Source organism: Rhizobium freirei PRF 81, assembly GCF_000359745.1.
Lineage (GTDB): Bacteria > Pseudomonadota > Alphaproteobacteria > Rhizobiales > Rhizobiaceae > Rhizobium > Rhizobium freirei.
Genome location: NZ_AQHN01000028.1, coordinates 1 through 56,727, shown reverse-complemented (window position 1 = coordinate 56,727; position 56,727 = coordinate 1). Strand labels below are relative to the sequence as shown.

Sequence of the window (56,727 nt, the reverse complement as noted above, 5' to 3'; positions counted from 1 at the left end):
CGGTCGGCGGTGTCGTCGCTTCCGAAGCAATCCATCCCGGCATGCATTCGGCCGATATCTGCTGCTCGATGGCGATCTCGATCTTTCCAGGCGTCGATCCGAAGTCGCTGCTGGATGCAGTGCATACCGTGACGCATTTCGGTCCGGGCGGCCGTCCGCGCGGCGCGCAGTTCAAGCCTTCCGAGGCGACGCTATCGGCTTTTGAGCAGAACCCCTATCTGCGCGACGGAGCACTGAGCGCCGGCATCGAACACTTCGCGACCCAGGGCGACGGTAATCACTTCGCCTATGTCGGCACGATGAAGTCGACCGGCGAGACGGCGCTCGTCACCCATCATGGCTCGCGGGCGCCGGGCGCACGGCTCTACGATAAAGGCATGAAGGTCGCCAATCGGTTCCGCGAGCAGATCTCGCCCGAGACCCATCGCGAGAATGCCTGGATTCCGGCGGACACCGAGGAAGGCGATTTCTATTGGTCGGCGCTGCAGACGATCCGCCAGTGGACGAAGGAGAACCACTATGTCATTCACGACATGGCGGCGGAAAAGCTTTCGGCCAAGATCGCGGATCGCTTCTGGAACGAACACAATTTCGTTTTCCGGAAGTCGGACGGGCTCTTCTATCACGGAAAGGGCGCGACGCCTGCCTTCGACAACTGGGCACACGATGCAACCGATCTGACAATCATTCCGCTCAACATGGCGGAACCGGTGCTGATCGTTCGTGGTACGAATGCCGCTCATGGTCTCGGCTTCTCGCCACATGGTGCTGGCCGCAACGTCTCACGCAGCGCGCACATGCGGCAGCTGTCGGCGGAGTACGGGGCGGATTCGCGTGGGCTTAGCCCGAACAACATCACTGCAATCCTTGAGAAGGAGACGAGCGGCCTCGACGTTCGCTTCTTCTCCGGCTTCGCAGACCTGTCGGAACTGCCGAGCGCCTACAAGAGCGCTGCCAACGTGCGGGCACAGATCGACCATTATGGCCTCGCCGAAGTGGTCGACGAAGTGATCCCATATGGAAGCATCATGGCCGGTGACTGGCAGAAGGATGCCCCTTGGCGCAAAAAACGCCGGTAAGCATCGGGAAGGCGACAAGCTCGCCTTCCCTTTTCGCGATCAAGTTCGCCGCCAATCATGCATATGATCTTCCTCAGTGTGCGATTGCCACGGCGACCTGATATCGCTTGCGACATCAAGCCTGTTCATCTCCATCCCGCTAAAGTCCATCGGAGCCGTCTGATAACCACGCTGGAAATAGACCGCGCAACCGATCAACTTCGCCAATTCGATCCGAAAATACGTCAAAACCGCCTTCGTAGGGTGCAATCACATTTCCTTCGCGAGAAATCATCACGGCCTGCATGATTTCATCGCGCATGATCTTCAAGACCATTTGCTCAATCTTCAAACTACTGAACTTCTCGACGCTGCCATAGAGACCGAAAGTGACGCCCTCTTCCTCCTCTTCGTCAATGATATCGCTCTCCACTAATTTTGATCCAACGGAAGTCATGGAGCTGTAGCGATACCGTCCACTTTCTCCATTAAACTTGATGACGGGCACGAATACCGATACCAACAAATCCTTGGCTCCAAAGAGCGACGATCCGATAGCATCGAAGTATCTCTCTTCTTTCGGCCGGCCCTGTGATTGGACGATCCCCGCGTGGATGGGCATAGAACCTCACCCATCGAGATGCAAAGCGCAGCGTAGCTTCCAACCAAGTGGCGGGATCCCTGGGAAATAGCGATAGAAGGTCGATTCACGATCCCGGCACATGAGATCAAGCTGTTGATTGCTCAAGAAATCCCCTCCTCTTCACCGCACTCAACCATCGGGCTATTAAATTTCGCGAGGTTTTGACCCAAATTGTGATTTTACGCGATCCGTCCGAATGGATCCAATACCTTGAAAAGATTTATGGTTCGAAGCGGGGCTGGCTCGTGACGAAACGCAAAACCGGGTTGAAACTCAACGCAACTCAACAAACTGTGCAAAACAACAAATTTTACAGGATTTCTTAAGCCGGTTTTTTCGGGCGCCTGTTTAGCTGGCGCAGTATTAAGAACGGGTATGACTCCAATATGATTCTACAACAGAGACATCCCCCCGCCACCATTTTCAAAGCCCTGCGGAGGGCCACGCTCGGCGCGCTATGTGCCGTGGTCGGTTCCGTTGGTCTTTTGCTTATATTGAATCTGTTGATGCCGGATCGGCCATTTTTGGCCGGATTTGTCGGGGCAGCACTTATTGCCGCATTTGTGGCCTTTCCGCTGCTTTTTGCCTTGCAGCTCAACAACGGCGCCCTCCGCAAGATGCAGGAAAACGTCACCCAGGCGGCGCGCTACGACAGCGTGACGAAGACGCTGAACGGCACCGCCTTTGCCGCGGCCGTCGAGCACTTTATCGACCGGCGCAAGCATGCCGCCACCGATGCCGGCGGCATCGTCATCGCCGTCATCGTCGATACGCTCGACGACATCGGCCGCCGCTACGGGCCGCAATGGGCCGACACCGTGATGCAATCGCTTGCTTCGATCATCCAGTCCTCGGTTCGTCGTGACGATCTCGTGGCGCGGCTTGCGACCAACGAGCTCGACATCTTCCTGCCTGGCGCCACGGTCGAGGACGCCTGCGACATCGGCACCCGCATCCGCACGCGCGTCGCCGAAGCCACCTTCAGCGCCGACGGCGCGCCGCTTTCCGTCGGCATCCGCCTCGGCGGCACCTCCTTCGACGGCCCGGCCGACTTCAACCAACTCCGCCAGCTCGCCGACCAAATGGCCTTCGAGCGCGGCGACGAGAGCGACGACATCCCGATCAGCAGGCTGCCGGCCGCATGAGCCTGACGACCCCACCGCCGCGGCAGCGGCGGCCTAGGCCCAAACGGCGAGACCCGTCCTTGATGCGGCGTCAAAGCCGGCTGGGGTCTCGGTTGGCCTTCTGGATCCGCCAAGGCTGATCAGGCCTCGAGGGATGAGATGTCGGTGTGGGCTCTTGTTAAACAGCCTTCATGACGGAAACCTCGATTTCAACGCCCGCCGTCACGTATTTCCACATCGCGACGAGCAGCTTTCCCGGCAAGGGCAACGATGGTTGTTTCGCAAGGCGCCTCTGGTTGCCCCTTACGCCAATCGAGATTGTCGCACGTGCGATCTGGCTCTATTTTGCCGGCGCGCCTTCCAATAGCCCATCGAAAACTTGCAGAAGTGTATCGGTGATCGCCTGGCCAAGTGCGTTGCCGGCTACCCATGCTCTTGAACCAACTCGAACCGCCGACCTGTCGCTTTCGGAGCATCGAGCTACGTCTTCATTGACAATTAACGAGAATATCTACCTGACGCAGACCCGCCGCGATCTCATTGAGATCGCCTGCGCGATCGACCAAGGAACTCGCAATGCAAACATCGCCCCCGGACGGTACTTGCGGTGGCTGAGACGATGCCTAGCTGGATCTGGAGACAGCGGCGGTTTTGCGCGATCTCATCAACGCCAGTGAATAGTGCGTGATTGCGGCGTACAGGCAGACGATCGAGCCGTAGTTGAGGAAGAACCCAAGGGCAGACTCGTTGAAGTCCCACATGTCGAGCGTGTGGGTCAGCATCAGCTTGGAGCCGAAACCCATCTCGATGGTACTGTGGACGCCCCATGCGGCGGCGGCGAACGTGAGGAGGCGAAGTGCGACCGACCGAAAGACGTTCGGCCGTTCGATGAAGAAGACGCCGCGAAACACGTTGATCACTACGAACCACCGGGTGCCGAGGTGCATCGCGAGGATCATGAGCAACCAGTAGGCCGCGAACATGTGGACTTCACGGACTGCGAACGCTCCATCCAACGATAGGAATGGGAACAGATCGCGCGAGATCAGCGCGCTGCTGACCAGCATGATCGTCATTGCCGCAGCAAGGCATGCTATAGTGGCGATGTTCAATAGTTTCGGGCCATCCTTCGGGCTCGTCGAAACTTTCGCGTACCACCGCCTGTTGAAGACGTTGTGGACGATCACGAGCGTAAAGAGGGCGGTGCCGAACAGTTCATGCGACAGATTGCCTAGCCACCAGTAGGCGAGGCACAGCACGACCAAGGCAAAACTCGCGAAATCGAGGATGAGGCGGATCAGCAGCGTCTTCATCTCACTCGAACTCGAAACGCCGGATGTCGTTGAAAGTGTAGAGGAACTCACGGTCGGCCCGAGAGCTGTGGCAGCTCTGGCACCGGGCGGTATTCTCGGCCGTGTTGATCGTTCCGTCCGGTTTGAACCATTGGAAATGCCAGTCACCAGTGCGACGGTTCTCGTCGTAGTCCACCCCCCATCCGGCACCCTTCTCCATGATGAAATAGCGGTAGATTTGTCCTTCGCGGTAGTCGACGAGCGCGAAATGCGTGCCGTTCGGGACAGGCTTGCCTGCCTTCACCGCCTCGATCGCCTCCCTCGTCGTCATAATGTGTTCGGTGACCTCGCCACGCGTCACCGTGGTGTAGTGAACGAGCTTGCTGATATCAGGCATCGTGGCCTTGGTTGGCTCGGCATCCACCTGCCAGCCGACCATGACGATGGCACATGCGATGGCGGCGAGGACGGATAAACGATTTGAGCGAGCGTGTATCATTGCTGACCTTTTGCTTCCTGAGAGGAGTATTGAGCGTCGGTGACCTGCTCCAGCCAATCGACTGATTTGCCCTCGACAGACTCGGAGAAGGCGATGTGCGACATTCCGTTTTGGGGAGATGCCCCGTGCCAGTGCTTCACGCCGGGCGGGATCCATACTGTGTCACCGGACCGGATCTCCTGAAGCGGTCCTCCCCACATCTGCACTAGACCCACGCCGCTGGTTACGATCAGGGTCTGACCGAGAGGGTGGCTATGCCAGGCGGTTCGCGCGCCAGGTTCGAAAGTGACAGTCGCGCCGCCCACCGTCGCGGGCGCCGTCGCCTTGAAACTGTCTTCAACCCGCACAGATCCGGTAAATCTGTCCGGAGCTCCGACGATCGCAGGCTGCGATCCGGCGTGAGCAATGGTGATCGCTTCGCTTGCCAACGGGGACGAAGTCGACACCAACGCGACCGCGGCCACTGCGGAAGCCATTGTCATCTTCTTGTCGGTCATTCAGCGAAGACCTCCTTGGCAATCGCCACCGACGATACGGCGCTCGGCCATCCGGAATAGAACGCCATCTGCGTGATGGTCTCGACGATCTCATCCCTGGTGAGGCCATTCTGCAGGCCGAGGCGGATATGTGATTTGAGCTGATCGGGACGGTTCAGCGCGATCAGGGCCGAAATGGTCACCAGACTCCGATCCCGCTTGGACAGACCGGGTCGCTCCCAGATGTCCTTGTAGAGGACGTCATCGGTCAGTTCGGCTAGTTTCGGGGCCGTGTCACCCATCAGTTGCTGGGCGCGAGAGGTCATTGGACTTTCCTTTGGTTGATTGACAGGCCGGGCGCAGACGACACCAGGAAGCGTCGCCAACACTATGCCGACGGTCAGAAACGCGTTCAGGAACAGGTGGCGCGTCATCGCTTCCTCCTCAAACCAGCGTCCGGTCGAAGAACGGTGCGAGCTTGCCGAGCGCCGCATCCACGTATTCGGGAACCCAGTAGGTCTCGATATGCTTCGCACCCTCGATCTTGAATAGTTCCTTGTCCTTGGTGCCCGTGGCCTTGGAGAGCGCATCCTCTGTCATGTAGAAGGTGTCGGCATCGCTGCCTGCAATCATCAGAAGCGGGACATCGATAAGGCCGATCTCGTCCGTTGCGTCCCAGCGCATCAGGTCCATCAGGCTGCTCATCGTATACTTGAACGTCGAGCCCGGGTGCGCGTGGGTGCGCCAATAGTAGTGATAACCTTGGCGATAGAGATCGAATGGAAGCGCGTCGATCTGCGCGTCGGTCAGATTGGCGTCGCCGGCATAGAGCACTTCGCCCCCCGCGGCTTCCTGCGCGCGGGCGGCGGAGGCCTGTTGCAGGCGCTTCTGGATCGTCTCCATTTGGGAGTCCTTGAAGCCGTCGCGACGGACGCGCCCGGAGTTGAACATGCTAAGGGTTGCGATCGCCTTGAAGCGCTTGTCGGTCTTCGCCGCGGAAAGCGAGTAGCCACCGCCGCCGCAGATGCCGAAGAGACCAAGGCGCGCGGTGTCCACCCCAGGGAAGTTGCTGATGAAATCCGCCATCCCGTGGATGTCCTCGATGCGGTGCTGAGGCTTGTCGATGCTGCGCGGCGCGCCGCCGCTTCCACCTTGGTAGGCGGCGTCTGCGGTGATTGTGATGAAACCCTTTTCCGCAAGCCGCTGCGCATAGAGGCCCGTCGTCTGCTCCTTCACGCCACCGTTAGGATGGGCCAGCACGATTGTTGGATATTTCTTGCTCGGATCGTAGCCGGCAGGTGTATAGACGTTTGCGACGATATCGAGGTTATTGAGCTTGTAGGTCACCGGGTGGATGTTCACCCTGCCCGGCTCGTTCTTGGTGATGGCCCCGTCGTAGACCAGCGTGAACGGGTTCTGCTTGTAGTCGGCTGCCGCAGCTTCGGTCGTGGTCATTGCTCGAACTCCTATGATGGCGCCTGAGACGATCAGCGCTGTCGCACCCAGAAACTCGCGTCTCTTGCTGTCGATGACTTCGGTCATATCCGGCTCCTGAAGGTGGGTGTTTGACGTGTTCGGAAAGAAGATAGCTCGTCACACTGCCGGCGATTAGACGGCGCGCGGCACTAGACCCTATTAGAAGGCCTTATTAATCACGATCACTTGATAAGCTGTGATGGAATAAAATCATCGCTCGTCCCAGGAAGCCGCAGGCCTTCCTAGCGCGCATGCTCGCGGAGGGAACGCAGAGGAATTAGTATGTTAGGCCTCGGCCAGACATGGTTAGACCGTCTTGATCCTTATGAGGATTCCGATTGCCCAGAATCCACGGCCTCGCAATCTTTCGTCATCTCGATCATGGTAGCTCGGAAGCCCATTCGTTCGAACAGCGATCGAGCACCTTCGTTTTTGTAGGCGGTCGACAGAATAATCCGCGGTGCGCCCTTTCTGGAAAGTGTCGAGATGGCGCGCTCCAGCAATCCTCTGCCGACGCCTTCCCTCCGCCTGTCTGGATTGACGAAGATGTCGTGAATCACGGCCGCCGGACCTCGGAGTGTCATATAGTCGGCGCCTTCGAGCGCAGCGTAAACATATCCGATTACGAAGCCCCGATCCTCGGCTACGAGGACTACGACGTCGTCGAGGGCAACTTGGCTCGAAAGCCATTGGGCGTACTTTTCGGGTGTGCTTGGCCCGGCGGAAATGAAGCGTTCCTGATCCCACTCGCTGTGGAGCGACATCAGCGATGCGCCATAGTGTCCCAGGACCGCAGCGTCGGTTCGCACAGCGGGTCTGATGATGATGGAATTGAGATGCTGCTCAGACATGTTGGTACCCTGAAGTAAGCGCCGAAGGCAGGGCGATGGTTCGTCGAGCCTTCATAACATGATCGCCGGGTGATCGTTCGAAATGGGATCAAAGTTGATTCTGTGCCTGATGACGTGATCGATGAGGCATACCGGGCAGTTGTGCAGGTTACCCTGTTACGCAAGCAGAGTCTTTCAACGGAGGCAAAGTTCGGGAAGAGAGGCCTCAATCGATCAATCGAGCTTCTTTTCCGCCAAGAACTTCGTGATTTGGTCAGCGATTTCGAGGTTGTTCAAGTCCGACATCAGGAAATGGGTACCTCCCTTGATGCCGATGTCCGGCAGATGGATCAGGGTCGCATCGCCACCGTGCTTGTTGACCGTATCGACCCAGAGCTTTGCCATCGCGAGACGGACACGCCAATTGTCCTGGCCGCGTTCGGTGGTCGGCTCCGTCGGAAAGTTGTCGCCGTAGTAGATGACGATCGGAAGCTTGGTCAGCTTCTCGAAATCGGCGGCGGGTACGGCCTCGCCCTTGAGAGTTCCAGCCGCACTCGGCATGTCTGCCGGCACCTCACCTTCCGAAAAAATGAAGCCACTGCCGGGCTCCAGCGCGACGATGCCCTTGACGTTGGGATTCTTGATTGCGGTTAGCCAGCCCGGGCCACCCGCCTGCGAATGAGTGAACAGGATGCCGGGACCGGTCTTGTCGAACAATGCCGACATCGCATCGGAGATAACATTGGCATCGTACGGGCCGGTGTTAGGCGTGACCGAGCGGAGGAACTGGTCGAGCGCTGCGGGATCACGGGAAAACTGAGCGTTAGCGAAGTAGTTCGGCCATTTACCGATGCGGAACTGATCAAAGAAAAGCTGATCATAGGGTGTCGGCTCGATCGTCGTTGCAACTGTGCTGTTCCCCGCACGGCCGCGGCGCGGCTGGTCAACGAGATAGACCGGGTATCCGCGGCGAAGGAAGATGTTCTGGAAACCCTCGCGACCGTCGGGTGTCGTCTCCCAGCTTCGGGCCGACTGATAGGCTCCGTGCAGCATCACGATCGGCAGCACCTTGGGGTTCTGCGGCACCTGATAGAAGATGTAGGCGTGGTCGCCATGCAGGGTCTGTCCTGCTGCCGTGGGAGCGTTGTTGTCGTAGGTTCCCGGCGTACTCGATACCGTGCCCCCGACAGCGAAGCTTCCTTGCTCCTGGATTGTCAAAGGCTCCTGCTTCAGAGCGGTCTGGGCACCTGCCACGCCCGATGAGAGAAGCAGTACGGAAAGCGAGAGGGCGGATAGGGTTCTGGCGAACATGTTCGGTACCTGCCTTGAAACATTGAGCTGGCAGGAGATTACCTGAGCATCATTCAGATGATTAGGAACGCATTTCCGATTGAAGATATAAGCGTACCTTATCAATCGCATCTTTTATTGATGCCGCTCACCCTCTGTACCGAAGGGCGTCCACGACGAGCTGGAATGCAGGGGAAGCGTGGCGGCGGTTGGGGTAGTAGAGGTGATATCCGGGGAACGGTGCACACCAGTCTTCGAGAACCCGTATCAGGTTGCCTTTGGCGATATCCTCCGCGACAAGGTCATCGGGCATATACGCAAGGCCGAGACCGCGCCGGACCGCATCAAGACGCATCGCGATGTTGTTGAATACCATCTGCCCTTCGACGCGCACGTTCAATTCATGACCATCCTTTTCAAACTCCCATTGCAGGATGTTGCCATGCGTCGGCATGCGCATCTGAATGCAGTTGTGGGCCGTGAGATCCTGAGGGACTTCGGGCCAAGGATGCTGGCGGAAGTAGGACGGAGCGCCAACGACAGCCATGCGCATCTCTGGTCCGATCTTGACCGCGATCATGTCCTTGGCGAGTTGCTCGCCGAGCCGGACGCCCGCATCGTAGCGCTCTGCAACGATATCGGTCAGGCCGTAGTCGACGGTGATCTCTACATTGACTTCAGGATTGTCCGGCAGGAACTTTTCGAGAGAGGGTGCAAGGACCGAGATCGCGGCGTGCTCGCCCGCCGTGATCCTGACCGTCCCTGCTGGCTTGTCGCGCATCTCGCTGAGAGCCGCCAACTCAGCCTGAATTTCCTCAAAGCGCGGCCCAGCCGTCTGGAGAAGACGTTCGCCCGCTGCCGTCGGAGACACACGGCGGGTTGTTCTCGTCAGCAGACGCAGGCCTAGCCGCTCTTCCAGTCCCCGGACGGTCTGGCTAAGCGCGGACTGCGAAACTCCGAGCTTCATTGCCGCGCGCGTAAAACTCTCCTCGCGGGCGACTGTCACGAAGGCGACCAGATCGTTGAAGTTCTCCTGCGGCATTCATTAGGCATCCTTATAACTTCATCCCGATTACTGCCCCTAATCGACAGGGTGAGCAAGAGCTATCTTTCCGTCATCGCAACGCCGCTTGCCGTGGAGGACGGTCCAAGCCAGCCAAGTCAACGGGATTGCAATGCCTGACAAAAACACACCCACCGCGCCACCGAACAAGACCGCGATCCTCGCGATCATCCTGATCGGCTACCCCGCACATCGTCAGGCGCGTGTCGGAAAGTAAACATGACGGGCCGCAGGCTTTCGCTTCAGACAAAGGATGTTAAGATGACCACGACCATACCCACCGTCGCCCTGAACAACGGCGTTGAGATGCCGATCCTTGGATTCGGCGTGTTCCAGGTTCCCGATCCCGCAGAGTGCGAGCGCAGCGTCCGCGACGCGATTGATGTAGGTTATCGTCTTCTCGATACCGCCACCTCGTATGGCAACGAAGAGGCCGTAGGCAACGCGATCCGCAACCACGGAATTGATCGGAGTGATCTCTTTGTAACCACGAAGCTCTGGATTGAGGACGCGACATACGACGGAGCCAAGGCCGCATTCGAACGCTCCTTGAACAAGCTGCAGCTCGACAGGCTCGATCTCTGGCTCATCCACCAGCCATACGGCGATGTGTACGGTGCGTGGCGGGCGATGGAAGAGCTGTACAAGGCGGGCCGCGTCCGCGCGATTGGTGTAAGCAACTTCTATCCCGACCGTTTGCTGGACTTCGTGCTTCACAACGAGATCGTTCCCGCAGTCAATCAGATCGAAATCCATCCGTTTCATCACCAGGACGACGCACAGAAGCTGCTTCAGGAGTACAACGTTCAACCCGAAGCATGGGGTCCTTTTGCGGAAGGAAAGAACGGGCTGTTCACCAACGAGCTTTTGCAGTCGATCGGCAAGAAGCATGGAAAGAGCATCGCACAGGTTGTGCTCCGGTGGCTGATCCAACGCAGCATCGTCGCCATTCCAAAATCCGTGCGCAAGAAGCGGATGGCCGAGAACTTCTCGGTGTTCGACTTTGAGCTGGACCAAGAGGATGTCGCAGCGATCGGGTCGCTTGACCAGAAAGCCAGCAGCTTCTTCGATCATCGCGATCCCGCGATGGTGAAGTGGCTTGAGACGCGTAAGCTCTGATAAAGGTGGTCCGAATGCTGGTCGCGATGTTTCCTCGACCGACGCGGCCGAGGAGGCGACGAGCAGTCGCCTCTCATGCTCTGGCAGCCGGACTTAGAGATCGTTTTCGCTCGGCGATTTAGCTGACATGTTTACCGTCGTCCGCATGGAACGATCCAACTAGGATCGGAATCTTTGACTGTCTTAGTTCTTGCTGCATGTTCCGATCCGAACCTGAACTCTGTGCTGTCGATCCACATACGATGGAGCAAAACAGCAATTTTGCGGCAGCAGCAACGACGGCTCGCCGCCGCTTGGTCTTCGTCAGGTACACACCCCGTGCTTTCAAGCTACTCCGGGCAATCGATCGCATAAGTGGATCGACGTCAAATGCAAATAGGGGTCAGAGTGTCGTGAAACTCCACACGCTTGGCTTGTTAAGTTCTTCATCACGCGCTTCTGAGTGGATTGATACCACATCCAGGCCAAAACAGCCGGTATTGATCGTGTCGGATAAACACATTCCCGTATTCCGAATAGCATGATTTTCGCGGGTCTATGGATCACCCAGGCAGAAACGGGGCCATGAAATGCTTCAATACTGCCGGCCATCGCGAGATGGTGATTGGGGTAAGTTTGATATGAGATTCAGCGAATTCGTGAAAGAGCGCTCTGATCGTCAGACCACAGAGCGCTCTTTTTCGAGTAGATCGGGAGGCCTATTGCTCGCATGGCGGCTTTCAACGTTAACGCGCAGGCCTGAAGTCAGTTGCCAAGCTCACGCGCTCGCATGTGCGCAGCTTTGACGGTTTGCGAAATCAATCTTGCGAGAGCGTTCTCATTCTCAAGCACGGAGAGGCCGGCTTGCGTTGTCCCTTTCGGACTGGCAACCGCCACCTTCAGTTCAGTGGCAGATCTGCGGGTCGCTGCAAAAAGCTTCGCCGAGCCCAAGAGCATTTGTCGGACAAGCCTGTCGGCGACTTCTGGTTCCAGTCCTTCTTCAACCGCCGCGTCGATGAGATTTTCCGCGATCGCGAAGACGTAGCCAGGGCCGCTGCCGGATATGGCTGTTGCTTTATCAACATCAGCCTCTCTAGACAGCCACTCCACGTTTCCAATGCACTCCAAGAGTTCGGTGGCCAGCACTCGGTCTTCCTCGGAAATGAAATGCGGTTCCGCAAAACAAACCGTCATTGCGTCACCGATTTCGGCAGCAAGGTTTGGCATCGTTCGCACGACACGATCGCTCTCGAATTTCTGCCGGAGCGCCGTGGTCTTCAGACCAGCCATAATGGAAATCGTTAGGGCGTGCCTCGTGAGTGGCACAATCTCATCAGCTGCCTGGGCAAACATTTGCGGTTTGATTGCCAGAACCACGATGTCAAACCGCTCTGCCTTCACGTCATCCAAACTTTGACACAGCATGACCCGATCGGGACGCTTGAGAAGTGAACGGGCGCGATCCACCGTCGGATCCACGCCGACAATCTCCGCCTTGGGATGCTGCGCAATAATTCCATTGATGATTGCTGCTCCCATATTGCCACAGCCAACGAAGAGCAGTCGCGAGGATGCCAGGGTCATATTAGTTTCCTTTCGAATTTGGGTGGGTGCCGGATTTTGTGAAAAGGTTGGCGATCCTCTCGAACATCGCCACACCGAGTGGAACGAGATCATCGTTGAAATCGAAGTGTGGTGCGTGCAGCTGCGGAGAATTCTCGCCCGCTCCGAGCCAAAAATAAGCTGAGGGCCAATGCGCGGCAAAATATGCGAAGTCGTCTGCACCCATTGAGGGCTGAAGATCAGTCACTAAATCGACAATGCCAGATAGTTCGGAAGCCGCCTGCCTGGCAATTGCCGCGCACATCCGATCGTTACGCGTCGCAGGGCACCCTGCAACGATCTCGGCGGTCACTTCTGTGCCGTGAACTGCTGCAATTTGCTTCGATTTCTTCATGATCCAATCCCAGGCTTCTGCCCTCGCCGCGTTGTTCATGCAGCGCGCGGTACCCCGAAGCTCGGCCCGCGATGGAATTGTCACGTTGCCGCCCGCCGCAATGAAGTCGGTTACGCTGATGACAGCTTGTTGCGATGTGAGGCGCCGCCTTAGGAAGGTTTGGTGCAATAGATCTGCGATAGAACAGGCGGACAGGACCACATCGCTTCCCTGGTGCGGCAGCGCCGGGTGTGACGGCGATCCAGTTATCTCCAGCTTGAAGCGGTCAGACGAGGCCATTAACGCCCCATCTGGCGCAAAAACTGATCCAACGGGCATTCCCGGCATGTTATGCAGGCCATACATGCCATCAAGAAGCAGATCCCCAAGAGCCTGGTCCGCCAGCATATCGCGAGCGCCGGTTCCGCTTTCTTCGGCGGGCTGGAAGACAACGACCAGATTGCAGCGCGGCCGATTTAGAGAGGCAAGCTCCGCAAAGCCAAGAAGTATTGCCGTGTGCCCGTCATGGCCGCAAGCGTGCATAATGCCTGGCATTCGCGATCTGTGAGTGCACCCGGATGTTTCATCGATCGGAAGCGCGTCGATATCCGCCCGAAATCCCAGCATTGGCCGGTCCGAAGCGTGATCAAGGACGCCGACGACACCCCATCCCCCTACGTTCTCATGCACCTTGTAGCCCCATTGTCGCAGCAGATGTGCGATAAGAACGGCGGTACATTCCTCTTTTCCGCCAAGTTCGGGGTGCGCGTGCAGCCATTTCCGAACACTGACTGCTCGTGAGATCACCGACTGCGCTTCAAACAAGTGCCCGCCATACCCGGCCAGGGAACGAAGAGACTTCCCGCTTATCTTATCCACTTCTCGCGTCTTCATTTCAGTCTGCCTGCTCGGTTGGTATGCTTTCGATGATCCGCGAGACGTTGGCAATGGAGTGTACGAAACCGCTACGTTCACACCAATGCAAAGTTCAGCCCCACGCTCACGAAGTGAATATCGAAGACTTCGAGTTGTCTGAGCGGCTATTTTTATGAAATGGGCTGGACAAAATCCAATTCAATGCCGAGCAGATATGATGCAGATTTGATATACCTTACCGAACAAATGCACGTGCTGGCTGACGGTCATCGCCTCCAAGGCGCATCTCCAATCCATGTCATGAGTGCTTCCGGGCGTTCGCATGGTCCGATCTGGAAGCGAAGGCGCGGGCGCTACCATGAGCTTATCTTGGTTCGGCGGGCCATAACATCACATCCATCGGCCATACAGCTACATAAAGGCTATATCAAAAACGCATGATGTGCCCTTGGTTTTTTATTTGCCCTCCGTGTCCCGCTGTTATCAAGTGAAGTCGCAGGTAAAACCAAATTTAAACCTGAGGGAACTCGAACTACGGGAGGTCGCTTCTATGTTGAGGCGTGTTTTTCTGACACTGGGACTTGGAACTGCAGCGTTGGCTCTGACTGGAAGTCTTGCCTTGGCTGGCACACTCGAGAATATCAAGGCCAGGCAAAAGCTCGTTGTGGCTGTCTTGCAAGATTATCCGCCCTACGGCTCCATGGGCCCGGATATGAAGCCCACCGGGATAGATATCGACGTCGCGACCCAAATAGCCAAACATCTCCGCGTCGGCCTGGAACTGGTGCCCGTAACCGGCGCAAATCGCATTCCGTTCATGCAGACCGGTAAGGTAGACATCATTATTGCCTGTCTCGGCAAGACTGCTGAACGTGAAAAGATCGTCACCTACTCCAACCCATATATCGGCGAATACAACAGCGTTTTTGGCGAAGAAAGCGCTGCCATTTCAAGGCCGACCGACCTGGTAGGCCATTCGATCGGGGCAAGCCGCGGAGGCACGGAAGATCTGGAGGTGTCGAAGATCGCACCGGCTGGTGCGGACATTCAGCGCTTCGAAGACACGGCTTCCACGCTTTCGGCCTATGCGACCGGCCAGGTTGACTTGGTCGCCACCGGCACCGCGACGGCCCACGCATTCAACGAGAAGTCGCCACGCAAGCTATTCGTGAAAATCAAGATGGCCACCGAGCCGGCCTATGTCGGCGTACCGAAAGGCGATGATGAAATGAAAAACGTCATCAACCAGACCATTGCGGCACTTGCGAAAGACGGCACGCTTGCGGAGATCGCCAAGAAGTATCTTGGGGACGCGTCTGCGGTCGATATCGCCAACTAACCGGGGAGGTGCCGCACCCTCCGAGGTGCGGCACGCAGTTCATGCAATTAGATTTCTCTTGGATATCACAGTACGAGGACGCGATCGTAAGCGGCATCCTTGTCACGATACGCTTGACCGCCATTGGCGGAGGTATCGGCTTTCTGTTGGGCGTTATGACCGCGTGGGCACGGCTGTATGGCGGCGACGCGCTGCGCACAATCGTCGTCGCATATGTAGAAGTGATCCGGAATACTCCATTTCTTGTGCAGCTTCTGTTCATTTTCTTCGGCTTGCCAGCCTTGGGGCTCAGACTGTCGGCCGAAATCTCCGGAATCATCGCGCTCATCGTAAATACGGGTGCTTATATGGGCGAGATCCTTCGTGGTGGAATAGAAGCGACCCCGAAGGGCCAATTTGAGGCTGCATCAAGCCTCGCTCTGAGCAGGCTTCAAACATTTCGCCACGTTATCCTGTTCCCGTCCGTTCAACGCGTCTGGCCCGCATTGGTCGCGCAGTTTGTGCTCGACATGTTCCAAACATCCGTGGTCTCGCAGATCGCCGTGCAGGAGTTGACATTTGTCGCCAGCTTTATCCAGTCGCGAAACTTTCGAGCCTTTGAAACCTACATCTTCATGGCTGGAACATATCTCGTGATGGCCTTCATCTTGCGGCGCTTATTATTGATCGCTGGACACTACGTGCTCCGCGCGGGGGCGGTAAAATGATTGCGTTCTCCTTCTTCGAAATCCTATGGACGCTGATCATTGCAACGCGGTGGACGATTGTTCTATCCGCAATCGCCCTCATTGGCGGTGGCATCCTTGGCGGGCTGCTCCTCGTTCTGCGACTGGCAGCGGCAACGCTCCTAAATTACATGGTTGCCAGCGTGATTGTCTGTGTGCAAGGCACTCCTTTGATCATCCAGCTATTTCTGATGTTCTTCGGAGTTGCCGCCTTAGGTTTCAACGTAAGTGCCTGGGTCGCAGCCACGCTGACGCTTATCATTTGGACAGGCGCCTTCCTTGGCGACATCTGGCGTGGCTGCGTTGAAGCTGTTGCCCGCGGTCAATGGGAAGCTTCGGCCAGCCTGGGAATGGGATGGTTGCAACAATTGCGCCACGTCATTTTCCCACAGGCTATACGCATTGCCATTCCTGCGACGGTGGGTTTTTCGGTTCAGGTGATCAAAGCCACCGCACTGACTTCGATCATCGGATTTATAGATCTCACGCGCACCGCATCCTTCGTGGCGAACGCCACCTACAAGCCGCTTCTCACCTACGGGCTGGTTGCAATCATCTACTTCTTATTGTGTTGGCCGCTTTCGCTTTCGGCAGCACACCTGTCGAGGAAGCTCAATGTCGCTAATAGAACTTCGTAACATCGAAAAGAGCTTCGGAGACTTCAAGGTCATCCGCGGTGTGGATCTGGATGTCGACAAGGGAGAGGTCATTTCGATCATTGGCCAAAGTGGTTCAGGAAAAACGACTTTGCTGCGATGCATCAACGGCCTTGAGACCATCAATGCCGGCTCGATCAAGGTCTCTGGCGTCGAGTTGTCACGAGAACCCAAACAGCTGCGCGCGTTGCGTCTGGAAGTGGGGATGATCTTCCAGCAGTTCAATCTCTTTCCCCACCTGACCGCCGGGGAAAATGTTGCTCTTGCTCAGATAGTTGTGCTTGGCCGCCCAAAGATGGAAGCGCACGAGATCGCAAAGCGAAATCTCGCGCGCGTCGGCCTCTTGGAGAAACTCGATAAATATCCGCATCAACTTTCAGGTGGGCAGCAACAACGTGTTGCGATTGCTCGTGCGCTCGCCATGTCACCGAAAGCGCTCCTTTGTGATGAAATCACCTCGGCGCTCGATCCTGAGCTCGTGGGTGAGGTTCTGGCGGTTGTTCGGTCGCTGGCATCGGAAGGCATGACCCTTATGATGGTCACGCACGAAATGGAATTCGCAAGACGGATATGCGATCGCGTCGTCTATATGCGCAACGGTATCGTTCACGAGATCGGTACCTCAAGCGAGATCTTTGAGACCCCGCAGACGCCCGAACTTAAGCAGTTCCTGAGTGCAATGAAGCACTAGCGGACCGATCCGACCCAGGCTTCCTGCAAATGTCTCACAATCGACGCTGCAGGACACGACGTAGCCCTCACTCCTGCAGGCTTTTCAGGGCGACGCAACAAGTTAGGAAGAACCTCATGTTTATCAGTCATCCCGCGTTCGATCAGCACAAGCTCGTGACTGCTCGCTATGATCGAGCTTCCAAGTTGAATGCCATAATCGCCGTACATAATGACAATCGCGGCCCCGCGATTGGCGGCTGCCGGATCTATCCTTACGGTAGCAGTGAGGATGCGCTTCGGGATGTTTTGCGGCTTTCACGCGGGATGAGCTATAAAACGGCGATAGCAGACATCCCATACGGAGGAGGGAAAGCGGTTATAATCGCCGATCCGGAGCGCGAAAAGAGCCCGGCTCTGCTTCAGGCAATGGGGGAATTCGTCGAGAGCCTAGCCGGCCTTTACATTACCTCGTTCGACTCGGGCACAACACTGGATGACGTTCGGACTATCGCCACTGCCACCTCGTTTGCCGCTGGAATATCGGAGGAAGCGTTCGATGCTTCGGAGTCCACCGCTGATGGCGTTTTCGCCTGCCTGAAAGCTGCGGCAGCACACGGCCTTGGTACCGATAAGCTTTCGGGTGTTACCGTCGCTGTCCAAGGAGTCGGAAGCGTAGGACGACGGCTCGTCCGGCGGCTCCATGAAGCCGGCGCACGAATTATCCTGAGCGATATCAATCGCACGAGTGCTGAGCAAGTGGCGGCCGAGTATCATTGCGAAATTGCTGAGCCCGGTGAAATCCACCGAGTTGAAGCCGACATTTTCTCACCTAATGCGCTCGGGGGTGGACTTAATTCTCGCACCATTCCCGAAATCAGGGCCAGAACCGTCGTTGGTGGAGCAAACAATCAGTTGGAGACGAGCGCCGACGACCTTGCCTTGAAACACTATGGAATTCTCTATTGCCCAGACTATCTCGCGAATGCCGGAGGGATCATCAATCTGCACTATCAGCTTTCAAACTGGGACCAGGACGCGCTCGGAAAACACATAGATCGCCTGGCAGAGACCTTCATGGAAATCATGGAAAGGGCAAAAACTTTGCGGCTTCCCAACGGGGAGGTTGCCGATCGGATCGCTGAAGAGAGATTTAGTGCTCTTGGAGCTGGACGATGAATTGTGTTGCGCTCGTTCGAGAATATTATCGCCGCATCGATGCATGCGATATAGACTGGGTCACAAGACTTTTTGATGCGAGGGCGGCATACTCTCGCGCCGACGCCACGTACATCGGCCGCAATGCCATTGCGCTCTTCTTCGGTGAACAGCGAAAGATCCGGGGCCGGCATCAAATCGAGCGAGTCATCATGGGGACGCTAGGCAATGTCGTTACGGCAGTCGGCCGATTTCATGGAGTTGGTCACCAGGGTGATCGCCGCGACGTTGGTTTCGTTGACATATGGACATTCAACACAAGCGGACTGGTGACCAGGCGGCAGACTTATTTGGCACGTGGGAACGAGTACGTGCGTGAGTGATCGGCAGCGTATTCGGGTTTTCGCCCCAATGATTGTTTAATTCCAAGCTTCATGTCTTAAGCGTGGAAATGATCGGGAGTCCGAGATCCGCTCGTCTTGAGGCGCTAATCCGTCGCGTGGTGGCCCGCCAACGCCAAGAGGGTGTCGCGTCTTAAGCGAGAAACCTATTTGCAAAGCTGGTTCCGCGATCTCGCAGGTAGACGTCAACGTCATTCGTCTCGCAGCTTTAGATCGAGTTGGCAGAGCGGATCCAATTCCGGCCGGCACCGTCGTGGCCCGCTAGCTGGGCACGGCGTCGGCCCACAGTTGGACATCAGGTCGCATTTTCGACAAGGCTTACCGCGGGTTCCGGATTTTGATCGAGCCGCCCCGAGCCATTTCCTCTCGCTCAAAGGGGCGGACAATGCTGGCATACCCGATTTCTCGGGCGGCGCACGGCGAGCTTTGTCGTCAGGCAGAAACAGGGAGCCGGGGTGAATTGGGTTGCTCGTCTCATTATGCCGTCATAAGCCACGTCGGCAGGCGAGCCACAACCGAGCCTGTCAAAGCCGCCTCGACGCAATCCACAAGAGTTCCCAACCGCACAGAACAGCCCGAGAGGCCCGGCCCATAATGCGCATATTTGCCCGAGTTTGTAAGAACCACCTTTGCATGTTCAGGAAACACCGGACGGGAGATTGTGCACCAGCATAGATCGCCAAGAACATTCACTCCGCTCGCTCGCAGTTTGTCCAGGATTCCGTCCGCCTCTGCATTGGCAATTACGTCACGTCCAGCGGTAATGATGACTGATACGTCTTTGGCTACTCTGTGCTCACCCAGGAGATCGGCAACCACCCTGCACTCTTGAAGCGACGCGTGAGGGCTGCCAATGGCAACGAGATCAATGCCTGCCGGTCCGTCGTTCAACATCCGCCAACCCTCTTCTAGGCTCTCGCGTGTGATTAGGACTTCGTCCGCAAATGGGTCCACGCTCCCGGCCTCCGGGGTGATGCCTTCGATATGAAGAAGAGCCGCCGCGGACGTGGTTCCGAATGCGGCGCACAGCGCTTTAAGATCATCCAAGGTTGGCCGCGTCTTTGCCAAGCCCCGGATCAACGGTACGCGATCGGGCGAGGCCAGACCGGCAAGGTATCCGATCAGCGGCCATAAAGACGCGTCCGAATTATCCGGAAGTTTCACGGCGACTACCCTGTGCGCAACCCGACCTTCATCAAGAAAGGCCCCAGCGAAGGGTGCGCGCCCCGTAACCGCAATGCAGAAATCCAGAAAATCTGGATGCTTTGCCGTGCGCGCGCCGAGTATGGAGTTCGCGAAAATGACGGCGTTCGATTCCGACCATCCAATCATTTCACCAAATTTGGGCGGCTCTGGAAGTGAATAGGGAGCGCATGTAAATGAAGTCCGGCAACCCATCTGAACATATGTTCTCGCGAGCTCCTCCGCAGCCTCGCCGAAGCCGGGCGGCACGCCTTGCCGGCGCCAGTTGTCGTAATCGACGGAAATCGCGTTCATCGTTGTTGGCACACGAACAGATGCGCCGAGTTCCTCCATTCTCTTCGCGAAAAGAAGATTTGCCCTCCCGGCATAGATGCAGCCATCGATATGGGCGCGCGTTACGTCCACAAGCGCCTTCGCACCTTGCTGATTGGCCATGCTGCAGATGATGCGCATGGCGATTTTTGCGGCAACCCCCTCCTCGTCACCCAGCAATCGGAGGTCATTCGTCGTGAGGATCAATTCCTCGTGCGACAGCTCGATCAGCGGAATCTGAATACGACCACCGTCTGCCGTTATGCTATTCGCTGTGATCGCAGCCTCTTTCGCGGACGCCAACAATTCGAAGGTCGCTCGCGAAAGTCGAATAACCGGCATGTTACAGCCGAATAACTCCTGGGCTACGATTGCTCCCAGTGTCAAAGTATCTTCAGGGCCAGGGAAGACCAAGGCGGCTGGCCCCTTACCAGAAAGTGCGAGATCCAAGAGGACGCCCGAGCCCGAGCACGATCCGCGGCTGCCCGGCATTAGCAGAACCGCTCCGCCGATAGCGGTGCCGTGCGAAGAATGATGGACGTCGATAACTGCCCCCGTTCTTGGGTCTACGCCTCCCCAAAAGCTCAAGGGTTCCTTCATGACAACAACAGCGCCAGCGGCCGTTCCTGAGACGACAGCGATCCCTGGATCATTGCGAGAAGAGGTGTTCATTTTCCTGCCTACCATATCAGAGATTGCTTACTCGGCGGCATAAACAGATCAGGCATCGGTTGACCAATCTGGAGAGGCCCTGAACCACGATGACCTTGCCGCGCTTTAAGAACAGTTGACAGCTGGAGCTTGATCCCTGCAAATACAAACTCTGCCCTGAACTATACAAAATTGGTATGGATGGCTCCGAAACCATGGATCTAAATCTAAGAATGGTCGAATGTTTCAAAGCCGTGATGGCAGCTGGAACCGTCACCGAAGCGGCCGAGATGCTCTATACTTCCCAACCCGCGGTCAGCAGATCGATCAAGCAGTTGGAGTCGTCGGTCGGCGCGAAACTATTTGACCGAAAGCGAGGCAGGCTCGTTCCCACAGCTTATGCATTTGCGCTCTCGGAAGAAGTCAACAAGGTATTTAAGGGTCTCGACCATTTGCGCCGGGCAGCTGCGAGCCTCAAGGATTTCCAGAACGGCAATATCAGCATCGTGTGTGCGCCAGCATTCTCGCAGGGCTTTATTGCCGACGTGGCGGCAGCCTTCGTGAAAAAGCATGGGGATGTCAGCCTGACGATCGATACCCAGCTTTCTTGGAGGATTGACGAGCTTCTCAACGACCAGAAGTTTGATCTCGGAATTGCCGCATACGACATGAGCTCGCTGGGCGCAGACTACGAGACGTTTTGCTCCCCTCGCGAGGTCTGCGTGATGACCTCCGATCACCCCCTGGCCAAGCATGCTCTCATCAAGCCTGAAGACCTGGAAGGCGTCAGTTCGATTTTCATGGGAAACGTCGATCCTTATCGTAAAAGGTTGGATCGTGTATTCGACAACGCCGATATTCGCAGGCGCCTTGTTGTAGAGACAGCAAACACCGCGGCGGCCTGTGCGATGGCTGTGCGCGGTTGCGGTGTCGCGATCGTAAATCCCCTGACCGCACTGGACTATGTGAATTCAGGGTTGGTCATGCGGCGTTTCTCCCATGGGGAGCCATTTTACTCAACCCTCCTGCGGGCCAGACACCGACCAACCTCACCGATTATCGATTTGTTTGTCGCCCAACTCAAATCTGTTCGGGACGACTATCTTGCGCGTAGCGAGGTGCTATTAAGCGCCTAAGCCTATATCAGTCACGCATAGAGTGGCCTTGATTTTTGATTGGATCGCGACTGGCGTTCTATTTAGCGTTGGTTCCTGAAGACGCTCTATTGCCGAAGAATATTTCGCTTAACACTGACGGACGTTACAGATCCGATGTCAGCTTCCGACCCCGATGCAATTCAGGGTTCGAAGAATCGCGAACGTAAAATCTCAACAGAGCGCCATGAACGTCACCGTTGCTTCCCTGATGCAGAGTGATCGCGGGAAGGCGCCAAGGAGAGGCCTCTTATGTCCGTATCGGCATTCATTGATCTTTACAGCGATACAAAATCAAAACCGACCAAAGGCATGAGAGAGTACATGATGTCCGTCGAAGTCGGCGACGAACAAAAGGACGAAGACAACAATGTGATCGACTTGTGCGCACGCGTCGCCGATATGCTAGGTAAAGAGGCTGCCGTTTTCCTTCCCTCCGGCACGATGTGCAATGAGATCGCTTTGGCGGTTCACTGCCGTCCTGGCGACGAAATCATAGCTCACGAAACCGCACACGTTCTTGTTTCGGAGACCGGCGGTCCTGCCGCGCTGTCCGGCGTCATGGTGCGTGGCGTCAGGGGTCGGAACGGCATCTTCGACGGCACCATGCTAAAGGATGCGATCCGGCCCGAGAGCCGGTATCTACAGCAGTCGCGGCTGGTTGTCGTCGAACAGACCTCCAACTTCGGAGGGGGAACGATTTGGCCACTGGAGACTATAAGCGAGGTTGTTTCGGTTGCACGATCGAATGGCCTCATCCTTCACATGGACGGCGCGCGGCTGCTGAATGCCGTCGTCGCTTCAGGAATCTCCACGAAGGACTATGCAGGTTCCTTCGATACTGCCTGGATCGATCTTAGCAAAGGTCTGGGAGCCCCTGTTGGCGGTGTGCTGGCTGGGTCGCGCGATTTCATCCAACAGGCTTGGCGCCTGAAACAGCGTTGGGGCGGAGCCATGCGGCAGTCCGGATTTCTCGCCGCCGCCGGCATTTATGCACTCGATCATCATGTCGAGCGCCTCGCAGAAGATCATCAGAATGCTTCAATATTGGCACGCGGGCTGTCAGAGCTGCCTGGCATCAAGCTCGCGACGATCAACGTCGAAACAAACATCGTCTTTTTCGACGTCGCCGGGACCGGGCGCTCTCCCGCCGAGATCACCGCTGCTCTGAAGAAAAAAAGCGTCGGAATGGGCGGCGGCGGCCTGTTCGGCCCAACTGCTATGCGCGCTGTAACGCATATCGGGGTAACGCGTGCAGACATTATTGCCGCGCTGGCAGCCATGCGTGAAATCCTAAATGGCTGAGCGCTGACAAGATTTCGGCCCGCCAATGAAGGGGCAAAATGAACCGAGCGCGCCCACCTTTTACGTGGCGCAGCTCTCAAAATGTCTGCGGTGGATTAAAGATAAAAAGAGAGAGACTCATGGCGGATGCGAAACTCACAATTGTAGATGCTGAAACCACCGCCGCCTGTCTGCCTTATCGCGCATTAATCGATGTGCTTAGAGGCGGCTTTAAGACAGGCTGCATCGCGCCCGTTCGGCACCATCATCAGATGCAGAAACACCGCGAGCCTGACGCAACACTCCTTCTAATGCCAGCGTGGTCAAACAGCGAGGATCATGATCAGTTCCTCGGGGTCAAACTCGTGACGGTGGTACCTGGGAACACAGCTCGTGGATTGCCCGGTCTCACATCCACATACGTGCTCTACGATGCGACTACTGGGCAGCAACTGGCCCTGATGGACGGCAATGTCATCACCGCGAGGCGAACCGTAGCTACTTCCGCGTTAGCAGCGCAGATTCTCGCCCGCGACGATGCCAAGTCTCTTCTGGTGATCGGCGCAGGCCGGGTTGCAAGCCAGCTACCTGACGCGTATCGCGCCATCAGACCCATCCACAAGGTAATGGTATGGGATATCGATCCTGTGGCTGCAAGCCGCCTCGCTCATTCACTGAACGAGAGGGGGTTTGCATCTCAAGTCGCGATGGATCTCGAGCAGGCAGCAGCGAGCGCTGATATCATCAGCGCCGCAACGCTTTCGACAACGCCTCTTATCAAGGGAGCCTGGATGCGAAAGGGAACCCACGTCGATCTTATCGGCGGCTTCACGCCGACTATGCGCGAAGCTGATGACGCGACGCTGCTTTCCGCACGCGCTTTTGTCGACACTCTGGAAGCGCTTCACGAGGCAGGCGACCTTGTTCAGCCACTTCAATCCGGGCTCATCTCGGAGGCGCATATCCTGGGAACTCTGACGGACCTTATCAAAGGCCAAGTAACTGGAAGGAGGTCTTCGGATGAGATTACATATTTCAAATCCGTCGGCAGTGCTTTGGCCGACCTTGTAACCGCTCAAATGGTTTATCAGCGCATCACGTGATGAAGCGGGATAGGGGTACCGAGTTGCACAGAGCTCTATTTCGTAAAGATTCTTTTTCTTATCGCCTGAGCGCTTCGGACGCGATGTAAGAGCATGCCTCTTGCTTCCTTCGCACTTTCCGCTGGAGCCTGCACTTCGATTGGGTGTCGATTTCCACCACGCTCCAACCCGTGTCTTCATCTGACGCTGATCCAATCTGGCGCGGGAAACCATCGGGAAATTGGCTATATCAATCTCGGAGCAGGTTCATGGCGAAATGCAAAACTGGGTTAGATCGCACTGCAAATGGACAGACAGGGGCATGCTCGTGCTTCAGATCATCGGAAAACTAGCGGAAGCAACCCACCAGCATGAGATGGCAGATTGAGACATGTCGTTAACCTGAACTCGTTGCCGAAGCGCATCGTCAACCTCTGTTGACATCCCTCAATTTCGCGTTACAGTATGTAACATTAAATTGAGGGCGGCACCATGTCTCCGCGAGGCTATCGCCAGTCGGCGCGCGCCAACGCAGTTCAGGATACCGAGCAGCAGATCGTCGACGCTTTGACCGCACTCCTCGCGGAGCGCTGGTTCGACGAGATCACGCTCGACGACATCGCCGCCACGGCCGGCACCACCCGCCAAACCGTGATACGGCGTTTCGGCAGCAAGACCGGCGTGCTCAGCGCCATGGCAACCCGGATGGATGCCTCGATCCGGGCCCAGCGCTGGAGCGCGCCCGCACAAAGCGTGGCCGACATCGTCACGCTCCTGACGGACGATTATGAACGCACTGGCGACATCCTCGTGCGGACGCTCGGGCAAGAGGCGCGCATTCCCGAGTTTGCCGCCGTTCTCGATCGCGGACGCAAGGGTCATCGCGAGTGGATCGCGGACATGTTCAGCGCCTGGCTCGACAAGCTTGATGACAAGGCTCGCAAGGATCGGCTCGCGCAGTTGTTGGCCCAGACCGATGTTTGGATCTGGCATCTGCTGCGCCGAGCGCAAGGACATTCGGCGGCGGAGACACACCGGCTCATGACACAGGCGATCGAGCGCCTGCTGCGTGAGGATAGGACGCACTGATCCGGTCTCCATTGGGAGAGGACTAAGGCAATGATAAAGACGACAGATGCTGGGCCGCCTCTGCGCATCCTGGCGGTCGGCTGGGAAGGCGGCGGCAACGTGCCGCCGACGCTTGCGGCAGTGCGCGCCCTCGCCGACCGTGGTCACGACGTGCGCCTGATCGCCGACGACACGATGAGAGCGGAGGCGATCGAAGCGGGAGCCCGATTCCTGCCATGGAAGCGCGCCCCGAACCGTCCGGATCGCTCACCCGAAAGCTGCTTCATTCGTGATTGGGAAACCGCCGATCACCTGGCCGGCTTCCAAAGAGGGTGTGAACGGATCTTCGTCGGACCAGCGCAAGCCTATGCCGAGGATATTCTCGAAGCATTGGCAATGGAGCCGTCCGACATCCTTCTCGGCTCGGATCTGCTGTTCGGCAGCATGCTCGCGGGCGAAATTGCGAAGGTTCCAACGGCACTGCTCGCAACCAGCATCTCGCTCTGGCCTCTCCCCGGACATCCGCCATTCGGTCCGGGCTTTCAGCCCGCCCAGTCGGTGGCGGGCAGCGCGCGCGACGCCGAGGTTTCGGCAATGGCCGAGCAAGTATGGGATCACTTTCTGCCTTGCCTTAACGCCGCCCGCGCACATTTCGGCGTCGCGCCGCTGGCCCATGTCCACGAACAGCCCTTGAGCGCCGGCCGTCATCTCCTTGCCACCAGCAGCAGCTTCGATTTCCCCACCGAGCATCTGCCGGACCATGTGCGCTATGTGGGGCCGCTTCTTGAGGCGCCGAGTTGGGCCCGCGAACGCTGGGCAGGCCAGCCTGCGCACAAAACGCAGCCGCTCGTGCTGGTATCGTTCAGCACCACCAATCAAGGGCAGGCCGATGTGCTCCAGCGGGTGATATCCGGTCTGGCTGGCGAGCCGGTCGAGGTCGTCGTCACCCTCGGCAAAGCGCTCGAGGGACTTCGTCTTCAATCGGCGGCGAATGTCACAATTCTTGCCAATGCAGCGCATGACGACCTCCTGAGCAAAGCCCGCGCTGTCGTCACCCACGGCGGGCATGGCACGGTCATGCGATCGCTGTGCCATGGCGTCCCCCTTGTCATTCTCCCGATGGGGCGCGATCAGAACGACAATGCCGCGCGTGTCGACTATCACGGCGCAGGCCTGCGCCTCGATCCTTCAGTCCCCCCGCAAATGGTCGGAGGGGCCGTACGGCGCGTTCTTTCCGAGCCGAGCTTTGCCGAGCGAGCGTTGGCGCTAGGGCGTGCGATCACCGAGGAAGGCCCCGGACCTGCACGCCTGGTAGCAGAAATCGAGGACTTCGTACTAAGGTCAGCCCAAGGAGCCCTGTCCGCCGCGTGAACGACACCCACCGATCGCGGCAGGAACATCGCGACCGGTACTATGTCAAACCACTCTCTCCCTGCCCAACGTCGTTGCCTCCGCATCGGCGAACGGAGAAGCCTTATGTCCATCCGCCCCTAGGCAAGCATCCGGATCACCACTCGAAGGAACCACGACCTTGAAGCGCCTTCTGACAGCATAGCGGCATCGGAAATATCGAAAACGGTCCATCGAAAGGAAACCAAAGGATGACAAACGCCTCTTCAAGCGAAAATGGAATGACCCTGACGTCCGGCCAGCTGGACGCCTATCTGGCAAGGATCGGGATGGACCGACGGGTTTCTCTCGACGTCGACAGCCTGTCGAGACTTCACCGCGCCCATCTCATGGCCTTCACCTGGGAGGCGCTGGATGCCTTCATGGGATGGCCGTCCTCGATCGCCCCGGCCGCCGCCTTCGCCAAGATGGTGGAGGGCAAGCGCGGCGGCTGGTGCTACGAGATGAACGGTCTGTTCGGCGCGGCGCTCACGGCGCTCGGTTTCCACGTGACCCGCCTGTGCGGCGGCGTCAATCGTGAAATGATAGGCGATGTCGCCATCGGCAACCATCTGACTCTCCGTGTCGATCTCGACCAGCCGTACCTCGCCGAAGTCGGCCTGGCGGACGCCATCGTCGAACCCGTACCCCTTGCCGTCGGGCCGATCAGCCAGCGTGGCTTCGATTTTTCGATCTTGCAGACGGACGACGGCTGGCTGCGCTTCAATAACCATGCGAATGGCCTTGCACACAGCTTTGATTTCCGACCCGATCACAGCGACGAGGCTGCCATAGCCGCTACTCTTGGCTGGCTGACGCGGGATCCCGGCTCGCCATTCACAAACGCACTGGCGATCCTGCGGCATACTGCGGATGGCTATGTTGCCCTGAAGAACGATTGCCTGCGCAGCGTGACGGCAAACAGCGTCAGCGAACGGCGCATCACGAGCGCGGACCATCTCGCGGACACGCTCAATGCAACATTCAATCTCGACGTTCCGAAGTCTGGTCAGGTCTGGGAGAAACTCCAGAGGATCGGACGCGACAACGCCACCTGAACAGGCACGCTTGCCAACCCACCAGAGCCAGCCTAAGGCTCAAAGGTCCGGTTGCGGCAGGATCCGTAACGCTGCATTCCGAAACTGCTCCACCTTGTGCACTGCAGCGGACCACGGGATCTCTCTTCGTATCGAAAACGCGAGAGAACCATAATCAAGGCCAAAAGATGTTGCGCTGGTCTGTTGTTGAATCTCGCGAGATTTTGACCGCGATTGCAATTCTGCGCTAATCCGACCGGATGAATCAAACACCTTGAAACGATCGTTAGTTCGAATATGCGGCCGAGTCGTCGGCAAATGCAAACTGGGTTGAATCGTCACGCAAATCAATAATTTTGTTCTTGAGGGGATCAGAACCGACATCTGCCTTGAATAACAAGTAATAACAACTATTAAGGTATCCGTAACGGCCTATTATAGGCTGTGGAACGGTGTCGTTTTCAAAGCTTGGTCGGTGCTCTGCTCTCTGCAACAGCGGTTGTGGGCTCGTCTCAGATCAGCAGTTCCCGCTGGCAGAGCGGTGCGCGCAATAGCCACCCGCCGTCTTTCGCCTTCCGACAGCTCCAACGCATTTATCCATGAGCAAGACCCTTTCGCGGCAAAGTCGCCCTCGTTACCGCACCGCTTCTCTGACGAACTCGCCAGGTCGGCTTCTGTGCCGGCACCGCGACATGTCAGGCTTGCCATTGGTTTCATGCAGGCCAATCTGTCGCAACCGATCTTGATCATCGATGTGGCAGAGACCTGCCATGTCAGCGTGCGCGCCGTTCAAAAGGGTTTCAAAGCCTTCAAAACGACGGAACCCATGGCTTACCTCCAGCATCTCAGGCTGGAAGCAGCTCATAGGGAACAACAGGACGCAATGCCCAGGGTGACGGTTGCGACCAAAGCCACGAAATGGGGCTTACGCATCTCGGTCAATCTACCACCGACGACAAGTTCCGTTGCGGCCACTTGCCGTCGCACACCTCGCGGAAATCGGTTACCAAGGCACCGACCACGGCCGCAGGATTCGGCGGTCCGGCTCTTTGCATCTCCTTCAGGTATAGGGATCGTGATGCACGTCGGTTGAGAGCTTCGGCAAGGTCAACCGCCGAGCACAAATCGAGAAAATGCAAGGGCGTTCCGTGCATCCTCGTCCATTTTTGTTTCGTCCGCGCCATCGGTTAGATCGCGCCACACCCTAATGTCTGACCCGATCGTTCCCCCGGTCTTTACGAACGGTTCCATGACAACGGCGCCCGCGTAACTGATGTCGCGAAGGGCAAGACCGATCTCGTGCCAAGGCATTCTGCCTTTACCCGGGACGCGGCGATTGCTTTCGCCCGTGTGGAAATGTCCAAGCAGTGGGCCGGCTGTACGGATCGCTTCTCCGAAGCTGTCCTCCTCGATGTTCATATGGAAGGTATCGAGCATCACTTTGACATTCGGCTTGCCGACATCCTTCACGAAGGCGACACCCTCGGCGGCGGTGTTGAGAACGTGGTTTTCAAAGCGATTGAGCACTTCGATGCAGAGATTGATACCCAGGTTTCCGGCGAAGTCTGCGATACCATGAATGCCCTCGACCCCGCGCGCCCGATCGCCCTCCTTGTCGACTGGCTTGGAGTAGTCCACCGGCCAATAGGAATGGAGCGCGCCACCAATTGTCTTGATATCGAGCTTTGCGACATTTGTGAGTGTCTGCTCGAAGAATGCCTTTCCCGCCTGGCGCACTGCAATGTCCGGTGACGACAGATTCTTGGTCTTCGACGGGCCGATCCCGGCCGTCAGGATGATGTTGTTATCCTTGGCAGTCCGTCTGATTTCTGCGAGTTCGGCATCGCTGTATTCATTGATGTGATGCGCAGCGACCTCGATGACGTCGAAGCCAAGTTTCGCGACCTTTTCGACATAGGGGCCAAACTTGGCGCTCCACTCATGTTCCCAGTAAGAATAGTAAATCCCGTGTTTCATAGGAGTCTCCAAATTTCAGTTGTAGATCCCGCCGATCATCGTTGGCGGGGTTGACGGTGGACTACCGCGGCGACCTCCGGTCGGCCTGGGCGGATCAGTTGTTCTCGATGTGGAGATCGGGCTCGGCGCTTCCGGCAACGATTGCAAGGCCGTTCGGCAGATCGTTCTCTTCGACCTTCCGGCGAATTTCGGTAGGGTCCAGGCCGTAGCTCCGCCAGCGGTTCTGAAGTCTCTGCCGGAGGTGATCTTCGTCGACGTCAACGAACACCGTGAAGTCGAAAATCTCCTTCAGCTTGTCCCAGGGAGCCTGTCGCGCAAGCAGGTAGTTGCCCTCGCAGACTATGATCTTTGTAGACTGAGGAATGAGATTGCCGCCGGCGCGAGCAATCTCGATCGAGCGGTCGAATACCGGAACGGCAATAATGTCATCCTCATTGGCCTTCAGGCGCTTGAGCATGTGGCGCAAGCCATGCGCATCGAATGTATCGATTGCTCCCTTGTAGAGGCGACGCCCCATCTGCTCCAAGACGGCATCGTCGTAGTGATAGCCGTCCATCGGGAATAGAGCAGCTTCCAGATAGTGATCGTTGTTGATTGCTTCGACGGCGCGCTCTGCGAGCGTCGATTTGCCTGAACCGGGTGCACCCGCAATCGCTATTAGAACTCTCCGACCGCCGTTTTCCGCAAAGCGTTGAACCGCGATCTTCGCTATCTTCTGCGCGTTTTCGTCAATTTTTCTCAATGAGTTCCTCCCATTGCCTCTCCGCATTTTCGGCGGCCAATGCTGTCTAGAAACGCAGCAATCTAGAAATCATGCCAAATGATACTGTGCGGCTTTGTTGCGCAGGAACGAGAGGCCGTTGCCCATGACTTCGTCCTCGTCACGCGCGACGGGGCGCCACGTGGAAATGTCGCCGGCCAGCTCCGGCGGCATGCTGACGAAGCTCTCCAAGGTCAGCGCCCCTTTGAAGCCGATCGCAGACAGAGCGGCGAAAATCGAATCCCAAGGGACGTTTCCTGCTCCAGGCGTTCCGCGGTCGCTTTCGGACAAATGCATGTACTTGAGATGGTCACGCGCAACGAGAATGCCGTTGGCAGCCCCCTTTTCCTCGATGTTCATGTGGAACGTGTCGAGGTGGACGAAAACGTTGTCCATGCCGATACGTTCGACCAGCGCCACGGCTTGCTCGGCCGTGTTAACCAGATGGCTCTCGTACCGGTTCACCGCTTCCACACCGAACTGGATGCCTCGAGCCTTGGCCTGCTTGGCCGCAGCCTCGAGCGCATGGGTAATGTTGTCATATTCTGCCTGGGTCGGCGGGACGCCGGTGCGTTCGTTGGTGCCACCGTAAGTGACGCCCGTAAGCGCCTCGGCTCCCATCAGGGCCGCCTTGTCGATCGCCACCTTCAGGTGCTCAATCGCGGCCTCGGGCCGGACGGATGCCCAGGCGGCCTGCGGTAGCACGAGCGAGCATGCCGCACGCATGCCATGCTTTTCCAGGAGGTCACGCGTATGTCCGGCATCTACCGAGGCGGCGTCTGCGAGCGGAATTTCAATGAATTCCATGTTGTACTTGGCTGCACCGGCGATGGCTCGCTCTGCGCCTGCGCGGTCCCAGTTCATTGTCCACATGCTTGCGTGAATACCGAACCCTTGCACGGTCAACCCTTCTTTCTTTGTGATGCGATGTATGTTGAGACGATGGTTCTTGCCGCCATGACGACGATCATGAGCACACCCCAGAGCGCTGTCGCGAGATGCTGGTTTGCGCCCATGAGATTGAGGCCGGAAGACAGAAGCTGGAGCACGATGAGGGCCATGAACACCGGCAACACGCGGCCAAACCCGCCGAACGGATCGATGCCGCCGAGAAACGCCGCAAGCACCGTGATCAGCAGATAGGACTCACCGTGGCCAACGCGGACCGAATTGAAGCGGGCGAGCATGATAACGCAGGCGACCGCACACATAAGACCCGAAAGCGTATAAACCAGGACCAGGATGCGGCGCGTGTTCAGGCCGGAGTAGCGTGCCGCCTCGATATTTGAACCGACCATCAGCAGCCCGAAGCCGAGTTTGAAGCGCGTCAGCAGAAGCTGCCACAAGCCAACGCAGGCGATGAAGATCAAAAGCGGGATCGGCAATCCCAGGATCGAACCATGCCCGATCGGAGCGATGAAGGAAGGGAACCCGGACACATCGCCGCCGCGGGTGAGAAACTCGCCAAGCCCGCGCAGGAAGATCATCATCGATAGCGTTACAAGAATCGGGTGGGCTCGGGTGTAGGCGATCGCAGCGCCGGTCATGAGGCCCGCGGCGCCGCCCGTCGCCAGCGCGGCAAGAACGCCGAGCAGGAATGCACCCGGCGAGGCATCCGCACCGCCATACGATTGCATGACCCAGGCAGCAGCCAGTCCGGATAGGTTCGCGGTGAACGTCACCGAAAGGTTGATCCCGCCGGTCAGCAGCGGCAGCAACATCGCGAGCGTCAGGAGCCCGAGTTCGGGAAGCTGGAATGCCACCGATCCGAAGGTTGCCGACGAGATGAAGTTGTTGGCAGCAAGTCCGAAGATCACCATCACGACGACGAATGCGATGGCTGGGCCGGTCATGTCCGCGCCGAAGGTAGCATTGAACTTTTGAGCGATGGCTTTCATGAGTGCGAACTCCCCCTTTTGGCATTGCCTTTCGCGAGGAACGGCAGAAGCTTGTCGATCCGCGCGGAAGAGAGCGTGATGGCGATGAGGATGATCGCGCCGACGATCATCTTGAACGCGAAGGGTGAAACACCCATCAGGTTGAGACCATTTTGCGTGATGGAGACCATCAGCACGCCCAGGACGCAGCCGATGACGGATCCCTTTCCACCGCCCAGCCGCGCGCCTCCGAGAACAGTGGCGGCGAGGACGTCAAGCTCTCGTCCATATAGGGCGTTCGGAACCACCTCCTCCGCATAGTGAGCCTGCATCAGCCCGGCGATGCCTGCCATAAGACCAAGCCAGCCAAACGAGATGTAGTGCATGGCGCCGATGTTGATACCAAAGCGGCGTGCACCTTCGGGATTGTCTCCGAAGGCATAGAGCTGGCGGCCGATCGTAGTCCTCGAGATCATGAACCAGGTCGCGAAGCAGCAAAGGATCATCACCACCACGGGAAGCGTGAGTTCAACCCAGGAGCCATCGGCCATCTCGCGCTCAAAGAACACCACGCGCGTTGTCAGCCACTCCGGCAGGTCGTAGATCGACACACCCTTTGTGAAGAACATCAAGAGTCCAAAGAAGATGTTGAAAGTCGAGATCGTCGCTACGATCGAGATGATGCGGAGGCGGTAGACCAAGGCAGCGTTGATCAACCCCAGCCCGATGCCGACGGTTCCCGCGACAATGAAGCCTTCAGCCCAGTTGCCACCACCCAACGCGCCAAGCGCGAGTGCGGTGACGTACTGGACCACCGACGCCGCAACGGCAAATGAGATATCGATCCCGCCAGAGATCAAGACGACTAGAAGCCCGACGGCAAAGATGATGTTGACGGCCGAGACGTTCAGCACATCAAAAGCGTTCGAGATCGTAAGAAATCGATCGGTCGCGAAAGACAGCCCGATGCAAAGCACGATCATGACCGCCAGGAGCGTGAATTCCGTTGTGTGTCCAAGGATCAGCCTACGCATAGACGGCAGACTCCAGTTCGGTGAGCGATAAACGCCGTGGGTCGTAGGTTCCGTGAATCTTGCCCTCGACCATGTGGATGATGCGATCCGCGTTGAAGTAGACCTCCGGCGGTTCGTCGGAGATCAGAATGATCGCCAGGCCCTGAGCGGCGAGCTTGCGCACGATCTCGAAGATGCCTGCGCGTGCACCGACATCGACACCCACGGTCGGAGCGTCAAGGATGAGGATCTTCGGACCGATTGCGAGCCATTTGGCGATTGCGACGCGTTGCTGGTTGCCGCCCGACAGCGTCCGGATGGGGTCGTCGGGCGTACCGATCTTGACGCCGAGCGCCGATATCCAATGGCTGACCACGCTCGCCTTCTTCGCCGGCGAGATCATTCCGCCGGACAGAAGCTTATCGAGCGATGCCATGACTAGGTTGTCAGCGATAGACTGCGGCTGATTGAGACCAAGTGACAGACGGTCTTCCGAGAGATAGGCAACCCCTGCGCGAATGGCATCGCGGTTGGAGTTGAACCTGACGGGCTTGCCCTCGATGGCGATCTCGCCGGCCTGCGGACGATGCATCCCGAAGAGCGTGAGTGCCAATTCGGTCCGGCCTGCGCCGAGAAGTCCGGTAATGCCGAGCGTCTCTCCTCGGCGAAGGTCGAACGAAATGTCCTCGAACTCGTTGGGCCGAGTAAGTCCGCGTACGGAGAGCACGACCTGTGCGCCGTCGTGATCGGTGGCGATGACGGAATTGTCGAAGTTTCTGCCGGTCATCAGTTCGGTTACCCGTGACTGCGTCATACCCTCGACTGGGAAGACGCCAACGAGCGCGCCGTCGCGAAGGACGGTCATACGGTCGGAGATCTCGAGCACCTCCGCAAGACGGTGCGAGACGAAGACCACGGCCACTCCGGACGCGGAAAGGTTACGCACGATGTCGATCAGATAGTCGGTCTCGGATTGCGTCAGCGAAGCGGTCGGCTCGTCCATGAAGACCAGACGCGCTTCGCCGACAAGAGCTCGCGCGATCGCAACGATCTGGCGCTGCGCGATCGGCAGCTCCTTCAATGGAAGATGGATGTCGATGCTGACGCCGAGACGGCGGAGTGCGGTCTCGGCTGCGTCCTCGATAGCGCGTTTGTCGACGAGACCATATTTGCCGTTGACCGCGTATTGAAACCCGATGTTCTCCGCGACAGTCATTTCGCCGAACAGCGCCAGGTCCTGCCAGATCACCTGGATGCCGAGCGATTGCGCCAACGTGGGTGTCATGGCCGAGATCGCCTTGCCATCGAAGAAGAACTCCGCGCCCTCCTGTGGCTTATAGACACCGGTGATGACCTTGATGAGCGTGCTCTTGCCGCAGCCGTTCTCGCCCGCCAGGCAATGGACCTCCCCCGGGTTGACTTCAAACGACACGCCCTTCAGCGCGCGCACGCCGCCGAAGGTCACCTTGATGTTCTTGAGTGAAAGCAGCGGTTCGACGCTCATGGGGCACCCTCCTGTTCAGCCGCTGGATCGCGGCCGGTGCAGGTTTTTCCGATGTTCGTAAAGGGGTGGGTCGCGGGAATTTGTCCGCGACCCACGGCTTGGGTCCAGAGAGGATTAAAGGCCCATGCCGACAAGCTTGTCGATGCTGTCCTTGTTGATCGCCAGCAACTGGTCGACGATGATGGTGTTGCCCTCAGGGTTGATCTTTCCAAGGCCCGCAATGTCGTCGCCGGCCTTCGGCGTCTCCCCCTTGGAGATGCGATCGGCAAGCGTCACGAAGACTTCACCCGCCTGCTTGGGATTCCACATGAAGCCGCCGGTCAACGCCCCCGACTTGATGAGCTTTGCGCCCTGCCCCGGAGAGAATGGACCGATCACGAACACCTTGCCGTCCTTGCGGCGCTCTTCCACTGCGCGACCGGCACCAATCGGGCCCTGCGAACCGAAGGCCAGGAAACCTTTGAGATCGGCGTTGGCGGCCATCAAGTCGAGAGCGGTCGAGCGGCTCTTGTCGACGTCTTCAGCCACACCGTAGCGGTCGCCGATGAGCTTCATGTCCGGGTAGTTCGCTTTGATATAGGCAATCGCTGCGTCGGCCCAGGCATTGTGCAGTGGAACAGTGAGCGAGCCGACAAACACGGCGTACGAACCCTTGCCGCCCATCTTCTCGGCGAGCAGCTTGCCATGCGCCTCGCCAAAGCCCTTGGCGGACGCAAGCTCGAAATCCCAGTCGGCGCCGACCTGCTTGGGCGATTCATGGGTAATGACCTTGATGCCGGCTTCCTGGGCCTTCTTGAGAACTGGCTCGAGAACCTTTGCATCATTCGGGACGACGCCGATGTAATCGACCTTCTGAGCAATCAGATCTTCGATCGCGCGAACCTGTAGTGCCGGATCGGCGCTGGTCGGGCCAACCATAAAGCCCTCCACCCCGAGCTTGGCGCTCTGTTCCTTGATGCCCGCTTCCATGGCATTGAACCACGGGATGCCGCCGATCTTCACGACAACACCAATCTTCGGGCCGGCAAAGGCCGTCGATGCGAGCAAGGACAGGCCGAGCGCGACTGCCAAAAGCTTTTTCATTGGATATTCCCTCCTCCACTGAGCTGGCAAGGAAGCACCGTTCGCGAAAGCCCCATGCTCTCGCGCTCAACGTTAGCCCCGCACTGCGGAACCCCTCCCTGTCGCTTTCCTCAAAGCCTCATCTCAATGCACAATCGGTCTTGCAATTATGCACCATCGATGGTGCAATCACACTATCACGGAAAAGACTTTCGTCAAGAGGACTGCTGATCTAGAGAGAAGGTGCCATTGGGAGGTTTGCGGGTGTCTGAAAAAGAAAGAAAGAAAGCAACCATTTATGATTTGTCTGTGCTGTCAGGGGCCTCGCCTTCGACAGTCGCTTCGGTACTAAACGGCACATGGCGGAAGCGGCGTATATCCAAGGACACCGCCTCCAAGATATTGTCACTGGCCAGAGAGCATGACTACACGGCGAACCTGCAAGCCCGCGCCCTGCGCAGCTCCCGATCAGGACTTGTGGGGCTGCTTTTGCCTGTCTACGACAACAGGTTTTTCTCCTCCATGGCGCAGACCTTCGAAAGTGAGGCGCGAAAACGGGGCCTGGTGCCGATGGTTGTGTCAGGCCGCCGCGACCCTGAGGAAGAGCGCCGCACGGTGGAGTCTCTCATCGCCTATGCGATCGACTCGCTGTTCATTGCCGGAGCAACAGATCCGGATGGCGTCCACGAGATCTGCATACGCGCAGGACTGCCTCACGTGAATATCGATCTGCCAGGCAAGTTTGCATCGTCCGTCATCGCGGATAACCGTCAGGGCGCCGAGGCATTGACGTCAGCCATCATCCGTCATGCAGAGACATTGGGACGACTTGGCTCCAACGATGTCTACTTGTTCGGCGGCCGCGACGACCACGCCAGTCGCGAACGCATCGCCGGCTTCCATGCCGTCAAGCAATCCGTATTTGGAGCCGTCACAAAAGGGGATATCGAAATCACAGGCTACTCGCCTGGCGCGACGGCGCTCGCGTTCGACCGTTTTTTCGACAAGCACGGCAGGCTGCCCAAATGCTTCTTCATCAACTCATCCATAAATTTCGAGGGGCTTTTGCGGTTCATGGGCCGCCACGACGGAGAGGCGTTCGGAGATATCGTCGTCGGATGCTTCGACTACGATCCGTTCGCTTCATTCCTGCCCTTTCCCGTTTACATGATCAGGCCGAATATCTCGAAAATGCTCGAGCGGGGTTTTGAACTTCTAGAGGAACCGAAGCCTCTGACGATCATGATCACGCCGGAGTTGGTTCCTCCGCGTACGGCGTTGGAGGGGCCGCTTGATGCGCTAAAGGATCCTTCCCCACCATTTGTGTTCGCCGACTGAGCTTTCCAAGGCGCCGACCAAGGGCTGTTGCAGGGCGTGGATTATGGTGCATGGTTAGGATTACTATCCCTTCTCAAACGAGTTTCATCCGTCACGCGCCTGCGCTTTGCGCCGAGCTGTCGCCCGGCGCCCGCGAAATTGTGCCTCGGCGTCATCGTCATCGATATCAGGGTGTCGTTTTGCAATTAACCGTAAGATTCCGCTCATAACAGTTTCGAGACCGGTAATTTCTCCGGGGTCGAAGCTTGTTTTTAAGCTTGAGCAGTCCTCAGTGTCGCTTTGTCCGGAGAGGGCAATGGCGGTGGAATGGACGATTACGATCGAGGGCAGGAACGAATTCGGCGACATCTGCCGGAAAGAAGGTCATGGCGGCGTTGCAGAGCGCGGCCGTAAACCATGAGGCGGAGACCTATTCCCTTTTTCGTCGGGTCTGTCCAGATTGCCATACGTTCCGGCCAGTTAAGGACTATACGAGGCGCCGGATCCGGACTGTCTTTGGGACAGTGGAAGTGCGCAATCCCCGCTGGATGCTATGCCGGAATTGCAATCCGGGTATGGTCGTTGGGTTCGCGCCGCCGAAGGAGATCTGCCCCGATCGGGCAACGCCCGAACTGACGAAACTGACAGCCATGCAACCGTGCGCAAGGAGCCAAGTGGACGAACGACACCAGCTTGAAATGCAGATCCCAGGCGATCGGCGCAAAGGGTTCGTCATCAGCATCGACACAGCGCATGTTCGCAGTGCCGATCCCAATTCATCTCGAAACTTCGAGCTCGTCGTGGTCAGATGTGGTCGCGGCGGTCGGGGTGAAGGCGGCGGTCGCTATTTCGTTACTGGCAGCACCGACCAATCAGCGCTCCGGGATCGCACCCTTCATGCCCTTCGGCATAAAGGGTACTGCGGCTTTGGCGACATCACCGTGATCTCGGACGGCGCCGAAATCCTCAAGCAGCTGCCCCGCGCCATGCCGAAGCCCACGGCCCACATTCTCGACTGGTTCCAAATCGCCATGAAGATCCAGCCGATGCAGCAAATCGCCGATCACATCGTTCGATCCGATTCAGGCCTTTTTGACGCGCTCCCCCCCGTCGACAAGGACGTCAGAGCTGTGAGGCGGCGTCTGTGGCACGGACACGTCGATCGCGCAATCCGCGACTTGGAACGACTTTTGACTCGACTGAAGGATTGGCAAGGAGAATGCCCGCTTCCGATTGTACGGCTTCATAGCCTGGGCTCTCAGATCCTGACCTATGTCCATTCAAATCGCGGTGCGATCGTCAATTATGGCGAGCGGTATCGCGTCGCCTCGACTCTAGCAGAGTCGGCCGTGAACTCACTCCTCGGCCAGCGGATCGTCAAGAAGCAGCAGATGCGTTGGTCCTCCAACGGTGCCCACCTGCTTATGCAGGTCCGCACAGCAGACCTAAACGGCGAGCTTCGCAATCGACTGTGCACACCATTCAGACAGCCAGAACCGAACGGGCCACCACTCTTCAAGCCCAAACCACCTCTCCCTACGCACCGCATAGCCCCATTGAAGTTACCGGTCTCCCTACATAGTCATCAGCACTAACCGTCCGTTCGCCATACAAATTGAGGAAAACCCTCATTAGCTGCCAAGCGGCATCCCATCGCTAAAAGCCGCCTGTGACCCTTGATAATCAGGGCGCGTCAAGCCAGGAGTGTGGCATCATGGAGACTTGTTAGAGATGACGGGATTGCTGGATGCGCAGGGCCTGGAGATTTTGCACGAGGGGCATCGCACGCGCCTGAAATGGCACCGGCTGCGCAAGCGGCTTGCCGATCCACTGTTTTCCGTCGAGGTGATGTCGGAGGGGTTCGCAGCCGGCGCTTCGATGGAGCTCGACCTGCGTGTGCGCGGCGATGGCGGCTTCGTGGTGCTGCATGACAAGGGGCTCGAAGGCGAAACGACAGGACATGGACCGGTCGCCGGGAAGAGCATCGCCGACCTCAGCGATATTAGGATGCAGGAAGGAGGGCGGCCGCTGATCCTTAGCGAGGATCTCGCGACCATGATGCAATCGACGCATCCGGCCGCATTGCTGCAATTCGACGTGAAGGACGACTTCGAAGCGATCGGCGCACGCGGCATCCGGCATCTTGCCGAGCATTTCCGGAATATCGCCGCCGCGGTGATCATCAGCTGCAACAGCCTAGACCTCATCGTCGCCGTCAAGGAAAAGCTTCCCGAGCTGCTGCGCGGCATCGATCCGTCCGATAAGCTTTACGACATCAGGAAAGCGGGCGGTTGGAAAGCTGTCGAGATGGAATTGCGCGCCGACCTGCGCGGCCCAACCGAACCGGACACGATCTATCTCCACTGGTCGCTAATCCTGAATGCCGCCAAGGAAGGCCTGGATATGATCGGCCTCTGCCGGGACGAGGGCAAACGCGTCGATGCCTGGACCTTCACTCTGAGGGATCCGGAAGCTGGTTTCAGCGATGAGGAGTGGATGAATTTCTCAGCGCTGATGGCCCTGAAACCCGACCAGATCACCACCGATGAGGCACCGGCGACCGAACGCGCCTGGCAACAGCGGATGGCGGGTTAACCGGAAACGGGCGGCAATCCCTCGATATCGAGGATGAAGGCGAATTCGTCGGCAAGCCCCGGCGAATGGGCGACGACAGGTCCGCCGTCCGCAAGCAGTCTGTCGACCGGCGGCATCGCCACCGTCGCCCCTGCTTCTTTTGCGATCAGCGCGCCGGCAAGCATGTCCCATGCATTGAGATGGCGTTCGTAATAGAGGTCGGCAGCGCCTTCGGCGACACGAACGAGATCGATCGCTGCTGCGCCCATGCGGCGATAGTCCATGCCGCGTTCGTGGAGCCGCTTGGAGAGCGCAAGATGATCATCGAAGCTCGTTTTGCGAGAATGGCCGAGAATGGCAAGCGCATTGGCCGGGTCGGCGGTCGCAGCCGCATGGATCGGCCGCCCGCCCTTGAAAGCGCCGCCGCCGCGGATGGCGTGGAAGACCTTGTCCTCGGCAGCGTCGTAGACCACGCCGATCTCGATCCTGCCAACTGTGACGAAGGCGATCGAGACGCCCCAGTGACGGAAGCCACGAATATAGTTGGTCGTGCCGTCGATCGGATCGACGACCCATGTGCCGGCCCCGCCAGGGCACCCGCCGCTCTCTTCCCCCATGAAAGTATCGTGCGGAAAATGTGACAGCAGTCCATCGCGGATCGCCTGCTCGGCCTTTCTGTCGGCGACGGTGACGAAATCCTGCAATCCTTTGTTCTCGACGGCGAGGGTGCCGGGATTGGTGTCGCGCCGAAACCGCGCGGTCTCCCGTCCAACCTCGAGGGCAATGGTGATCGCGACCTCCGCCCGTGCGCGGATGGCGGCTGCATCGAATGCGCAATTCATCAAGCAGTCCTTCTTTTTATCAGCGTCACCGGCGTGAATTCGACCCGTGCCGTCAGGTCCGGTTCGGCCATCCGGCTCATCAGCAGGTCGACGGTCTGTTCGGCCTGGAAGTCGCAGGGCTGGCGGATGGTCGTGAGGTCGTAGGCGGACCAACTCGCCTGCGGAATGTCGTCATGGCCGATAACGCGCAGCGGCGGTGTATCGTTACGACCGCGGCCTTGCATCAGGCGGTCGACCACGCCACAGGCCATGTAATCGTTGGCGCAAAACAGCCCGTCGATGCCGGATGCGGCAAGTTCGCCCGCCGCATCATAGCCGCTTTGGTAATCGTTGATCCTGATTTGCAGAAGTTGCGCCTCGGCACCGAGCTGCTTGCAGCATGCGATGAACGCCTCGCTGCGCCGCCGTGACGTATAGGATATCGCGGGTGCGGCCATGACGGCGGGTTTTCGCACGCCGCTGCCGATCAGATGGGTGGCGGCCAGATGACCGGCCATACGGTCATCCGAGATGATACGGTCGACAAAGGGAATGTCGTTGCCCTTGTTGATCAGCACGATCGGTACGCCTTCGGCCGCGCACTGCTCGCAGATTTCGGTCGGCGGCGCGTCCGAGGTGACGATGACACCCGATACGGCGTAATGCAGCAGCTGGCCGATAACAGTCGAAGTATCCGCCTCCTGAGAGGTCGGCAGCAGGATCGGGCGGAAATTACGGGCGAGCAACGCCTTTGCCAGATGCTCGATCTGCAGCGTGCGGAACGGATTGTCGAGGCCGGCGGCGACGAGGCCGACGAGATCGGAGCGTTTGTTGGTCAGGCTCCGGGCAAGATAATTCACGCGATAGCCGAGTTCCTTGGCGGCCTGATAGACCTTCTCTCGCGTCTTCGGAGAGACGCTCGCATCCGGCGTGAAGGCGCGTGAAACGGCGGCGCGCGAGACGCCGGCCACACGCGCCACGTCGAAGGACGTTACCTTGCGCGGTCCCTTATCCTTGTCTGCCAACTGCTTTTTCCCTCATCGCCGGGGGCCGCATCAGATCGGGCAGATCCGTACAGATGCCAAGAACCGGCAGCTTCATGATGTCTTCGAGAATGGCCGGCCGCTCCTCGTGCCAGAGCACGATCTCACGGCCCGCATCGAAGGCGCGGCGCATCAGCGCGTCGGTCACCAGATCCTGCGGGCGCTCGCCTGCCTTCTCCCAACAGAGATGCAGGATGTCCGCACCGGCTTCGTCGCCAAGGGCATGCGGGTCGTGGCCGACACGCACCAGCACGGAAAGCGGAAAATCGCAGCCCGCATCGCTGAGTTCGCGCACCTGCGCGATATCGAAGGAGCCGAAACAGGCGAAACGCTGATTCACTCCGGCAAGATGCCGCCAACAGAGCATGCCGGTTCCATGCGCCTTGAGTTCGACATAAAGACCGGTCCCGGTTTCGCGAGCGAGAGCTGCGACGTCCGAAAAACTCGGCACGTCGACGCCGTCGAGAGCGGCAAGCTCGGTAGCTGTCATTTCGGAAATGCGGCGGTCGATGCCGAAGACACGTTCCAGGTGGTCGTCATGCGAAACGACGACCACGCCGTCTTTGGTCAGTTGCGTATCGAGTTCCCACATTTCCGCGCCGAGCTCAGCGGCGCGGCGGAAGGCGGCGATCGTATTCTCGCGCTCGTGGCCACTGGCGCCGCGATGGCCAATGCAGAACGGAAGCCGCCCCTTGCCGGATGGCCAGCCGTAACGCCCAAAAAATGTCGAGAAATCGCGGGGCATCAGAGCCTCCTGCCATTTTCGTCGAAGACAAGTACGCTGCGGCTGTCGATCGCCCAGCGGACGTCGTCGCCGACGTGAATGTCGTTGCGCACCGGCTGGATCGAGCGCAGCAGCGGCCCGCCGGCGAGAAGCACGTCATAAAGGTTCTCGCGACCCTGCGTTTCGGCAAAGGTGATCTTGCCTGATACGGCGACGTCTCCCGTCGGAGTGAAATGCTCCGGCCGCACACCGAGCATCAGCTTCGTGCCTTCGGAAGCGTCGACGGCATCAGGCAGGGGCACGCGGATCTCGCTTTCCGGAACGACGAAGGCGCCCTTGTCCATGACGCCGCGCAGGAAGGTGATCGGCGGATTGCCGAGGAAACCGGCAACAAAAGCCGTCTTCGGATCGTTGTACATCTCCGCCGGCGTGGCGATCTGGACGATCTCGCCTTCCTTCATGATGGCGATGCGGTCGCACATGCTCATCGCCTCCACCTGGTCATGGGTGACGAGGATGGCGGTGATGCCGGTCTCGCGCTGCAGGCGGCGGATTTCCGAGCGCATTTCGAGGCGCAGCTTGGCATCGAGATTGGCAAGCGGCTCGTCGAGCAGCAGCACGTCGGGCTTGCGGATCAGCGCACGCGCCAGCGCCACGCGTTGCTGCTGGCCGCCGGAAAGCTCGGCCGGCCGGCGGCCCATCAGGTTGCCGATCTGGACGAGGGCTGCGATGCGGTCGACCTCCTTGCGGATCTCGGCGGTCGGCATGCCCTTTACCTTCAAGGGAAAGCCGATGTTTTCGGCAACCGTCATGTGCGGATAAAGAGCATAGGACTGGAAGACGACGCCGACATTGCGGACCTGGCTTGGCAGATCGGTGACGTCGCGGTCGCCGAAAAGGATACGCCCGCCGGTTGGGCGGTGAATGCCGCAGACAGCGAAGAGCGTCGTCGACTTGCCGCAGCCGGAAGGACCGAGCAGCGCCAGCATCTCGCCGCTGCCGACTTCGAGCCGCATATTCTCGATGACTTTGGTGGAGCCGAAGCTCTTCGAAAAATTGTCGAGGAGGATGCGCATCAGCCTTTGCTCCCGCTGCCGTAGATGTTCATGAGGTATTTGTTGAAGAGCGCGTAAACCAGCAGCACCGGAACGAGGTAGAAGACGCCGACTGCCTTGAACATGTAGAAATCATAATTGTTGTCGTCGGCGAGGAATGCTGCGAGATAGACCGAAAGCACCTGCACCTGGTTGCCCGGCGCCAGCACCTGCGGCAGGATGAACTCTCCCCAGCCGGAGAGGAAGGAAAACAGGCCGAGCGCCATGATCCCGGGCTGGACCTGCGGCAGCACGAGGCTGCGCCACACCCTGAAACGCGAAGCGCCGTCGACGACGCCGGCCATTTCGATCTCCCATGGCACGGTGTCGTAGAAGCCCTTCATCAGCCAGATACCGAGCGGCAGGTCGATCGCCGCCTTTACCAGGATGACGCCGATCAGCGAATTGTAGAGCCCGATCATCTGCAACACGATGAAGATGGCGATGATCAGCGTCACTGAGGGGAACGCATGCAGCACCATGACGCCAGCAAGGAAGAAGCCACGCGCCGGCACGTTCAGGCGCGACAGCACATAGCCCGCCATCGACGAGACGATGAGGACGAGACTGGTGGTGCAGGCCGAAAAGAGCAGCGTATTCGCGGTCACCTGCCAGATGTTCGCTTTGCCCTCCGCCGTCTGCCATAGGAAGCGCCAATGCTGGAGTGTGAAACCGGAGGGTAGCAACGCATCCGCCTGTTTCACCGTCACCGTGTCGAGGAAGAGATAGACATACATCAAGAGCAGCGGCAGGCTCACGATGGTGAGCGCCGATATGACGGGCCAGCTGCGGTAATTTGCCGAGGGCTGCGATCGTTCGACCATGGTCAATCCTCGATCAGGGGCTTGGCGACAAGCGTGCCGTAATTGAAGACACGCAGATAGAGAAGCGACAGAGTGACGCCGATGACGACGAGCACCAGCGCCATGGCGGCGCCCAGTCCGTATTCTAGGTTTCCGGCATAATTCTTGAGCGCGGTGTGATAGGCGGCGAGCGCCCAGATTTCGGTCGCGTTTCCCGGTCCGCCATTGGTGGCGAGCAGGGTTTCGTTGAAGGAGGCAAGCAGCGACAGCGTCTGGTAGCAGGTAACGAAGAGGATAGGCCAGCGCATCTGCGGCAGGATGATGTAGCGGATCTGCTGCCAGCGCGAAGCGCCGTCGACCTCGCTTGCATAAAACTGGCTCTTCGGAATGGCTTTCATTGCCGAGGAAAAGACCAGCATGCCCATCGAAGCGCCGATGAAACCATTGATCAGCACGACAAAGAACCAGGCATTGTAGGCGCTGTCGAGTAGATAGTTCTTGGGGGGATAGCCGAATTTGCCCATCAGGACCGAGATGAAGCCGGTATCCCAGGCAAGCCATTTCCACAGCATCACATAGATGACGACGGGAGTGATGCGCGGCACGAGCCAGATGCCGCGGAAGATGGAGGCTGGCCTGGCCGGCAGATAATGTGTCCAGATCGCGAGCAGCAGCGCATAACCGACGTTGAAGAGCACCAGCACCAGCGCGACATAAAGCGCGGTATTCAACAATACGCGCGCCATATCGGGCGAGGCTGCCATGCGCGAAAAATTGTCGGTCGTCCAGATCCAGCCGGTGTAGGCTGCCTTGGCGACGGCTTCCTTCTGTTCCGGCGTTAGTTTAAGGCCCAGGCCATCCAGCGCTGAAAAAAGCTGTTCCTTGCTGTCGAAGCGCGTGTTGAGGACGGAGCGATTGAACTGCCCGGCAATTTGCTTGACGTCGCGTGTCGAGGGCCGTTCGGCTAGATCCTTGATCATGCGCTCAGCGTCGCGACGCTTGGGGAAGACTTCGCCTGTATGTTTGGCTCGCAATTCCGCAGCGATGCCAGGCGCAAGGCCCAGCCCTTCCACGGCCTTGAGGCCCGCCTCGTCAATCGCATAGCGCGGCTCGGCCATTTCGGCGGCGATGTCGGGCATCGCCGATTTCATCGTGATCAACGAATTGGGCGCGATCTGGTAGACACCGCCGGAAATGCCAGTCGCGGTCGTCATGTTGGTCATCGAGAAGACCGCGGTCAAAACGACCGGCAGCAGGAAGAAGAGAACGATCATGATCGCCGCGGGCGCGATCATTACCAGTCCGAGCGTTCTGGACGATTTCATGGAAGCCTCCTCGCCGGCCAACCGGGCGGCGGCTCGCCGCCGCCCGGAAGGATGCTTCGCTCCTAGCGGATGACAATCTTGTCGCCGAGCGTGCTCTTCAGCTCGCTCTCGGCATCGCCGATGGCAGCGTCGACGGTCTTGTCACCGGTCCAGGATGCCTGGAGATTCTTCCACATGATGTTCCAATAGGAGCCGAAATCGGAGTTGTTCGGCATTGCATTGGCATGCGGCAGCAGGCGCTCGGTAGCTTCACGCGTCCAGCGGTCGGCCGAGTAGAAATCGACCTCGGATTCAGCCTGGGAAATGCCGAGATGAGCGGATTTGACCGCATGCAGCGCGTTGATGCGCGGCTCGGACGCGATCGCGATCAGCTGAGCGGCGATCTCGGTGTCCTCCTTGTCGTGACCGGCAGTCAGGAGATAGACGAGAGGATGGGTCAGTGTGTTGGCCTTGCCGCCCTCGCCCGCCGGGATCAGCGTGAAGATCATGTTGCCGAAGAAGTCCTTGAGACCTTCCTGATTGACGAGGCGGGCATAGTGCCAGGTGCCGCCGTCCCAGATGCCGGCCTTGCCGGTCGCGACCTCTTTCCACCATTGATCGCTCGGCATGCCGATATGGTTCTTCTTCGTGACACCCGCCTTAACGGCATCAGCGAAAAACTGGTAGGTGCGTGTCATGGCAGCTTTGTCGAAGACGAGTTTGCCGTCTTTTTCCATCGTGCCGCCGAAGCTGGTGTAGAACTGCCAGTAATCTGGGCCGTTGCTGTTGCGTGGATAGAAGCCGTAGCCCGACTGAACAAGGCCCTTGTCCTGCATCTTCTTGGCGTCTTCGAGCAGGTTCTTCATGGTGTACTTGCCGTCCTTGACGCTCTGCGGCAGTGCGTCCAGATCGGCATCGCTATAGCCGATCGCCTTCATATGCGGCTTCCAGAAGAACATCGGGCGGGATTCGGCGTCCTGCGGGATGCCGTAGACGGTGCCGTTGTAGGAGGCAATCTGCAGCAGGTTCTCGTAGATGCCGTTGAGCGGCCAGGCGTCGAGATCGACGTAATTCTCGATCGGAACGATGAGGCCGGCCTGGGACCAGGGCGCGATGTCCTCATGGCCGCTGACGACGATGTTCGGGGCGGTCTTAGCTTCGGCGGCAAGGGTCAGCGCCTGTTTGAAATCGTCCCAGCCGGAATAGGCTTTCTTCTCGACGGTGATCTTCAGGTCCTGCCCCTTGAGCGCGGCCTGGCGCTGCAGCTGCTGGGCTGCGATCTCGATGGCGTCGAGGCGATAGACATCGTTCGGACCGGTGCCGCCGGCCCATACGCTGATGGAAACGTCCTTGGCGAATGCGAATACGGAAGTCGAGGCCAGAATGGCGGCCGCGACGGTGATGGATTTCAGAGTCCGCAAAATGGTCATTTTCTTCATCTCTCCGGAAGAGCGGTGCGTGGCCGCTTTGAAAACCCGCGAAAACGTGACCACTCCGCTCTAGGGGGGAAACATAACGGCCAAATGACAAATTGAACACGTGTGCAAGATTATTCGGAGGATGCCGGGGAGAGCAAGCCAGCGCTTGGATGAAAACACGCCGCCGACCTTGGAGCCAAGTTTACCGACGCTGGCGAGATGGGATCGTCGGGGCCAGAAGTGTTGAGTTTCGCGAGATTTTGAGCCTGATTGCGATTTTACTCAGACCCGTCGAGGCGAATCCAATGCCTTGAAAAGGTCGACGGTTCGAACTTCCGGTCGGCTCAACACGGGGTGGAAAGCTTGGTCAGGTCGCTACGCAATCAACAGTGAGATTTTCACCCTTGCCTCTATCCGCTGACATACTCATGTGTCGGCCACGAGAAACATAGAGGCTGACTCTCCTCTAGCAATAACAGCCAATGAAATTGGCTGACGCAAGGATAAATTCAGAAATTCAGCAAACTTATCCATATATAAATTAATATTTCTATCGCACTTTTTACCTATAACCTTTACGATTCATCTTATTTCTGGCAATATTCAATTATTCCAATTAAAGTCAATTGGAATAGTCTTAGAGAGATATGTCCTCCAAAGATGGAAATATTCTGGAAACACGCTCACTCTTGCCCCGGAGGATCCCCCGTCCGGGGCCTTTTCTCGAATACGCCTCAATCCTATTCGTGCTGGGGCAAGTTACTATGCACCCCATGCCCATCGGTACTATTGCGCTGAGGCCGCAGCCCGAGATGTCGAAGCGCGAACTCTACGTCATGTACCAGGTCGGCATTCGATAACGCCAATCTGCCGTCTGCCCTATGGAGATTGTTCTCGAAACCGACACGGACGTGTCCTCCGAGAAGCGCTGCAGCGGTGACGCACGCCGTTTCGTGACGGCCGAATGCGCAGACGCTCCAATGGGAGAAACGCGGCATGTCCGGCGCAAGAAAGGGCAAAAGATCGGCGGGTGCCGAGGTCTGCCCAACGGAGTAACGTCCCAGCACGTAGAGCACAGGCACATCATCGAACGCCAGCAGGCCGCGCCGGCGATATTCTGCCAAACGAACTGCTTCCGAAGGCTCATAGAGTATGATCTGAGGCACCACGGCTTCCCCGCGCATCCAGGCGAGCAGGTCCGCGAATGCCGTTTCATGGGACGGATCGGGGACAAGTTCACGCAACGCAAGGGACGCGGCCTGCGGGCGCACGGCCTTCACAACGTCGATCTGTTCGGCAGGTGAGTAGATTCCCAACGCCTCGCTGGTGATCTGAATCACCATTCTGTCCGCCACCTCGGCGCGGATCGCGGCAATCGCGACCCGATAGGCATCGGCATCCAGCAGATGTGTACCGTCCGGTTTGCGAACATGGACATGGATCATCGAGGCCCCCGCCTCCAGGCATTCGCGGGCAGTGCGCGCCAGTTCCGCGGCCGTCAAAGGAATGGCAGGATGATCCTGTTTCGTGCGGCGCCCTCCATTCGGGGCCACGGCGATAGTTGTCTCCTGCATGCCACCTCCTAAGATCCATATGTTTCATATAAATCATAATGAAACATATGTTGCAATAACTCCCGATCAAGGATACGGTAGCGACATGGAAAAAAATCCCCTTGAACAGATGATCCTGGCCGCTTTCGAAGGCATGTCAGCCCAATTGCAGGCGGCTGCCCGCTATCTTCTCGACAATCCACGCGATATCGCGTTGCTGTCGATGCGCGAGCAGGCACGCCAAGCGGGCTTACAACCGGCAACAATGACCCGGCTGGCCAAGCATCTCGGCTTCGATGGATACGAGGACATCCGGTCGCTCTATCGCGCCGCGGTCAGAGGCGACGCACCAAACTTTGCAGGGCGCGTGAGCGAACAGGCGCAGCACCAAAAACTAAAGGGTGACCGGTTTCTCGCCGGAGAAATGCTGATGACCTTCGGCAGACAAGCGGCATCACTTGCAAAACCGGATTCGCTTGCTCGCTTCGCCGAGACCAGCGCTCGCATTTCGGCGGCGCGCGAGGTCTATTGCCTGGGCCTGCGTTCCAGCCATGCGGTAGCCTGGCACCTTCATTACATCCTCTCACTTATCGGAAAACGTTCGACGCTGCTCGATGGGATCGGCGGAACCGGCGCGGATCCCATCGGCCGCGCCGGGCCGCAGGATGTACTGGTGGCAGTGAGCGTGCTTCCCTATACGCGCGCCACCATAGAGATCGCCGATTATGCCCGCGAACGCGGTGTTAGCGTCGTTGCCATTACCGACAGCGTCGTGGCGCCGCTGGCGCAATCCGCCGACGCCGCTCTTCTCATCGAGACTGACAGCCCCTCCTTCTTCCACAGCATGGTGCCGGCTTTTGCGGCGGCCGAAATTGTCGGCGCGCTCGTTGCCGGTCACGGCGGCGACGAGACGCTTTCGGCGCTGCGCGAATTCGACGAACGCCTTGCCGCCCTCGGCACACACCTCACGTCCCGCAACATCAGGAAAACATCGTGACCCACCTGCTTCATCGATCCATTCATGCCAGCCTGCCGGTCGCCGTGCGCGGCGAAGGCATTCATCTGTTCGATGCCACCGGCAAGGCCTATATCGACGCCTCTGGAGGTGCTGCCGTTTCCTGCCTGGGCCACGCCCATCCCGACGTGCTTGCCGCGCTTCATGCGCAGCTTGACCGCATCGCCTATGCCCATACCGGCTTCTTCACGACCGAAGTCGCCGAAGAACTGGCGGACAGGCTCGTCGACGATGCGCCGGAAGGTCTCGATCATGTCTATCTCGTCAGCGGCGGTTCGGAGGCGGTGGAAGCGGCACTGAAGATGGCGCGGCAATATTTCGTTGAGAAAGGCGAGCCACAGCGTCGTCACATTATCGCGCGCCGACAGAGTTATCACGGCAACACCCTGGGCGCGCTGGCAACCGGCGGCAACGAATGGCGGCGGGCTCAGTTCAAGCCGCTGCTGATCGAAACACATCATATTGATCCCTGCTATGCCTATCGCCTGCAAATGCCCGACGAAAGCGACGAGGCCTATGCGGCGCGCGCCGCGGGCGAACTGGAGGCGAAGATCCTCAAACTCGGCGCCGACCAAGTCATCGCCTTCGTCGCCGAAACGGTGGTAGGCGCAACGGCTGGTGCCGTTCCGCCGGTCGCCGACTATCTGAAACGCATTCGCGCCATCTGCGATAAGTATGGCGTGCTGCTGATCCTCGATGAGGTGATGTGCGGCATGGGCCGAACAGGCACGCTGCACGCCTGCGAGCAGGACGGGGTCTCGCCCGACATCGTGACCATCGCCAAGGGTCTTGGGGGCGGGTATCAGCCCGTCGGCGCGGTGTTGCTGTCAAAGCGCATCTTCGATGCCTTCGCGCTCGGATCGGGCTTCTTTCAGCACGGCCATACCTATATGGGCCACCCAATGGCCGCTGCCGCAGGGCTTGCGGTGCAAACCATCCTGAAGCGGGATGGCCTGCTCGGCAATGTCAGGGCTATGGGGAACCATCTGGAAACATGTCTTGTCGAGCGGCTGGGCAACCACCGCCATGTGGGTGACATCCGCGGCCGCGGCTTGTTCCGCGGCGTGGAGCTCGTGAAGGATCGGGCGACGAAGAAACCGTTCGACGCCGGGCTGAAACTCAATGCCCGGATCAAGAAGGAGGCCATGACGCGCGGTCTGATGGTCTACCCGATGGGCGGCACCATCGATGGACAGAACGGCGACCACGTTCTGCTTGCACCGCCCTTCATCGTCGGGAAAAGCGACGTCGAGGCGATTGTCGAAAGATTGGCAGATGCCATCGAGGCCGCCATCGCCTCCGTTTGAGTGCTGGCAAAGGCTGGTAACCTCTGAAGAAGGCCCGCGCTGTCCTGCAGCGCGGGCTTCTGCATATTCTGCATTCCTTCATGGACGCTCTAAAAATGCCTTTTTTGATCCATCTGTTGCGCAAATGCATCATGAGATTCGTCTGTTTCATATCTAGGCAATCCGCCTTCATTTTGAACAGCCCCTCAATCCGGCGCAGACCCCGATCGGCCAAAACACAAGCAACAAATTGATATGAAACGGTTTCTTTGAATTCCGTGCTTCATCGACTTTGAAGCCGGCTGGCGGAAGGATGAATTACCGCCTCTTTTATATGCATCGTCTTCAATGCAATGGATCAACGCTTGCAAATTTTCAATGCGACAAACCTCAGAAAGCATTGTATATTTGCATATAGCGTCACTAAGCAAAATTTGGGCGCATCCACAACAAGGGGAACTTCCATGAAAATGCGTATTCGTCATTTGCTGATCGGCGTCTTCGCCGCCGCCATCTCCTTCGGCCACGTTCAGGCCAAGGATCTGATCGTCGCCACCGACACAGCCTTCGTGCCGTTCGAATTCAAGCAAGGCGACAAGTATGTCGGCTTCGATATCGACCTGTGGGATGCCGTCGCCAAGGATATCGGCGTCAGCTACACGCTTCAGCCGATGGACTTTAACGGCATCATTCCGGCCTTGCAGACCAAGCAGGTCGATGTCGGCCTTGCGGGCATCACCATCAAGGACGAACGCAAGAAGGTCATCGACTTTTCCGATGGCTACTACGACAGCGGCTTTCTGCTGATGGTTCCGGCCGATAGCAAGATCGCCGGTCCCATCGACCTGAAAGGCAAGACGCTGGCGATCAAGACCGGCACGTCGGCCGCCGACTACGCCAAAGCCAATTTCAAGGATACCGAACTGCGCCAATTCCCGAACGTAGACAACGCCTACATGGAACTCCAGACCGGCCGTGTCGACGCCGCAATGCACGATACGCCGAACGTGCTTTATTACATCAAGACCGCCGGCGGCGGAAAGGTGAAGGCTGTCGGCGAGCAGATGATGGCACAGCAGTATGGCATCGCCTTTCCAAAGGGCAGCGACCTCGTCACCAAGGTGAATGCCTCGCTCGTCAAGCTCAAGAAGGACGGCACCTACACGACCATCTACAAGAAGTGGTTCGGCGCCGAGCCGAAGCTCTGATCGCCCGGTAGCCTCATGCGCGTCGGTACGACCGACGCGCAGTCCACGGGAGTATTCCAATGCAATTCGACTGGTCGGTGGTCATCGATGCACTGCCCGCCCTTCTCGGCGGCGCTCGCTTGACCGTTCTCATCGCTTTAGCCGGTCTCGTCGGCGGCATCGCCGTCGGTGCCGTCGCAGGCTTCATGCGCGCCTATGGCAACTGGCTGCTCAACGCCATCGCCTTCGTCTATGTGGAGATCATTCGCGGCACACCCATCGTCGTGCAGGTGATGTTCATCTATTTCGCCCTGCCGATGCTCGCCGATATACGCGTCAACCCCATGACGGCGGCTGTCACCGCCATCATCGTCAACGCAGGCGCCTATATAGCGGAAATCGTTCGCGGCACGCTGCTTTCCGTCAGCAAGGGACTCAAGGAAGCAGGGCTCGCGCTCGGCCTGCCGATGTGGAAGGTGCTGGCCTATGTCGTCGGACCGATCGCCTTTCGCCGCATGATCCCACCGCTCGGCAATCAATTCATAGTCAGCCTGAAGGACACGTCGCTTTTCATCGTCATCGGTGTCGGCGAATTGACGCGGCAGGGACAGGAGATCATGGCGGCCAATTTCCGCGCCGTGGAGATCTGGACCGCGGTCGCCATCCTCTACCTCATCATGACCGGCGTCCTGACCTTTGCCCTCCGCTTCACCGAAAAAAGGATGCGCATTCTATGAGCATCGTGGAATTCAGAAACGTCACCAAGACCTTCGGTCCGATCACGGTCCTCAAGGACGTCAATCTCAACATTGAGGCCGGCCAGGTCGTGGTGCTGATCGGCCCGTCCGGCTCCGGCAAATCCACCCTTCTGCGCTGCATCAATGCGCTGGAGGAAATCGATGGCGGTGATCTCGTTGTCGACAATATCAGTGTACGCGAGAGGCGTTCGCGCGTGCGCCTCATCCGTCAGGAAGCGGGCATGGTGTTTCAGCAGTTCAATCTCTTCCCACAGATGACGGCACTGGAAAACGTCGCTTTCGGCCCTCGCCGCGTCCGCGGCCTGGGCAAAGCGGAAGCAACCGCGCAGGCCAAAACACTGCTCGCTAAGGTGGGGCTGGCGGAACGAGGCCATCATTACCCCTCCGAATTATCAGGCGGCCAGCAGCAGCGCGTGGCTATCGCCCGCGCGCTCGCGGTCAAGCCGAAGCTGATGCTCTTCGACGAGCCGACCTCGGCACTCGATCCCGAACTTCGCCAGGAAGTGCTCAAGGTCATGCAGTCGCTCGCCGAAGAGGGCATGACGATGATCGTCGTTACCCACGAGATCGCATTTGCCCGACAGGTTGGCACGCGGCTGATCTTCATGGAAGGTGGCAAGATCACGGTCGACGGCAATCCAGCCGCCCTGCTCGACAATCCCGAAAATCCCCGCCTTCGTGAGTTCCTCCAGCATGTCCATTGATAGATCCCAACGGCTTTCCAGCATCGAGATTGCCGGCGAGCCGTTCGAAATCGGCTTTCAGCTCGGGCGCCACGGCGCGGATGCCACCCATGCGCATCTGATCCGTACCCATGCCTGGGCACATGTGACCGATTCGAAGAATCACGATCGCGTGCAGGCTTCGAGAAGGCTGACAGAGACGCTTTTTCCCCGTTATTTCGAGGAATTGCGCGGGCTGGCAGCCGGCCTGGAACTGCCGCTGGAGGATGTTTTCGCTTGGAACTGCCGCGGCGACATCTGGGCCATGAGTCCGGACGGCTGCACGACAGTGCAAATCCCGGGCGCTGAACCCATCGTCGCCCACAACGAGGACGGCGATCCCGGCCTGCGGCGCGGCTGCGCGCTCGCGACCGTCCGCCCGTCTGAAGGCAGGGCCTTTACGGCATTCGTCTACCCCGCATCCCTGCCCGGTCACACTTTTGCCGTCAACGACGCCGGCTTGGTCGTGACTGTCAACAACATCCGCTCCCGCGAGACCGGCCAAGGCCTGCCACGCATGGTCGTGACCCGTGCGCTTCTGGATTGCGGCTCTCTGGATGAGGCTGTCGAACGGGTGAAGACCACGCCGCGGGCCGGTGCCTTTCATCTGACGCTTGCCAGGTCCGGGGAGGCCAATATCCTCGGCTTGGAGTTCACCCACAAACATCTATCCGTCCAGACCGTGCGCCGCCCCTCTTGCCACGCCAATCACCTGATCCATCAGGGGATCGGCACAGAGCGACAGGTCGTTACCTGCTCCTCAAAGTCACGTCAGGAACGGGCCGATGAAATGATTGCCGCGGCTGGCGACAATGTCGATCCTCTCGCGATCCTTCGCGATACGACGCAAAGCGCCTTACCGATCTATCGCCAGCAGCCCGACGACCCGGACAACGAAAATACGCTGGCAACCGCCTGCTTCAAGATCGGTACGGACAAGGTCGATTGCACGATCTATGATGGATACGATACTTCTCCGCGTTTCCGCTTTAAGAGCGATGCGCTCAGTCCCGCATGAGGCAAGATGAATGACCACGGCAACCGCATCGAAAAGCTCCCCGCGCCCGCAAACACTTGAGGAGCTCCGGGCGCTGACGGTGGACATTAGACGCGGCAACACCAACCTCTCGCTGGGAGGCAAGGCACTCGGGGTTCTCTCCCGCCTTGTCGATACGCCTGAACAGACGGCGGTCCGTACGATTTCCGAATTGGCTGACGGGCTCGGCATCAACCCATCTACCCTGACCCGGCTCGCCAAACGCTTGGGCTATGGCGGCTTTGGGGATTTTCAGGATATTTTCCGGGAAGCGATTTCCGATGACGGGCGCTATTTCTACAGCCGCCAGGCCGGTCGGTTGATCTCGATCAAAGAGGACGCCGACGAGGAAATCCATGTTTTCGAGAAGCTGGCTGCTGAATCGAAAAACAATATCGACGGGTTTCTCGCGCAACTCGACGGAACCGAATTGCGGGCCGCGGCAGATAGGCTCGCACATGCAAGGCGCGTTCGTGTCTACGGCGTGCGCCAGTTTCACGCCTTCGCGAGCTTTCTGACCTATGGATTGGCGATGTTGAGAAGCGACGTTTCCCTGCTCGATGCGCCGCGCCTCGGTGAAGCGGAGGGACTAGCCCAGCTTGAGCCCGCCGATGTTCTTGTCGTTGCAAGTTGCGCGCCTTATACACGCAATGTCGCCGAAGTCGCAGCCCTCGGCGCCCGGCGTGGGCTGGACGTCATCGCCGTAACTGATACCCGATCGTCTCCCCTGGTCCCGCCTGCCCGGCATGCGTTTCTGGTGCCGCATGCAAGCAGCTTCTTCAGCAACAGCATGGGTGCCTATATCGTCTTCTGCGAAGGTCTGCTCAACATCGTCGCCAGAACGCTGGCCGACGGAGCTATTGATGCGCTCGCCGAGCGCGAAGCGTTGATCCGCGACCTCCGGATCGAGATTGACCGCGATTGATGTTTGATAGCCTGAACTTCTGACTTTGAGGTTGTCGAAAGAGTCCGCTGTGAGCGGTTTCCCTTGATCGTCTGTGCAGCCTGTCCGATGTAAAGTAATCGGCTGTTCTAAACACCTTTCGCGGATTTGAACTTCCAACCCAGCTATTCCGCTTCCTTCAACTGCAAACGAAATAGCTGGCTCTTGAAGAGGATATGAACCGACGCTGCCTGCGTCAGCTTGGAACTCAAGATAGAAACCTAAAGCTCCGAAGGCCAGCGCTGACGAGCATACATGACCGTGAGTATCTCTATGTCGTGCTCGACACGGTAGGGAATAAGATGAGGGATATCCGCCAGCACCAGTTCGCGCGTGCCATTGATGCGACCAACGCGACCCGTTGCGGGAAAATCGGCAAGCATGTCTACCGCCGACACTATTCGCGCGATCACGCGCGCAGCGGCGTCCGGATTGTCCTCCTGGATATGTGCACCGATCTCATCAAGCCGTCGCAGCGCTCTATTCGTTCAGCGGATATGCTTGTCGCTCATGATTGATGAGCGGACTTGATATATTTTCCAATGACTTTCGCCACCTTGCCGTCGCTGGCGAATTCGCCTCGGTTGGCTTCTGCCAACCCGGCCTCGATTTCAGCAATTTGCCACTCTTCGCGAGCCACGTAATCCTCGATGGCCTGGGCTGCCATATAAGAGCGCGAGCGATCAAGCTTTTCCGCGATCTGGTCGAGCTTACTAGCCGTTTCGTCTGAAACACGCACGGTGAATGCAGCCATAACACCCAACCTTCCCTGGTTCAGAATAATTATCTGCGAACCATCGTAGTTCGTCGAGGTTCAAGCCACGCGAGAGAGCTTTCCGACGAGCCGCAGATGGCCGCTGAAGCCTCACGCCAGCAAAAAGACCATGGATATGGGGCCGATCCCTCAAAGTACGAAATGAGCGCCTGGGGTGCCCGATTCACGTACGACGAAGCTGGCGAGCTGTTTTACGCAGCCGATGGAAAATTAGCGGGCAATTTGCATTGTCACATCGGAAGCGAATACTGGAAATAGGCTGATGGGCTATTTTGGCTCTGGTGCGAAAATTCCATATTGAAAGGAAGTCCCACGCTCTCCATCGTCACGCGGCCTGGCCTTCGAGATTCTGTGCAAGTAGTTGCATGGGCT

55 protein-coding genes (1 of these 55 only partly in view) are annotated in these 56,727 nt (G+C 58.2%); 26 read left to right on the top strand and 29 right to left on the bottom strand.

Annotation, left to right across the window (positions count from 1 at the left end; genetic code table 11):
• On the top strand, window positions 1-1,079 hold the 3' portion of the coding sequence (locus RHSP_RS07940; RefSeq protein WP_037150424.1) for an RtcB family protein. The gene continues 328 nt to the left of window position 1, outside the view; the window shows 1,079 of its 1,407 coding nt (coding positions 329-1,407); its start codon lies beyond the left edge, outside the window; its stop codon occupies window positions 1,077-1,079.
• Between the two features lie 139 nt (window positions 1,080-1,218).
• Here the strand turns inward: RHSP_RS07940 and RHSP_RS07935 are convergent, their stop codons facing one another.
• Window positions 1,219-1,680 carry a DUF3885 domain-containing protein gene (locus RHSP_RS07935; protein WP_004112436.1) on the bottom strand — a complete coding sequence of 154 codons (462 nt, stop codon included), beginning with the start codon at window positions 1,678-1,680 and terminating at the stop codon, window positions 1,219-1,221.
• 545 nt (window positions 1,681-2,225) lie between these two features.
• Here RHSP_RS07935 and RHSP_RS07930 point away from each other — a divergent pair.
• Window positions 2,226-2,846, top strand: a complete 621-nt coding sequence (locus RHSP_RS07930; protein WP_240535381.1) for a GGDEF domain-containing protein — start codon at window positions 2,226-2,228, stop codon at window positions 2,844-2,846.
• Window positions 2,847-3,448: 602 nt separating this feature from the next.
• Here RHSP_RS07930 and RHSP_RS07925 read toward each other — a convergent pair.
• From RHSP_RS07925 to RHSP_RS07890, 8 genes are all read right to left on the bottom strand, one after another.
• On the bottom strand, window positions 3,449-4,138 hold the full coding sequence (locus tag RHSP_RS07925; RefSeq protein WP_004112430.1) for a DUF4405 domain-containing protein: 690 nt from the start codon (window positions 4,136-4,138) through the stop codon (window positions 3,449-3,451).
• 1 nt (window position 4,139) lies between these two features.
• Window positions 4,140-4,616 (bottom strand): cytochrome P460 family protein, encoded by a 477-nt coding sequence (locus RHSP_RS07920; RefSeq protein WP_004112429.1) that lies wholly within the window; start codon window positions 4,614-4,616, stop codon window positions 4,140-4,142.
• The gene (locus RHSP_RS07915) at window positions 4,613-5,113 is read right to left on the bottom strand and encodes a (R)-mandelonitrile lyase (RefSeq protein ID WP_004112427.1); all 501 of its coding nucleotides are present in this window, start codon (window positions 5,111-5,113) and stop codon (window positions 4,613-4,615) included. The genes RHSP_RS07920 and RHSP_RS07915 overlap by 4 nt, the downstream gene beginning before the upstream one ends.
• Window positions 5,110-5,526 carry a carboxymuconolactone decarboxylase family protein gene (locus RHSP_RS07910; protein WP_004112426.1) on the bottom strand — a complete coding sequence of 139 codons (417 nt, stop codon included), beginning with the start codon at window positions 5,524-5,526 and terminating at the stop codon, window positions 5,110-5,112. Before RHSP_RS07910 ends, RHSP_RS07915 begins: the two co-directional genes overlap by 4 nt.
• Before the next feature lie 10 nt (window positions 5,527-5,536).
• Window positions 5,537-6,547, bottom strand: coding sequence for an alpha/beta hydrolase (locus RHSP_RS07905; protein WP_240535383.1), 1,011 nt, complete (start codon window positions 6,545-6,547; stop codon window positions 5,537-5,539).
• Between the two features lie 344 nt (window positions 6,548-6,891).
• On the bottom strand, window positions 6,892-7,419 hold the full coding sequence (locus RHSP_RS07900) for a GNAT family N-acetyltransferase (protein WP_004112420.1): 528 nt from the start codon (window positions 7,417-7,419) through the stop codon (window positions 6,892-6,894).
• 213 nt (window positions 7,420-7,632) lie between these two features.
• Window positions 7,633-8,709 carry an alpha/beta hydrolase gene (locus RHSP_RS07895; RefSeq protein WP_037150418.1) on the bottom strand — a complete coding sequence of 359 codons (1,077 nt, stop codon included), beginning with the start codon at window positions 8,707-8,709 and terminating at the stop codon, window positions 7,633-7,635.
• Between the two features lie 127 nt (window positions 8,710-8,836).
• On the bottom strand, window positions 8,837-9,730 hold the full coding sequence (locus RHSP_RS07890) for a LysR family transcriptional regulator (RefSeq protein WP_004112413.1): 894 nt from the start codon (window positions 9,728-9,730) through the stop codon (window positions 8,837-8,839).
• Between the two features lie 282 nt (window positions 9,731-10,012).
• Here RHSP_RS07890 and RHSP_RS07885 point away from each other — a divergent pair, with 282 nt between their 5' ends.
• Complete coding sequence (locus RHSP_RS07885; RefSeq protein WP_004112410.1) at window positions 10,013-10,870, top strand: aldo/keto reductase; 858 nt, start codon at window positions 10,013-10,015, stop codon at window positions 10,868-10,870.
• Window positions 10,871-11,614: 744 nt separating this feature from the next.
• On the opposite strand, the gene proC is transcribed toward RHSP_RS07885, so the two are convergent.
• Together proC and RHSP_RS07875 are read right to left on the bottom strand one after the other, a co-directional pair.
• Window positions 11,615-12,433 carry a pyrroline-5-carboxylate reductase gene (gene proC, locus RHSP_RS07880; protein ID WP_004112408.1) on the bottom strand — a complete coding sequence of 273 codons (819 nt, stop codon included), beginning with the start codon at window positions 12,431-12,433 and terminating at the stop codon, window positions 11,615-11,617.
• 1 nt (window position 12,434) lies between these two features.
• Complete coding sequence (locus RHSP_RS07875; RefSeq protein ID WP_004112405.1) at window positions 12,435-13,679, bottom strand: M20 metallopeptidase family protein; 1,245 nt, start codon at window positions 13,677-13,679, stop codon at window positions 12,435-12,437.
• A gap of 430 nt (window positions 13,680-14,109) precedes the next feature.
• On the opposite strand from RHSP_RS07875, the gene RHSP_RS07870 reads away from it, so the two are divergent.
• The 6 genes from RHSP_RS07870 to RHSP_RS36010 all read left to right on the top strand — a co-directional run bounded on the left by RHSP_RS07870 (window position 14,110) and on the right by RHSP_RS36010 (window position 18,591).
• Window positions 14,110-15,000, top strand: coding sequence for a transporter substrate-binding domain-containing protein (locus RHSP_RS07870; protein ID WP_157385321.1), 891 nt, complete (start codon window positions 14,110-14,112; stop codon window positions 14,998-15,000).
• A 41-nt stretch (window positions 15,001-15,041) separates the two neighbouring features.
• Entirely contained in the window at window positions 15,042-15,707 is a 666-nt protein-coding gene (locus RHSP_RS07865) for an amino acid ABC transporter permease (RefSeq protein WP_004112399.1), read from the top strand.
• Window positions 15,704-16,363 (top strand): ABC transporter permease subunit, encoded by a 660-nt coding sequence (locus tag RHSP_RS07860; protein WP_004112396.1) that lies wholly within the window; start codon window positions 15,704-15,706, stop codon window positions 16,361-16,363. Before RHSP_RS07865 ends, RHSP_RS07860 begins: the two co-directional genes overlap by 4 nt.
• Window positions 16,341-17,072 carry an amino acid ABC transporter ATP-binding protein gene (locus RHSP_RS07855; RefSeq protein WP_004112392.1) on the top strand — a complete coding sequence of 244 codons (732 nt, stop codon included), beginning with the start codon at window positions 16,341-16,343 and terminating at the stop codon, window positions 17,070-17,072. The genes RHSP_RS07860 and RHSP_RS07855 overlap by 23 nt, the downstream gene beginning before the upstream one ends.
• Before the next feature lie 116 nt (window positions 17,073-17,188).
• Window positions 17,189-18,229, top strand: a complete 1,041-nt coding sequence (locus tag RHSP_RS07850; RefSeq protein ID WP_037150414.1) for a Glu/Leu/Phe/Val dehydrogenase dimerization domain-containing protein — start codon at window positions 17,189-17,191, stop codon at window positions 18,227-18,229.
• Window positions 18,226-18,591: a nuclear transport factor 2 family protein gene (locus RHSP_RS36010; protein WP_004112385.1), complete on the top strand. Its 366-nt coding sequence runs from the start codon at window positions 18,226-18,228 to the stop codon at window positions 18,589-18,591. The genes RHSP_RS07850 and RHSP_RS36010 overlap by 4 nt, the downstream gene beginning before the upstream one ends.
• Window positions 18,592-19,086: 495 nt before the next feature.
• Here RHSP_RS36010 and lhpI (RHSP_RS07840) read toward each other — a convergent pair whose 3' ends face one another.
• On the bottom strand, window positions 19,087-20,811 hold the full coding sequence (gene lhpI, locus RHSP_RS07840; protein WP_004112382.1) for a cis-3-hydroxy-L-proline dehydratase: 1,725 nt from the start codon (window positions 20,809-20,811) through the stop codon (window positions 19,087-19,089).
• Window positions 20,812-20,972: 161 nt separating this feature from the next.
• Here lhpI (RHSP_RS07840) and RHSP_RS07835 point away from each other — a divergent pair, with 161 nt between their 5' ends.
• From RHSP_RS07835 to RHSP_RS07810, 6 genes are all read left to right on the top strand, one after another.
• Window positions 20,973-21,911, top strand: a complete 939-nt coding sequence (locus tag RHSP_RS07835) for a LysR family transcriptional regulator (protein WP_004112378.1) — start codon at window positions 20,973-20,975, stop codon at window positions 21,909-21,911.
• Between the two features lie 270 nt (window positions 21,912-22,181).
• Entirely contained in the window at window positions 22,182-23,234 is a 1,053-nt protein-coding gene (locus RHSP_RS07830; protein WP_004112375.1) for a threonine aldolase family protein, read from the top strand.
• Between the two features lie 119 nt (window positions 23,235-23,353).
• Window positions 23,354-24,316: a bifunctional Delta(1)-pyrroline-2-carboxylate/Delta(1)-piperideine-2-carboxylate reductase gene (gene lhpI, locus RHSP_RS07825; protein ID WP_037150411.1), complete on the top strand. Its 963-nt coding sequence runs from the start codon at window positions 23,354-23,356 to the stop codon at window positions 24,314-24,316.
• Between the two features lie 471 nt (window positions 24,317-24,787).
• Window positions 24,788-25,384 carry a TetR/AcrR family transcriptional regulator gene (locus tag RHSP_RS07820; protein ID WP_004112370.1) on the top strand — a complete coding sequence of 199 codons (597 nt, stop codon included), beginning with the start codon at window positions 24,788-24,790 and terminating at the stop codon, window positions 25,382-25,384.
• 30 nt (window positions 25,385-25,414) lie between these two features.
• Window positions 25,415-26,734, top strand: a complete 1,320-nt coding sequence (locus RHSP_RS07815; protein WP_004112366.1) for a nucleotide disphospho-sugar-binding domain-containing protein — start codon at window positions 25,415-25,417, stop codon at window positions 26,732-26,734.
• A gap of 260 nt (window positions 26,735-26,994) precedes the next feature.
• A complete protein-coding gene (locus RHSP_RS07810) occupies window positions 26,995-27,810 on the top strand; it encodes an arylamine N-acetyltransferase family protein (RefSeq protein ID WP_240535380.1) in 816 nt (271 codons plus the stop codon).
• Between the two features lie 1,086 nt (window positions 27,811-28,896).
• On the opposite strand, the gene RHSP_RS07805 is transcribed toward RHSP_RS07810, so the two are convergent.
• The 7 genes from RHSP_RS07805 to RHSP_RS07775 form a co-directional block, all read right to left on the bottom strand.
• Window positions 28,897-29,766 (bottom strand): D-psicose 3-epimerase, encoded by an 870-nt coding sequence (locus RHSP_RS07805; protein ID WP_004112361.1) that lies wholly within the window; start codon window positions 29,764-29,766, stop codon window positions 28,897-28,899.
• A 94-nt stretch (window positions 29,767-29,860) separates the two neighbouring features.
• A complete protein-coding gene (locus RHSP_RS07800; protein WP_004112359.1) occupies window positions 29,861-30,508 on the bottom strand; it encodes a nucleoside triphosphate hydrolase in 648 nt (215 codons plus the stop codon).
• Between the two features lie 69 nt (window positions 30,509-30,577).
• Window positions 30,578-31,426, bottom strand: coding sequence for a sugar phosphate isomerase/epimerase family protein (locus RHSP_RS07795; protein ID WP_004112357.1), 849 nt, complete (start codon window positions 31,424-31,426; stop codon window positions 30,578-30,580).
• Window positions 31,427-31,428: 2 nt separating this feature from the next.
• A complete protein-coding gene (locus tag RHSP_RS07790) occupies window positions 31,429-32,424 on the bottom strand; it encodes an ABC transporter permease (protein WP_004112355.1) in 996 nt (331 codons plus the stop codon).
• Window positions 32,421-33,437: an ABC transporter permease gene (locus RHSP_RS07785; protein ID WP_004112353.1), complete on the bottom strand. Its 1,017-nt coding sequence runs from the start codon at window positions 33,435-33,437 to the stop codon at window positions 32,421-32,423. Before RHSP_RS07785 ends, RHSP_RS07790 begins: the two co-directional genes overlap by 4 nt.
• Window positions 33,430-34,920, bottom strand: a complete 1,491-nt coding sequence (locus tag RHSP_RS07780; RefSeq protein ID WP_004112351.1) for a sugar ABC transporter ATP-binding protein — start codon at window positions 34,918-34,920, stop codon at window positions 33,430-33,432. Before RHSP_RS07780 ends, RHSP_RS07785 begins: the two co-directional genes overlap by 8 nt.
• 114 nt (window positions 34,921-35,034) lie before the next feature.
• On the bottom strand, window positions 35,035-36,003 hold the full coding sequence (locus RHSP_RS07775; RefSeq protein ID WP_004112349.1) for a substrate-binding domain-containing protein: 969 nt from the start codon (window positions 36,001-36,003) through the stop codon (window positions 35,035-35,037).
• Between the two features lie 243 nt (window positions 36,004-36,246).
• Between RHSP_RS07775 and RHSP_RS07770 the strand changes: the two genes are divergently transcribed.
• From RHSP_RS07770 to RHSP_RS07760, 3 genes are all read left to right on the top strand, one after another.
• A complete protein-coding gene (locus RHSP_RS07770) occupies window positions 36,247-37,320 on the top strand; it encodes a LacI family DNA-binding transcriptional regulator (protein ID WP_037150406.1) in 1,074 nt (357 codons plus the stop codon).
• Between the two features lie 365 nt (window positions 37,321-37,685).
• Entirely contained in the window at window positions 37,686-38,894 is a 1,209-nt protein-coding gene (locus RHSP_RS33415) for an ISKra4 family transposase (RefSeq protein WP_157385320.1), read from the top strand.
• A 136-nt stretch (window positions 38,895-39,030) separates the two neighbouring features.
• Window positions 39,031-39,894, top strand: a complete 864-nt coding sequence (locus tag RHSP_RS07760; RefSeq protein ID WP_004112338.1) for a glycerophosphodiester phosphodiesterase — start codon at window positions 39,031-39,033, stop codon at window positions 39,892-39,894.
• On the opposite strand, the gene RHSP_RS07755 is transcribed toward RHSP_RS07760, so the two are convergent.
• The 8 genes from RHSP_RS07755 to RHSP_RS07720 form a co-directional block, all read right to left on the bottom strand.
• On the bottom strand, window positions 39,891-40,715 hold the full coding sequence (locus tag RHSP_RS07755) for an inositol monophosphatase family protein (RefSeq protein WP_004112334.1): 825 nt from the start codon (window positions 40,713-40,715) through the stop codon (window positions 39,891-39,893). The two genes, RHSP_RS07760 and RHSP_RS07755, sit on opposite strands and share 4 nt — an antisense overlap.
• On the bottom strand, window positions 40,715-41,719 hold the full coding sequence (locus RHSP_RS07750) for a LacI family DNA-binding transcriptional regulator (RefSeq protein ID WP_004112322.1): 1,005 nt from the start codon (window positions 41,717-41,719) through the stop codon (window positions 40,715-40,717). The genes RHSP_RS07755 and RHSP_RS07750 overlap by 1 nt, the downstream gene beginning before the upstream one ends.
• Window positions 41,703-42,482 (bottom strand): glycerophosphodiester phosphodiesterase, encoded by a 780-nt coding sequence (locus RHSP_RS07745; protein ID WP_004112320.1) that lies wholly within the window; start codon window positions 42,480-42,482, stop codon window positions 41,703-41,705. Before RHSP_RS07745 ends, RHSP_RS07750 begins: the two co-directional genes overlap by 17 nt.
• Window positions 42,482-43,537, bottom strand: a complete 1,056-nt coding sequence (locus RHSP_RS07740) for an ABC transporter ATP-binding protein (RefSeq protein ID WP_004112319.1) — start codon at window positions 43,535-43,537, stop codon at window positions 42,482-42,484. Before RHSP_RS07740 ends, RHSP_RS07745 begins: the two co-directional genes overlap by 1 nt.
• Window positions 43,537-44,379, bottom strand: coding sequence for a carbohydrate ABC transporter permease (locus tag RHSP_RS07735; RefSeq protein WP_004112315.1), 843 nt, complete (start codon window positions 44,377-44,379; stop codon window positions 43,537-43,539). The genes RHSP_RS07740 and RHSP_RS07735 overlap by 1 nt, the downstream gene beginning before the upstream one ends.
• A 2-nt stretch (window positions 44,380-44,381) precedes the next feature.
• Window positions 44,382-45,683, bottom strand: a complete 1,302-nt coding sequence (locus RHSP_RS07730) for a carbohydrate ABC transporter permease (protein WP_004112312.1) — start codon at window positions 45,681-45,683, stop codon at window positions 44,382-44,384.
• Window positions 45,684-45,745: 62 nt separating this feature from the next.
• Window positions 45,746-47,092, bottom strand: a complete 1,347-nt coding sequence (locus RHSP_RS07725) for an extracellular solute-binding protein (protein WP_037150431.1) — start codon at window positions 47,090-47,092, stop codon at window positions 45,746-45,748.
• A gap of 728 nt (window positions 47,093-47,820) precedes the next feature.
• Window positions 47,821-48,654 (bottom strand): beta-keto acid cleavage family enzyme, encoded by an 834-nt coding sequence (locus tag RHSP_RS07720; RefSeq protein ID WP_004112304.1) that lies wholly within the window; start codon window positions 48,652-48,654, stop codon window positions 47,821-47,823.
• An 85-nt stretch (window positions 48,655-48,739) separates the two neighbouring features.
• Here RHSP_RS07720 and RHSP_RS07715 point away from each other — a divergent pair, with 85 nt between their 5' ends.
• From RHSP_RS07715 to RHSP_RS07685, 7 genes are all read left to right on the top strand, one after another.
• Window positions 48,740-49,630 (top strand): MurR/RpiR family transcriptional regulator, encoded by an 891-nt coding sequence (locus RHSP_RS07715; RefSeq protein ID WP_004112303.1) that lies wholly within the window; start codon window positions 48,740-48,742, stop codon window positions 49,628-49,630.
• On the top strand, window positions 49,627-50,955 hold the full coding sequence (locus tag RHSP_RS07710) for an aspartate aminotransferase family protein (RefSeq protein WP_004112301.1): 1,329 nt from the start codon (window positions 49,627-49,629) through the stop codon (window positions 50,953-50,955). Before RHSP_RS07715 ends, RHSP_RS07710 begins: the two co-directional genes overlap by 4 nt.
• 443 nt (window positions 50,956-51,398) lie before the next feature.
• Entirely contained in the window at window positions 51,399-52,142 is a 744-nt protein-coding gene (gene glnH / locus RHSP_RS07705) for a glutamine ABC transporter substrate-binding protein GlnH (protein ID WP_037150401.1), read from the top strand.
• A gap of 59 nt (window positions 52,143-52,201) precedes the next feature.
• Window positions 52,202-52,858: a glutamine ABC transporter permease GlnP gene (glnP, locus tag RHSP_RS07700; protein WP_004112296.1), complete on the top strand. Its 657-nt coding sequence runs from the start codon at window positions 52,202-52,204 to the stop codon at window positions 52,856-52,858.
• On the top strand, window positions 52,855-53,583 hold the full coding sequence (gene glnQ, locus RHSP_RS07695) for a glutamine ABC transporter ATP-binding protein GlnQ (protein ID WP_004112293.1): 729 nt from the start codon (window positions 52,855-52,857) through the stop codon (window positions 53,581-53,583). The genes glnP and glnQ overlap by 4 nt, the downstream gene beginning before the upstream one ends.
• A complete protein-coding gene (locus RHSP_RS07690) occupies window positions 53,573-54,619 on the top strand; it encodes a C45 family autoproteolytic acyltransferase/hydrolase (protein WP_037150398.1) in 1,047 nt (348 codons plus the stop codon). The genes glnQ and RHSP_RS07690 overlap by 11 nt, the downstream gene beginning before the upstream one ends.
• Before the next feature lie 10 nt (window positions 54,620-54,629).
• Window positions 54,630-55,562, top strand: coding sequence for a MurR/RpiR family transcriptional regulator (locus tag RHSP_RS07685; RefSeq protein WP_004112284.1), 933 nt, complete (start codon window positions 54,630-54,632; stop codon window positions 55,560-55,562).
• Window positions 55,563-55,801: 239 nt separating this feature from the next.
• Here RHSP_RS07685 and RHSP_RS33410 read toward each other — a convergent pair whose 3' ends face one another.
• On the bottom strand, window positions 55,802-56,056 hold the full coding sequence (locus RHSP_RS33410) for a type II toxin-antitoxin system RelE/ParE family toxin (protein WP_240535382.1): 255 nt from the start codon (window positions 56,054-56,056) through the stop codon (window positions 55,802-55,804).
• Between the two features lie 32 nt (window positions 56,057-56,088).
• The gene (locus RHSP_RS07675; protein WP_004112283.1) at window positions 56,089-56,334 is read right to left on the bottom strand and encodes a CopG family ribbon-helix-helix protein; all 246 of its coding nucleotides are present in this window, start codon (window positions 56,332-56,334) and stop codon (window positions 56,089-56,091) included.
• Between the two features lie 96 nt (window positions 56,335-56,430).
• On the opposite strand from RHSP_RS07675, the gene RHSP_RS34555 reads away from it, so the two are divergent.
• Window positions 56,431-56,613 carry a hypothetical protein gene (locus tag RHSP_RS34555; RefSeq protein WP_157385319.1) on the top strand — a complete coding sequence of 61 codons (183 nt, stop codon included), beginning with the start codon at window positions 56,431-56,433 and terminating at the stop codon, window positions 56,611-56,613.
• Window positions 56,614-56,727 lie beyond the last annotated feature (114 nt).

What these genes read in the sequence shown, in the direction of transcription:
- RHSP_RS07935 (WP_004112436.1), bottom strand. Translation starts at nt 1,680, where the DNA reads ATGCCCATCCACGCGGGGATCGTCCAATCACAGGGCCGGCCGAAAGAA.
- RHSP_RS07925 (WP_004112430.1), bottom strand. Translation starts at nt 4,138, where the DNA reads ATGAAGACGCTGCTGATCCGCCTCATCCTCGATTTCGCGAGTTTTGCC.
- RHSP_RS07920 (WP_004112429.1), bottom strand. Translation starts at nt 4,616, where the DNA reads ATGATACACGCTCGCTCAAATCGTTTATCCGTCCTCGCCGCCATCGCA.
- RHSP_RS07915 (WP_004112427.1), bottom strand. Translation starts at nt 5,113, where the DNA reads ATGACCGACAAGAAGATGACAATGGCTTCCGCAGTGGCCGCGGTCGCG.
- RHSP_RS07910 (WP_004112426.1), bottom strand. Translation starts at nt 5,526, where the DNA reads ATGACGCGCCACCTGTTCCTGAACGCGTTTCTGACCGTCGGCATAGTG.
- RHSP_RS07905 (WP_240535383.1), bottom strand. Translation starts at nt 6,547, where the DNA reads ATGACCACGACCGAAGCTGCGGCAGCCGACTACAAGCAGAACCCGTTC.
- RHSP_RS07900 (WP_004112420.1), bottom strand. Translation starts at nt 7,419, where the DNA reads ATGTCTGAGCAGCATCTCAATTCCATCATCATCAGACCCGCTGTGCGA.
- RHSP_RS07895 (WP_037150418.1), bottom strand. Translation starts at nt 8,709, where the DNA reads ATGTTCGCCAGAACCCTATCCGCCCTCTCGCTTTCCGTACTGCTTCTC.
- RHSP_RS07890 (WP_004112413.1), bottom strand. Translation starts at nt 9,730, where the DNA reads ATGCCGCAGGAGAACTTCAACGATCTGGTCGCCTTCGTGACAGTCGCC.
- RHSP_RS07885 (WP_004112410.1), top strand. Translation starts at nt 10,013, where the DNA reads ATGACCACGACCATACCCACCGTCGCCCTGAACAACGGCGTTGAGATG.
- proC (WP_004112408.1), bottom strand. Translation starts at nt 12,433, where the DNA reads ATGACCCTGGCATCCTCGCGACTGCTCTTCGTTGGCTGTGGCAATATG.
- RHSP_RS07875 (WP_004112405.1), bottom strand. Translation starts at nt 13,679, where the DNA reads ATGAAGACGCGAGAAGTGGATAAGATAAGCGGGAAGTCTCTTCGTTCC.
- RHSP_RS07865 (WP_004112399.1), top strand. Translation starts at nt 15,042, where the DNA reads ATGCAATTAGATTTCTCTTGGATATCACAGTACGAGGACGCGATCGTA.
- RHSP_RS07860 (WP_004112396.1), top strand. Translation starts at nt 15,704, where the DNA reads ATGATTGCGTTCTCCTTCTTCGAAATCCTATGGACGCTGATCATTGCA.
- RHSP_RS07855 (WP_004112392.1), top strand. Translation starts at nt 16,341, where the DNA reads ATGTCGCTAATAGAACTTCGTAACATCGAAAAGAGCTTCGGAGACTTC.
- RHSP_RS07850 (WP_037150414.1), top strand. Translation starts at nt 17,189, where the DNA reads ATGTTTATCAGTCATCCCGCGTTCGATCAGCACAAGCTCGTGACTGCT.
- RHSP_RS36010 (WP_004112385.1), top strand. Translation starts at nt 18,226, where the DNA reads ATGAATTGTGTTGCGCTCGTTCGAGAATATTATCGCCGCATCGATGCA.
- lhpI (WP_004112382.1), bottom strand. Translation starts at nt 20,811, where the DNA reads ATGGTAGGCAGGAAAATGAACACCTCTTCTCGCAATGATCCAGGGATC.
- RHSP_RS07835 (WP_004112378.1), top strand. Translation starts at nt 20,973, where the DNA reads ATGGATGGCTCCGAAACCATGGATCTAAATCTAAGAATGGTCGAATGT.
- RHSP_RS07830 (WP_004112375.1), top strand. Translation starts at nt 22,182, where the DNA reads ATGTCCGTATCGGCATTCATTGATCTTTACAGCGATACAAAATCAAAA.
- lhpI (WP_037150411.1), top strand. Translation starts at nt 23,354, where the DNA reads ATGGCGGATGCGAAACTCACAATTGTAGATGCTGAAACCACCGCCGCC.
- RHSP_RS07820 (WP_004112370.1), top strand. Translation starts at nt 24,788, where the DNA reads ATGTCTCCGCGAGGCTATCGCCAGTCGGCGCGCGCCAACGCAGTTCAG.
- RHSP_RS07815 (WP_004112366.1), top strand. Translation starts at nt 25,415, where the DNA reads ATGATAAAGACGACAGATGCTGGGCCGCCTCTGCGCATCCTGGCGGTC.
- RHSP_RS07810 (WP_240535380.1), top strand. Translation starts at nt 26,995, where the DNA reads ATGACCCTGACGTCCGGCCAGCTGGACGCCTATCTGGCAAGGATCGGG.
- RHSP_RS07805 (WP_004112361.1), bottom strand. Translation starts at nt 29,766, where the DNA reads ATGAAACACGGGATTTACTATTCTTACTGGGAACATGAGTGGAGCGCC.
- RHSP_RS07790 (WP_004112355.1), bottom strand. Translation starts at nt 32,424, where the DNA reads ATGAAAGCCATCGCTCAAAAGTTCAATGCTACCTTCGGCGCGGACATG.
- RHSP_RS07785 (WP_004112353.1), bottom strand. Translation starts at nt 33,437, where the DNA reads ATGCGTAGGCTGATCCTTGGACACACAACGGAATTCACGCTCCTGGCG.
- RHSP_RS07780 (WP_004112351.1), bottom strand. Translation starts at nt 34,920, where the DNA reads ATGAGCGTCGAACCGCTGCTTTCACTCAAGAACATCAAGGTGACCTTC.
- RHSP_RS07775 (WP_004112349.1), bottom strand. Translation starts at nt 36,003, where the DNA reads ATGAAAAAGCTTTTGGCAGTCGCGCTCGGCCTGTCCTTGCTCGCATCG.
- RHSP_RS33415 (WP_157385320.1), top strand. Translation starts at nt 37,686, where the DNA reads ATGGCGGCGTTGCAGAGCGCGGCCGTAAACCATGAGGCGGAGACCTAT.
- RHSP_RS07760 (WP_004112338.1), top strand. Translation starts at nt 39,031, where the DNA reads ATGACGGGATTGCTGGATGCGCAGGGCCTGGAGATTTTGCACGAGGGG.
- RHSP_RS07755 (WP_004112334.1), bottom strand. Translation starts at nt 40,715, where the DNA reads ATGAATTGCGCATTCGATGCAGCCGCCATCCGCGCACGGGCGGAGGTC.
- RHSP_RS07745 (WP_004112320.1), bottom strand. Translation starts at nt 42,482, where the DNA reads ATGCCCCGCGATTTCTCGACATTTTTTGGGCGTTACGGCTGGCCATCC.
- RHSP_RS07740 (WP_004112319.1), bottom strand. Translation starts at nt 43,537, where the DNA reads ATGCGCATCCTCCTCGACAATTTTTCGAAGAGCTTCGGCTCCACCAAA.
- RHSP_RS07735 (WP_004112315.1), bottom strand. Translation starts at nt 44,379, where the DNA reads ATGGTCGAACGATCGCAGCCCTCGGCAAATTACCGCAGCTGGCCCGTC.
- RHSP_RS07730 (WP_004112312.1), bottom strand. Translation starts at nt 45,683, where the DNA reads ATGAAATCGTCCAGAACGCTCGGACTGGTAATGATCGCGCCCGCGGCG.
- RHSP_RS07725 (WP_037150431.1), bottom strand. Translation starts at nt 47,092, where the DNA reads ATGACCATTTTGCGGACTCTGAAATCCATCACCGTCGCGGCCGCCATT.
- RHSP_RS07720 (WP_004112304.1), bottom strand. Translation starts at nt 48,654, where the DNA reads ATGCAGGAGACAACTATCGCCGTGGCCCCGAATGGAGGGCGCCGCACG.
- RHSP_RS07715 (WP_004112303.1), top strand. Translation starts at nt 48,740, where the DNA reads ATGGAAAAAAATCCCCTTGAACAGATGATCCTGGCCGCTTTCGAAGGC.
- glnH (WP_037150401.1), top strand. Translation starts at nt 51,399, where the DNA reads ATGAAAATGCGTATTCGTCATTTGCTGATCGGCGTCTTCGCCGCCGCC.
- glnP (WP_004112296.1), top strand. Translation starts at nt 52,202, where the DNA reads ATGCAATTCGACTGGTCGGTGGTCATCGATGCACTGCCCGCCCTTCTC.
- glnQ (WP_004112293.1), top strand. Translation starts at nt 52,855, where the DNA reads ATGAGCATCGTGGAATTCAGAAACGTCACCAAGACCTTCGGTCCGATC.
- RHSP_RS07690 (WP_037150398.1), top strand. Translation starts at nt 53,573, where the DNA reads ATGTCCATTGATAGATCCCAACGGCTTTCCAGCATCGAGATTGCCGGC.
- RHSP_RS07685 (WP_004112284.1), top strand. Translation starts at nt 54,630, where the DNA reads ATGACCACGGCAACCGCATCGAAAAGCTCCCCGCGCCCGCAAACACTT.
- RHSP_RS07675 (WP_004112283.1), bottom strand. Translation starts at nt 56,334, where the DNA reads ATGGCTGCATTCACCGTGCGTGTTTCAGACGAAACGGCTAGTAAGCTC.
- RHSP_RS34555 (WP_157385319.1), top strand. Translation starts at nt 56,431, where the DNA reads ATGGCCGCTGAAGCCTCACGCCAGCAAAAAGACCATGGATATGGGGCC.